This window comes from Hymenobacter sp., from assembly GCF_036388155.1.
GTDB lineage: Bacteria > Bacteroidota > Bacteroidia > Cytophagales > Hymenobacteraceae > Hymenobacter.
In genome coordinates this window covers 1-44,393 of record NZ_DASVSI010000091.1, presented here as the reverse complement: position 1 = coordinate 44,393, position 44,393 = coordinate 1, and the positions used below count along the sequence as shown (strand labels likewise).

Sequence of the window (44,393 nt, the reverse complement as noted above, 5' to 3'; positions counted from 1 at the left end):
CAACCGTGAGGACGAAGCGGGCGAGATGCCTCGGCTGCGCTCGGCATGACGGTCTGGTCGGGTACCGAAAACCGACAACCGACAACCAATAACGAACAACCAACAACTAACCTTCCATGCCACTGCTATCCACTCCCACCGGCGACTTGTACTATGCGCTCAGCGGCCCGGCGGGGGCGCCGGTGGTGGTGCTGTCCAACTCCTTGGGCACCAACCACACCATGTGGGACGCCCAGCTGCTGGCGCTGGCGGCTCACTTCCAGGTGCTGTGCTACGACACTCGGGGGCACGGCCGCAGCTCGGTGTCGCCGGGGCCCTACTCGGTGGCCCAGCTGGGGCAGGACGTCCTGGCCCTGCTCGACGGGCTGGGCATCCGGCAGGCTCATTTCTGCGGGCTCTCCTTGGGCGGCCTTACCGGGCAATGGCTGGGCATTCACGCCCCCGAGCGGCTCCACAAGCTGGTGCTGAGCAACACGGCCGCCAAAATCGGCACGGCCGAAACCTGGAACGCCCGCATTGCCCAAGTGGAAGCAGAAGGCTTGGGCGGGCTAGTCGATGCCACGGCCGGCCGCTGGTTCACCCCAAAGTTCCGGCAGAGCCAGCCCGCCGCCGTGCAACGCGTCCTGAGCTGCTTTAGCGCCACGTCGGCGGCCGGCTACGTGGCCTGCTGCGCGGCCGTGCGCGACGCCGATTTCTGGCAAGCGGTGCGCCGCATTTCGGTGCCCACCTACGTGCTGGCCGGCACCCACGACTGCGTGACGACCGTGGCCGATGGCGAGTTTCTGGAAACGCACATCCCCCACGCGCACCTGCTGCCCCTGCCCGCCGCCCACCTCGCCAACGTGGAGGCCGCGCCCATGTTCACCGGCGCGCTGTTGCGCTTTTTTCTGCATTAAGCCATTGATTATCAGAATTAATAACAAAAAAAGGCCGTCATGCTGAGCTTGTCGAAGCATCTCTACCGCAGCAGTAAACAAAGTCATTGCAACGAAGCGGTAGAGATGCTTCGACAAGCTCAGCATGACGGCCTAGCAAGCAGCAAAGCGGCCCACTAACCCTACCCTCCCTCCCATGAACCAGGACGAAACTTACGAGGCCGGCATGACGGTGCGCCGCCAGGTGCTGGGCGATGCGCACGTTGACCGGACGGCTGGCAATGTCAACGCCTTCAACGGGGACTTTCAGCACTTCATCACCCGCTACGCCTGGGGCGAAGTCTGGACCCGGCCGGAGCTGGCCCGGCGCGAGCGCAGCCTCATTACCCTCGCCATGCTCATCGCCCTCAATCGCGAAGAAGAATTCCGGATGCACGTGCGGGCGGCCTTGCACAACGGCGTCACGGTGGCCGAAATCAAGGAAGTGCTGCTGCAAAGCGGCATCTACTGCGGGCTGCCAGCGGCCAATGGGGCCTACCACGCGGCCGAGCGGGTGTTTGTGGAATTGGGAATTGATTTTAAGTGAGCGCTCGAACATGAAAACTTCCACTTCGCAGCCCCGACGCACGCAGGTCGGCATTATTGGGGCGGGGCCGGCCGGGCTGCTTTTGTCGCAGCTGCTGCACCAGCAGGGCATCTCGTCGGTGGTGCTGGAAAACCGCAGCCGCCAGCGCGTCGAAACCCGGCAGCGCGCCGGCTTGCTCGAACAAAACACCGTGGACCTGCTGCGCGAAGCCGGCGCCGCTGCCCGCCTCGACCGCCAGGGCCTGGTGCACGACGGCGTGCTGCTGAGCTACAACGGCCAGCGCCACCGCGTGGCCCTCGCCGAGCTCACGGGCGGCGCCCACGTCACCATCTACGCCCAGCCCGAAGTCATCAAAGACCTCATTGCCCGGCGGCTGGACACCGGGGGCACCATCTTGTTTGAGGCCGACGCCACCCGGATTGAGGGCCTGGAAACCGACTCACCCACTATTCATTATACCTATCAGGGCGAGGCGCTGGCGCTGGAATGCGACTTCGTGGCCGGCTGCGACGGCTTCCACGGCATTGCGCGGCAGGCGGCGCCGGCGGGCTTTTTCAAGACCTACGACAAGGTGTACCCCTACTGCTGGCTGGGCATCCTGGCGCGCGTGGCCCCGAGCACCGACGAGCTGATTTACGCCTTCCACGAGCGCGGCTTCGCCCTGCACAGCATGCGTTCCAGCGAAATCAGCCGCCTCTACGTGCAGTGCGACCCTGCCGACACCGTGGACGACTGGCCCGACGCCCGCATCTGGGCCGAGCTGCACCAGCGGCTGGGCACCGCGGGCTGGACCTTGCAAGAAGGCCCCATCCTTGAAAAAACCATCACCCCCATGCGCTCCTTCGTGACCGAGCCCATGCAGTACGAGCGCCTGTTCTTGGCCGGCGACGCGGCCCACATCGTGCCGCCCACCGGCGGCAAGGGCCTCAACATGGCCGTGGCCGACACCAAAAACCTGTTCGACGCCCTGCGCGCCCACTACCAGGACGGGGACGATGCCTTGCTGCGCGGCTACTCGGCCGCCTGCATGCGCCGGGTGTGGCGGGTGCAGGAATTCTCCAACTACATGACCGAAATGCTGCACCTGCTGCCCGGCAAGCCGGCTTTCGACCAATACCTGCAGCAGTCCCGCTTCGACCTGCTCACGACCTGCGAAGCCGCCTCCCGGGTGCTCGCGGAAAACTACGTGGGCATGGCCTCGCACCGGGCGAGCGAAGGGGTAGCCCTCGCGTGAACCTCACCCCCTAGCCCCCTCTCCAAAAAAGAGGGGGAACTAGTTTTTAGCCTTAGCTCTAAAATTTAGTCTAATTCTAGAGCTAGTTCCCCCTCTTTTTTGGAGAGGGGGCTAGGGGGTGAGGTTCACGCGTAAGGCGACCCGCTAGAAGAATAACATCAAAACCCACCCCATGAAAACGGTACCTCAACTTACCCTCGCCGAAGCCGCCGCCCTGGTGAAAGACGGCGACACGCTGCTCCAGGGCGGTTTCGGGATGACGGGCAACCCCGTGCACCTCATGCACGCCCTGGCCGAAACCGCCACCCGAAACCTCACCTTCATCGGCAACAACGTGGGCGAGCCGGGCATTGGGGGAGGGCGGCTGCTGCGCAACGGGCAAATCCGGAAAATGGTGGGCTCATTCTTCACCAGCAACCCCGACGCCGTGAAGGCGGCCCAGTCCGGCGCGGTGGAGTACGAGCTGCTGCCGCAGGGCTCGCTGGCGGAGGCCATTCGGGCCGGCGGAGCGGGTATTGGCGGGTTCTACACGCCCACGGCGGCCGGCACGCTCATTGCCGAAGGCCAGGAAACCAAGCTGCTCGATGGCGTGGAGCAGGTGTTTGTGAAGGGCATCCGGGGCAACGTGGCGTTCATCCGGGCCTGGCGAGCCGACACGGCCGGCAACCTTACCTACCGCCTCACCGAGCAGAATTTCAACCGTGCCATGGCCACGGCGGCCGACCTCGTGGTGGCCGAAGTAGAGGAAATTGTGCCCGTGGGCGCGCTGGACCCCAACCAGATTCACACGCCCGGCTGCTTCGTCGACTACCTCGTGCTGGCCCACCTCACCGCAGAAGACTTGGGCTCTTCCGCCGCCGTGGGCACGGCCAAGCGCGTAGACGAGCCGCGCCTGAACATGGCCCGCCGCGCCCTGGCCGAGCTGCGCCCCGGCGACGTCGTGAACCTGGGCATCGGCATTCCCACGCTGGTGGCCGACCTCATCACGCCCGCCCACGGCCTCCTGCTGCACACCGAAAACGGCATGCTGGGCGTGGGCCCCGCCCCGGCCGACGGCGGGGGCGCGATGCATTACCCGGTGAACGCCGGCAAGATTCCGGTCACGGCCCTGCCCGGCAGCAGCTACTTCGACAGCGCCGAGTCGTTCGGCATGATACGCGGCCGGCACGTCGACGCCGCCATCATGGGCGGCCTGGAGGTGGACGAAGCCGCTAACCTGGCCAACTGGGCCGTGCCCGGCAAGCCCCTGCTGGGCGTGGGCGGGGCCATGGACCTGGCCTCGGGCGCCAAAAAACTCATCATCACCCTCACCCACACCAACCCCGACGGCAGCTCCAAAATCGTCCCGGCCTGCGCCCTGCCGGTCACGGCCTACGGCGCCGTCGACCTGGTGATTACCGAGCTGGCTGTCTTCGCCTACGAACAAGGCCGGCTAATTTTAACTGAGCTGATGCCCGGCGCAACGCTCGAAGAGGTGCGGGCCAAGACCAGCGCCCACTTCGAAGAGCTGCTTCGTGAATCGGTTCTCACGCCCTCTGTGGCCTAGCATCATGGCCAAACGCGCCCACCACTACCGCCTCCGCCTCGAACACCTGGCTCCGGCCGCGCCTGAGCAGCCCACCCACGCCCCGCTGGAGCTAAACTTCGACAACCACGACGACATCTTTCAAATCATTGAGCGCCTGGAAGGCCGTCAGCTTTTCGCCACGCCGGGCCAGGCCACCGAGTTCGCCATCGGCCTGAAGCTCTTTGGCGAAGTGATGCTCAAAAACCGTGAGCACCCGCTCTTCGCGGAGTTCCGGCCAGCTTTCAGCGAATTCATGAAGCAGCTTAAAAACGGAGGAAAACCGGCGTCAGAGTAGTCAACGCCTCAAACAGAACGGTCATGCTGAGCTTGTCGAAGCATCTCTACCGCAATACTAACTAAACGAAGCGGGCGAGATGCTTCGGCTGCGCTCAGCATGACCGGTCTACATTCGGTATGACAACTTGAGCGGCGTGTTCAATACCAAAACAGGCCACGTAACGTCCTTCTAGTCCCTTCCCCATGAACCAAGCTTATCTAGTGGATGGCATCCGCACGCCGATTGGCAACTTTGGCGGCAGCCTGGCCCCGGTACGGCCCGACGACATGGCGGCCCTGGTGCTGCAAGAGTTGCTGCGCCGCAACCCCACGGCTGACCCGGCTGCGGTGGCCGACGTAATCTTGGGCTGCGCCAACCAGGCCGGCGAAGACAACCGCAACGTGGCGCGCATGGCCCTGCTCCTGGCCGGCCTGCCCCCTTCCGTCCCCGGCGAAACCGTGAATCGGCTTTGCGCCTCGGGCCTTTCGGCCAGCATGGCGGCGGCCCGCGCCATTCAGTGCGGCGACGGCGACCTGTTTATTTCTGGGGGCGTGGAAAACATGACCCGGGGGCCGCTGGTCATTTCCAAGGCCAGCGCCGCCTTTGGGCGCGACTCCCAAATGGCCGATTCCAGCTTCGGGTGGCGCTTCGTCAACCCCAGGATGGAGGAGCTCTACGGCACCGACGCCATGGGCGAAACCGCCGAAAACCTGGCCGAGCGCGACCGCATCAGCCGCGAAGACCAGGACCGGTTTGCGTACGACTCGCACCAGCGGGCCGCCCGGGCCCGCGACTCCGGCCGCTTTGCCGAGGAAATCGTGGCCGTGCCCATTCCGCAGCGCAAGGGCGAGCCCGTGTTGTTCGAGCACGACGAGTTCATCAAAGCCAACACCACCCTGGACGGCCTGGCCAAGCTGCGGCCGGCTTTCCGCAAAACCGGCAGCGTGACCGCCGGCAACTCCTCGGGCCTGAACGACGGCGCGGCGGCCCTGCTGCTGGCCTCGGAAGCAGGCCTCAAAACGCACGGCCTCACGCCCCGCGCCCGCATCGTGAGCATGGGCGTGGCGGGCGTCGAGCCGCGCTTCATGGGCATCGGGCCGGTGCCGGCCACGCAGCTGGCCTTGAAGAAGGCCGGCCTAACGCTCGACCAGGTTGACCTGATTGAGTTCAACGAAGCCTTTGCGGCGCAGGCGTTGGCCTGCATCCGCGGGCTGGGATTGAGCGGCGACGACCCGCGCATCAACCCCAACGGCGGGGCCACCGCGCTGGGCCACCCGCTGGGCATGAGCGGCGCCCGCATCCTGAACACCGCCGCTCTGGAGCTGCACAAGCAACAGAAGCGCTACGCGCTGGTGACGATGTGCGTTGGCGTGGGGCAAGGCTACGCCGTGATTATTGAGCGGGTGTAGCGCGTAATTTCAGTTTCTGTACACCCGTTTTCCTTCCTCCTGTCATCCTGTACGCAGCGAAGGACCGTATTTCGTGAGAACGTCTTGAGCCATCCAGCTCGTCGCCAACGTGGGAAGGTCCTTCGCTGCGCGGACGCCAGATGAGGATGAGGGGATGGGTGAAGTACTCATACAGAAACCATTGCTGCTAGTTGCGTGCGTATGAAAGTGGAACAAGTACCCTTGCTGACTGCGGCGGGCCTCGCGGCGCACCACTTCCTAGCCGTGTCCGAATGGCAGCCCGAAAACCTGCCCATTCACGACATTTTCCACGTCAACCGGTTGGAGCAGTACATCGACCACATGCTGTTTCCGCTGCCGCCGCATCGCAAGACGGTGCACGACTTCATCTTCCTCACCGGCGGCAGCACCGGCCGCAGCAAGGGGCTGGATGGCTTTCTGGTGGAGGAAAATACGTTTTTCTTTTTGCCCGCCTACCACATCACGACGCACGAGTTCATGAGCGCCGACGTGACGGGCTTTTATTGCCATTTCGACCTCGACTTGGTGTTCCGGAACTTCGTGCCGCTGCACGTGCTGCAAGCGCTGCCGTTTCTGCAGTTTACGGGCAACCCGCTGGTGCACGTATCGGCCGCCACCCGAACCACCGCCCTGGCCATCCTGGACCGCCTCGAAGCCGAATACCACAGCGACGCGCCCGACAAGCTGGACATCATCCGGGCCTACTTGCTGGCTTTGTTTGCCGAGCTGAAGCGCCACGCCAACCCCGCGGAAAAGCCGGTGCTGAACTCCGCCGGCCGCATTCTGGAGCTGTACAAAAATGCGCTAACCCAGCACATCTACGAGATGCAAACCGTGGCCGCCTACGCCGGCCACCTGGCCGTGTCGCCCAACCACCTCAACAAGTGCGTAAAGGCCATCACCGGCAAGTCGGCCCAAAGCATCCTCGATGACATGCTCGTGCTCGAAACCAAAACCCTGCTCAAACAGACCGACTTGACCATCAACGAGATAAGCTACAAGCTCGGCAAGAGCGACCAAAGCAGCTTCAGCCGCTTTTTCCGAAGCCAGACCGGCAGCACGCCCAAGGAGTACAAAAGGAGTTGAAGGAGCTGGAAAAGCAGATTTTTTGAGGAGCATTGATGCGCGTGACAATTTGTAAGATGGGCTTGGTCTGGTTAGTTGGAAGCGCGTAGCCCCCATCAAAAAAGCCGCCTCATTGCTGAGGCGGCTTTATGTTTTATTAGGGAATGGCCGTGGCCAATAACGCCTACAGCTTCACCGTGGCGGGTGCTTTCACGGCGGGCTTCACAGCGGCCGTTTTGGTGTCTTTTTTCATGCAACAGGCACCGCCGGCCATGCTCTTGGAAGTCGAGCAAGACTCTTTCTTACCTTTTTTGCCGTCTTTGTCGTGGCCGTCGTGGGCAAAAGCGGTGGTGCCAGCGAAGGCAAACAGGGCGAGGGCGAGCAGGGATTTTTTCATGATAAATGCAGGTATGAGGAGGATAGACCGCGGAAATGGGCCCGTTAGTTGGCCCTAATATACAGCAGAGTCACCGCTTGTTAGCGGCAAGGAGCGGGCTATTTCACTTTCTGCTCCAGCAGGGCGATGACTTCTGCGCTGCCATTTTCCCGGGCCAGGGCGAGAGCGTCTTTGCCGTCGTCGTCCTTGGCCCGCACATCGGCGCCGCTGGCCAGCAGCAGCTCCACCATGGCCTTGTTGCCTTTGCCGGCGGCGGCCATCAGGGCCGTGGCTTTGAAGCCGTCGGGCTGGTTTACCAGGGCCTTGTGCCGGAGAAGCAGCTTCACCAGGTCGAGGCTGTTGTTGGAAGCGGCCGTGATGAGGTAGGTCGTCGGGAAGCCGGGCACCACTTCAATGGCGGCGTTGGGGTTGGCGCCGGCGCTGAGCAGCGTTTCGGCAGCGGCGGCATTGTTTTTCAGGACGGCTTTCGACAAGTCGCGGCTAGGCGTTTGGGCGTGGGCAGCGCAGATGAGGCAGTAGAGGGCAGCAGTAAAGAATAGAGCTCTTTTCATAAGGGAAACCAATTCTTTTTGGTGAAATAAACCATAAAGATGGGCGGCTTCCGACCTGCTTCCACGCCGATAAACGACCTCCTACTATAATTAGTAGTCCGTGTAAAAAAAGTAATACGGCCGGGCCCGACCGCCGCGGTGTTGCACCCGTCGTGACGCAACCGATGAGCGAGCCGCCGAAACAATTGCCGAAATCGAAGCGTTGCTGATACCTGCGACACCCCAGGGCCCGGAGCCGTTCCGAAAGCCAGACTACGTCGCCGAATTGATGATGCAGACGCCCGCGTCTGCGAGCGCCTTTCCATGTCCCTTCGCCGTATTGCCCAACTTACCCTGCTCGTGCTGGGCCTGCTCACCGCGTTGAGCGGGTACTTTGTCGCCCAGCTGCGTTTCAACTACAATTTCAACGATTTCTACCCCGCCGGCGACCCCGACCTGGACTACTACCAGGGCTACACCCAACGCTTCGGCAACGACAACGACTACCTGCTGCTGGGCGTGGAAGCGCCGCCCGGCAAAACCGCCTTCGACCCTGCCTTTCTCAGGCAAATAGATTCGCTCACGCAGCTGGCGCGCCGCCAGCGCCACGTGTTGCAAGTCGCCTCCCCCACCACCCTGGCCAACACCGTGGTCGAGGGCCTGGGCGTTTTCAGCCTGCCCTACCTGCACGCCGACCAATACCAGAGCAACCCCACCCAACGCGCCGACGACTCCACGCTGATATACCGCACCCCCGGCCTGGTGGGCAACGTGTTCAGCCCCGATGCGCGGGCGGTGGCCCTGGTGCTGCAGCTCACCCCCGACCTAAAGAAGCCGCCCGGCGACTCCCTCTTTGCGGCCCTGCACGCCGGCCTGGCCCGCCTGGGCTTGCCCGAAGAGCGGGTGCATTTTGCCGGCAAAGTGGTGGCCCAGTCCGTGTTTGTCGACCGCCTGAAATGGGAGCTGGTCGTGTTCATGTCTTTGTCGGTGCTGCTGGTCACGGGGCTCTTGTGGCTCACGTTTCGCACGTGGTGGGGCGTGGTGCTGCCGCTCATTGTGGTGCTGGGCACCATTCTGTGGGGCCTGGGGCTGATGTCGGCCTTTGGGGTGAGCATTGATTTGATGACGGCCTTGCTCCCGCTCATGCTCTTTGTGGTGGGCATGTCCGACACCATCCACATCATCAGCCGCTACGTGAGCGAGTTGGGCTACGGCGCCAGCAAACGAGACGCGCTGCGCGTCACCATTAAGGAGTCGGGGTTTGGCTCGGGGCTGTCGGCGCTTACCACCAGCCTGGGCTTTTTCACGCTGATGACCAGCACCATCCGGCCCATTCACAACTTCGGCCTGTTCACCGGCATTGCCGTCATCCTGGCGTTTGTGCTCAGCTTCACGCTGCTGCCGGCCATGCTGGTGCTGCTGGGCAAGCCCCAGCTGCGCGAGCCGCGGCGCCAGGGCCACAACTGGGACGGCGTGTTGGGCCGCTTGTTTCGCACGGTGCTGCTGCGCCGCCGGCTGATTTTCACCGTCAGCGGGCTGGTGCTGGCCACGGCCATTGGGCTGAGCACGCGGGTACGCATCAACTCGTCCCTGCTCGATGATTTGTCGAAAAGCGACCCCGTGCGGCAGGATTTCGCCTTTTTCGACCGTCAGTTTGCCGGCGTGCGCCCCTTCGAGCTGGAGCTGAAGCCGGCGCCCGGCCGCGACATCTACGACCTGGCCGTGCTCCGGGAAACCGAGCGCATCGAGAAGTATTTACAGGACACCTACGGCCTGCGCTTTGCCGCCTCGCCCGTCACGTTGGTGAAGTCGGTGCGCAAGGCCCTAAACGGCGGCGGACTGGCCGAGTACCGCCTGCCCGCCGACACCGTCGAACTAGCGCGCCTGCGCAGCAAGCTGCGCCTGTTCCGCAAAAAAGCCGAGTTCAGCGCCCTGGCCCTGCCCGATGGCTCGGCCGGGCGGCTCACCGGCCGCATGGCCGACGTGGGCAGCGTCCGGGCCGACGCTTTGAACGCCGAACTGCGCCGCCATTTGCGCAGCACCGTCGACAGCACGGTGCTCACCACGCGACTCACGGGCTCGTCCAACCTCATCGACAAAAATAACGAAAACCTGACCCTGAACATGATTCAGGGCATGGCCATCGACGTGCTCATGGTCACGCTCATCGTGCTGGCCCTGTTCAAGTCGGTGCGCATGACCATCGTCGTGCTCATCCCCAACTTGCTGCCCATCATCATTGTGGCGGGCGTGATGGGCCTGGCTGGCGTCAACATGAAAGTGAGCACCAGCATCATCTTCACCATTGCCTTTGGCATTGCCGTCGACGACACCATTCACTTCATCAGCAAGCTGCGCCTCACCCTGGGCAAAGAGCCCGACATTTTCAAGGCCGTCCGGCGCACGTATTTGCTGGCCGGCAAGGCCGTCATCACCACCTCCCTCATCTTGGTGGGCGGCTTCAGCACGCTGCTGTTCTCCAAGTTCGACGGCACTTTTTACGTGGGCTTGCTCATTGGCCTGACCCTGCTGTTCGGCGTAGTGGCCGAGCTCACGCTGCTCCCGCTGCTGATTCTGTACTTCTACAAGCGCAAGCCCGTGCCCGCCACGGTGCCCGTGTTGGAACAGCCTTGAACCACTCCCAGCACCGGCAAGGGGACCGCCTTCGTTGGTTAGCACCCTCGAATTATTCAGCGATAATGCCTTAATTTTAGAAAAAACACCCTATGAATATTTCTTTTGCTGCGGCTAGGTTTCGGTCTTTTTTTCTGGTGCTGCTGAGCGCCGGCGCGCTGTTCTTGTCAGCCTGCGATAAAGACAAAGACTACGTTAAAATTGATGAGAACATCATCAAGGATTACATCGCTAAAAACAACATATCCGATGCTCAGCGCCAGGGCTCGGGCCTCTACTACGTGCCGGTTTCGTCGGTCCCAACCGGTACCAAAGCCGTAGCCGGCAAAACCGTTTCGGTGCTCTACACCGGCGCGTTAATGGACGGCACCGTGTTTGACGCCACCTCGCGGCGGGGCAACACGCCCTTCGATTTTGTGCTGGGCCAGGGCCAGGTAATTCAGGGCTGGGACGAAGGCATTGCCCTGATGCGCAAAGGCGAAAAGGCCGTGCTGCTCATCCCCTCGGCCTTGGGCTACGGCGAGCGGGGCGCACCGGGTGCCATCCCCAAAAACGCCGTTTTGCGCTTTGAAGTGGAATTAGTCGACGTGCGCTAAAACTTGCGGAATCAGAAGACTCCAACATCCGGGAGGTGGCGGCACAGCTACCTCCCGGTTTTTTTACGGCCATTTCGGGCGAGCGCAGCTGCTTTGGTAGCAGCGGAACTGCGCGGGTCTTGCTGGTTGGGATAAAACCACGGGGTACTACTTTCGATAAATTTCCACGAGGAAAGCGCCTCGCCTGCGCCTGCTTTACTCTGCTATGCTTCGCAAATACCTGCTCGTCGTTTTGCTGCCCGCGTTGGCTTGCACCCGCCAGCCCACTTCGGCACCAGGCATTGCTGCTCAGGCGGCTTATTTCCCGGCGGCCGGCGACGCCTGGCAGCACCAAACGCCCGCCGAAGCCGGCTTCGATGCGGCCCGCCTCGACTCGGCCGTGGCCTTTGCCCGCACCCAGGAAACGACCCAAATGACGCCCAATTTCTCCACGCAGGAGGAGATTTTTGGCAAGCTGCTCGGGCCCATGCCCACCAGCCGCGCCGCGACCAACGGCCTGGTCCTGCGCCACGGCTACATTGTGGCCGAGTGGGGCGACACCCAGCGACCGGACCCCACCTACAGCGCGGCCAAGAGCTTTCTGGCCACCATTCTGGGCATTTCCATCGACCGCGGCCTCATCAAGGACGTCCACGACCCGGTGGCCAACTACGTCAAGGACGGAGGCTACGACTCGGAACACAACCGCCTGATAACCTGGGAGCACCACGCCCGCCAAACCAGCGAATGGGAAGGCGAGCTGTGGGGCAAAAACGCCAATTTCATCGGCCGCGAAGCCTTTGGCAAGGGCGAGCGCAAGCCCCGCGCGTTGCAAGCCCCCGGCAGTTACTACGAATACAACGACGTGCGCGTCAACCGCCTGGCCCTGTCGTTGTTGCGCGTCTGGCAAAAGCCGTTGCCCGAGGTATTGAAAAAAGAGGTCATGGACCCCATTGGGGCGTCCGGCTCGTGGCGGTGGGTGCCCTACCCCAACGCCGTGGCCACGGTCAAGGGCAAGGCGATGCCTTCGGTGAGCGGGGGCACGCGCTGGGGCGGCGGGCTGGTCATCAACGCGCGCGACGAAGCCCGGTTCGGCTACCTCATGCTTCGGCAGGGGCGCTGGGGCCGGCGCCAGCTGGTGTCTTCGGCCTGGGTGAAGCAAGCCACTACCCGCGGCCCCGTTGGCCCCGACTACGGCTACCTCTGGTGGCTCAACACCGAGCAAAAAGCCTGGCCCGATGCCCCGGCCACGAGCTACGCCGCCCTGGGCGCCGGCCAGAACACCATATGGGTCGACCCCGAACACGATGTGGTGGTGGTGTGGCGCTGGCACAATGGCAACCCTAATGAGCTGATTAAGCGCGTGCTGGCTGCCCTGAAATAGCCACCTGGGTCCGGGCAACCGGGGAACCGGCGGGCACCTTATTTGCTTATGTGGAACCCACTTGCGCACCCCTCCTACTGAACTTCTCCCTCTTACATTAAGAATCACCCCATGACCATCCCCGTTTACCGAGTAGCGTTTCGTTTTTTCTACTTGGTCGCTTTAGTAGCGGCTTCCCTTTTCACCACGTCTTGCCGCAAGGACGACCCCGAAATCAAGGATTACAGCGGCATTGATGATGAAATCATCAAAAAATACCTGGCCGATAACAACATCACTACGGCGGTGAAACAGCCCTCGGGCTTTTATTTTCAGCCCATCTCCAAGAATCCCAACGGCGCGAAGGTTACCGTGGGCTCTTACGCGTCGGTGCTGTACACGGGGCGTTTGCTCGATGCCTCCGGCACGGTGTTCGATGCTTCTGCCAAGTACAACAACGTACCCGTCACCTTCGTGGTGGGAGCCAACCAATTGATTCCGGGCTTCGAGGCCGGCATTGCGTTGATGAACATTGGCGACAAGGCCGAACTCATCATTCCTTCCGCTCTGGCGTACGGGTCGAGGGGCGCTACGGGCATTCCCGCGAACGCCGTGATACGCTTCGAGGTCGAGGTGGTGGACTTCAAAGCGGTAGATGATGCCCTCATTACGAAGTACCTGACCGATAAAAACATCACCACCGCTCAAAAACAACCCTCCGGGGTGTATCTCCTGCCCGTCACGACCAACCCGGCGGCTGCGCTCCCCGCCGCGGGCACCACGGTTTCGGTGCTTTACACTGGCCGGCTGCTCGACGCCGCGGGCACCATTTTCGACTCTTCCGCCAAGCAGGGAAACACCCCCTTGAAGTTTGTCATTGGCCGCAATCAGGTCATTCCTGGCTTTGAGGAGGGCATCAAACTAATGCGCAAGGGTGAGAAGGCGGAAGTCCTCATTCCCTCTGGCCAGGCTTACGGCCCCAGGGGCGTCGGCACCAGCATCGCCCCCAACACGGTGCTTCGGTTTGAAGTGGAACTGGTCGACATACAGTAATTCACGAGCTAGCACGCGCTTTCCTTTTGCAGCGCCCCCGGCCTTCGCACCCGTGCGAAGGCCGGGGGCGTTTTTTAATCTGTGGGTAATGTTACGGCTTTAGCAAACAGCAAGTGCTTACCTAACCAACGACTTAGCAACGACTATTTCCCTAAAAGTAATTCGATTTACTAAAAATAATAGTCGTTTAGTCAAGCACTTACATTGGTACCAATATTTTTAGCATATTGTTATGGCATTTCCTCTTATGTTTGCAGCAGATGTTACGGCAGCAGCAGTGCACGCCGCCTCCACTTCCAACTTTCGCCTGCATCCATCATGTCAGATTTTGCCTACGCCTACGCCCAGCCTTCTGCCCTCAAGCACAGCCACGAAGGCAATACGCTTTCACTCGCCGCGTATGCCGAAGACGCGCCTGCGGGAGCTTCTTGTTTCTTCTGGGGCCGGCTGCGCGACTCCTGGCTTGCGGCTCGTGGGCTAACCACATTAGCCAAGGTGGTGGCCTCGCGTTTCGTACCGCAAAGCGCCGTCTTGCGCGACCCCATTGTAACGGCCGGCGCGGGCATGCTGCGGTTCGAGGCTTTCTCGTCCTGCAACGGCGTGTATGCGCGGCTCGACCTGGGCCCGGACGCGCTGGATGGCGAGTTTCTTAGCAGCGGCACGACCAATGTTGACTTCAACGAGCCGATGGTGAACGCCTTGGCCCGCATCTCGCGCACCGAGCCGGTGCTGCTGAGCGTGGGCGAAAAAGAAGTGGTGCTGGAACGCGCCGCCGGCAAGGTGACGGAGCGCAAAGTGGCCCTGCCCGAGCGCTGGATTAAGGGCCTGACCGCGGTGCAGGGCTACCTGGCCGTGATGGAAGAGAAAATGGCCCTCACCCGCGTGCAGGCCGTGCAATTGGTGCAAAGCATCCCAGCTGGCACGGCCAAATCGGACTTCTTTCTGGTGCTGCGCGGGCCCCGGCCGAGCTTTTCGCCGGTGGGCAGCGCCGGCGCGGTGCGGGTGGGCGGCGTGCACCGGCTGCGGCTGCTCGAAGGCCTGTTGCCGCTGTGCGAGGGCGCGCGGGTATTTGGCACGGCCGACGGACAGGCGGCGGCTTTCGTGCTGGCCATGGGCGGCGGGCAGGAGTTCGTGCTGGCCCTGTCGGCGGAGGTCAACCGCGGTTTTTCGGGCGAAGGCAACCAGCTCGACACGCTGATGGACGAACTGCCCGCCGAGTGGATTGTGGGCGCCAACAACCTGTTTCGGGGAAATGAGACTTTCAACCCGACGCTGTTTGCGATGGAGCACGACCTGGCGCCCGACACCGTGGGCCGGCTGTGCGCCAGCCTCTCGGCCATGGGCCTGCTGGGGTTCGACCTGGCCGAAAACCACTACTTCTACCGCCGCCTGCCCTTCAAGATGGAGCGCATCGTGAAGCTAAACCCCCGGCTGAAAAACGCCCGCGCCCTGCTCGAAGCGTCCGACGACGTGCAGCTGGTGGGCATTGGCGCAGGCGGGCGCACCGAGGCGCGGGTGCGCGGGACCGGCGTGTGGCACACCGTGGTGGTGGGCGGCTCTGAGCCGCCGCGCTGCACCTGCCCCTGGTTTACTGGCAACCAGGGGCAGCGCGGGCCGTGCAAGCACATTCTAGCAGCTCAGATGCGGTTTTTGTAGGGTTCAGGCTCTGCGTTTCAAGCCTGTTTTCCTTAGCCGAGTAACCCCGTAATCTCATGAGTCTTGCCCTTGCCGTTGACGAGTTTGAGCAGATTATCCGCCACAAGAGCGTCCAGGAGTTGGTGCCGTTCCTGCTGGCCCTGGAAAAGAAGGATGTAGTGGCCGTGCGAGAGAAGACCCGGACACTCAATAAAGAACTTTCTGAAAACCGACAGTTAGGGGCCGTCACATGGGGAAGCACTGGTACCAACTCGCAATTGGAGATGCTTTTTTTCGCTGGTCTTGGCACGTATTCAAGCAAAGAGGCGCTGACGACTCCTTTTGCTAATCAGCTGACTATGCTTAATCCCACTCTATTGTTTCATGGTGGCGAAGGCTATTTACCGCACGACGCACGACTAGCCATTGTTCACAACCTCTTTGCTCATCAAAAACCGAATTGGCTGGAAATATGGTTGGGCGATAACACTCAAAACAGATTCCTTCAACCGCTGGATTTTGAGGTGTTACTGGGATTTGAGCAATCCGGCTTTCTTATTCCTTCACCACGCTTTGTTGCCGCATCAGCCTGCGAAGCTCTGATTAAGTACGGCACGGAAGCTAGTATGCTGCGGCAATTCAGCAGTTACGAAAACAACCAGGTTGCGCTCACCTCAGAGCAAAAACTTAGTTTCAATGAAATTAAATCTCGTTTCAATAATCTACTCCAAACCGAGGCTGAATCACTTCCTTCCTTTGAAGACCTTATTTATCAAAGAATAGTCGATAGTCCTGTTTTCGTTGAGCGGGCAATCCCATCGTTCTTTGATTTTGATGTAAACCTCGACACGGTCGTATCGATGACGGTCGAGCGGAAGGTCTGGACCCGAGTAACGTGGCGAGAAATTATCCTACGCCTTGTTTCCTCCGGCTACCACCTCGACCGCGCCGACATCCTCACGCGCTGCCTGCTGGCCTTGCGCCGCGACTTCCGCCGCCCGCTGCTGACGTGGTTTAAAAACTTGTTTCTGGCGTTGCAACCGAGCCTCGCCGAGCGGCTGGCCCTACAAGCCGAGCTACTGGAACTGCTTCCCCACGCCCAACCGCTGGTAGTCAATTTTGCCCTCGAGCAAGTGAAAGATATGTTGTCGGAGCCGGAATTTGCTCTGGCCCCGCTCCTGCTGTTCGCCGACAACTTGCTCATCCGGCCTGACTTGAAAACCGGCATGCGCACGCTGCTGGCGGCCTTACTAAAGCTACCAAAGCAGAATGCTGCCCACGCGCCAGCTGTGGCCCAGCTGCTGGCCGCCGCCCTGCCCCACCCCGATGGCCTTGTGCAGGAACGCGCGGCCAAGGGTCTGGCGGGCCTCCTGGCCGCACCCAAACCATTGCTTAATGCCGAAGAATCTGCGGCAGCCGTGGCCGCCATTGCCTACCACGCTGACCTACTGGGGGCGCCGGCTCGCACGGCCCTAGCAGCTTGGCTGACTACCTGGGAGCCAATTGATGAGGCGGCGGAAACGGCCGTTTATGCGCCAGCCGGGCAATATATCCCCAAGCTCACGCCCGCCACCGCCATCGTGCCGGTTGCCGACTGGCACGAGCTGCTATTCCTCACGGGGCAGGTGCTGCAGCACCGCGACCCGGCCGCCACGGAGCGTTGGCTCGATGGCTTGCTGCGCCTGAACGTGCAATGGCCGGCTGCGTTTGCCGAGCAGCTACGGCCCTACCTGGCACAGCTGTTTCCAGAAATTAAAAAGGCTTCGGAAGCGGAAGTAGCAGCCATGTTGAGGGAGCCGGTGCACGTTTACGGGCACGCAGGAATGGTGCAGGCGCTGCTGCTCACCTGGGCCACCGACTTCACGGTTGCGCGGGTGGAAAGCGCGGACCTAAAAAGCCCCCACGTAATCCCCCACCCACTACTGGCCATCGAGAAACAGCGCTACCTAGTGGCCGAGTCGCTGCTCCGGGACCGGCGGGCGCTGCCGCTGCTCAGCACGCCCACGCACCAGCCGCACTGGGTGGCCCCGAGCGCCTTGGTGGCCCGGCTGCTGGCTTACCAGGCGGCCGGCCTTCCGCCCGCTCCCGCCGACCTGGCCGTGGCGCTGGCCCGCACGCCCCATGCGCATCCAAGCGAAACTGCCGAGGCCTTGCGGCAGCTACCCGCCCTGGCCGATGCTGGGCTACGGGCGCTGTTGCAGTGGTTTCTGGGTCCGGCCAACCAGCCCTTGCCCGCGCTACCCCGTGCGGCCGACCAGCGGCTGCCGGCCAGCCTGCAAACCGCCGTGGCCGAGGCGATGCCGGAGCTCTGGGCCGTGGCGGCCCGCACGAAATTGCCGGCCGGTAGCTTCCCCGCGCTGCCCGTTGCGTTGGGCTACGACTATTCTGGCGTAGCCCAGCCCTTGCGCTCCGCGTTTGCGGTGGTGCAGCGCGAAAACCAATACCCCGACCCGGAACGACCCGGACACATCAGAACCCACCGCTTTGTGGAGTTGGCCTGGGACAGCGGCGCCCCCGAAGCGCCGCCTTCGCCGTTGCTGCTCTACACGCCGCCGGTTGGCAAAAGCCAACACGGGTCTTGGGAGCAGAATTCAGTTATGGCAGATGATTTACCCTTCCTGCTGGCCTTAGTTCCCCAACACGCAACGCCCCTGTACGACCAAGTGCTGCGCAGCGCCGCCTGGGCCGACAACCTCGAAGCCACTGAGCGCGACGTGGTGGCGCTGGCTTTGCGGGCTTTGCTCATCCCGGGCCCGGCTTTGGGAACGGCCGAAACGGCCTTGCTGGCCAGTGGGCTCATTCACCACACGCCGCTGTGCCGCAGTTTGGCGCAGGAAGTGTTGCTGCGGGCCGTTGCGGAGGGTCGCCTGCTGCCGGCGGTGCTGGGGCGCATTCTCGGCCAGCAATTGGCCATTGGCTACGCGCCAGTGCCTCGCCTGGCCACTGGGCTGGCCACGCTCCTTGCCGTGGATGCAGTGACCGATGACGCCCTGAGGCAGGTGCTTGACGCCTTGCTGCCAGAGATGCCCGCCGAGGCCCCGCGCAACACCCGCCAGCTGCTCGAAGCCTACGCCGGCTTGCGGGACCGCACGCACCGCGAGTTGCCCGCATCCAGCCGCACCCGCTTGCAGACCTGGCAAAAGTCGGCAAGCCTGAAAGTCGCTGTGAGTCACTTGCTGGCCTGATAGCATGCTGGTGCTCCCCTGCCCGTCATGCAGAGCGCAGCGAAGCATCTCGCGTGTGGTAGTAATTCAGTCGGTGAAAAGAATCACTGGTGGCGGGCGAGATGCTTCGCTGCGCTCTGCATGACGGGCTTTTACCTTCTGTTTACGCCTTGATAATCGCGCAATCAACGTCATCAATTCCAAAAAACAGCTCTTTTTACCGCCACATTTAACCCGCTCCTTATGTCTACTCCTGTTGAAGCTTTCGAACAACTTGTCCGCAAGCAAGGGCTGCTCGACTTGGTCCAATTCCTGTTGCAGCTGGAAAAAGCCGACGTGATGCCGGTGCGCCTCAAAACCAAGCAGTTGTACCGGGAAATGAACGACTGGCGCCTGGACGACAAGCGGCGACTACCCCGCGATAAGGAGCCAATGCTGTTTCTGGCGGGCCTGGCCACGTTTTCGAAGCAAGAAGGCCTGGGCCGCAGTTTCGGCTTGCCGTGGCAGTTCCAGCTCGACAACCACAAGCACGAAGCGCATCACCGTGACCTGTTTTGGGCGGTGGTGCGCCACAGCCGGCCCACCTGGCTCACGGCTTGGTTCGAGCGAGTGGCCCGGGACGACGCCTGGCGCACCGCTCCCTACCGACTGCTGCGCGAATTAAACGACGAAGGCCTGATAAGCCATGAGCCGTGGCTGTTTGCGCAGTCGGTGGCCCACTGGCTCAACCACCACAACCGCGACCAGCGGGGCAAAGCGCGCGAATACGACCTGCACGTGCTGCGCCAGCTGCGAGCCGACCACGTGCTGTTGACTCGTGACTTGCCGTTACTGTTCGATTTCGATACGCCCGTCGATTCGGCCACCATCTACCGGGGCAACGACCGGGAAGCCATCACCTGGCTGACCCTGCTGCCAGCGCTGGCGGAATCGGGGCACCTCGACCGCGCCGGCCTTCTCACGCGCAGCTTGCTGGCCCTGCGCCGCGACTTCCGCCGCCCGCTGCTAACGTGGTTCAAAAACCTGTTTCTGACGCTAAGCCCCACCCCCGAAGAACAATTGGCGCGGCAGGCTGAGCTGGTTGAGCTGCTGGCGCACCCGCTGCCGCTGGTGGTCAATTTCGCCCTCGACCAACTCAAAGCCATTAGTCCCTTGGACGGTTTCGACGCAGCTCCCCTGTTGCTTTATGCCGACGGCTTGATGGCGCGGCAGGACCTGAAAACGGCGTTGCGGAGCCTGCTCGGCACCCTGGAGAAGCTGACGAAACGGAATCCCGCCCTGGCCCCCACCGTGGCGCAACTGGCCACCTCGGCCCTTGCCAATGCCGATGCCGCCGTGCAGGAACGCGCCGCCAAGCTGCTGGCCAGCGTGCTGGGCGCCAAAAAGGCCGTGCTCACCGCGGCCGACGCCACGGCCACTACGGAAGCAATAAGCTTTTATTCCGACCTGTTCTCGCCCGCAGCCCGGGTTGCACTCGCCCCTTTTATGGCGGAGGCCCCAGCCCAACCGCTAGCCGTCGAAGCCGCTTCCTCGTCCTACGCGCCGCTCGTTGGTTTTCAACCAGCCATTTCCCAGGCCACGGCCATTGCCCCGGTGAGCGACTGGCACGAGCTATTGTATTTGACCGGGGAAGTGCTGCAGCACACCTCGCCGCTGGCGCTTGAGCGGTGGCTCGACGGCTTGCTGCGGTTGCGGCCCCACTTCCCGGCCGGCTACCAGCAACAGCTGCTGCCCTACCTCCACCAGGCTTTTCCGTGGGCCTTGAATGCCAAAAGCCCGCTCGAAGTCGAGGCTATTTTAAAGGATTACACCGTCAATGGTGGACGCGTGGGCCTGCGCGAGTTGGTGCAGGCACTGCTGATAAGCTGGTTTAGCGGTTTTACCCAGCGGAAGGTGGCATTGGTTAATCTCTCCGACCAGCCCTACAACATTCCCGACCCCTTGCTACGGGTGGAACAGCGCCGGTTTGTGGCCGTGGAGAATGCCTTGCGCACGGCCCCCACCCTGCCGCTGCTGAGCTCGCCCAGCCACGCGCCCCACTGGGTGGCGCCGACGGTGCTGGTGGAGAAGCTGCTCGCCTACCAAGCCGCGGGCGTCTTGCCCGATGCTGCCGATTTGGCCTTGGCGCTGGCCCGAACGGCCATTCAAGCCGAGGCGAACGTCGGGCAGGCGGTGGCGCTGCTGCCGCGGCTTCAGCACGAAGGTTTGCGGGAGTTGCTGGGGCAGTTTTTTGCGCCCGAACCCGCTGCAACCGCCCCGGCAGCCCCGGCAACTGACGGAGCGGGCAAGACGCTGCTCAAGAGCTTTACCGAACGGCTGGGCCGGCTCGTCTCCTTCAAGCACCAACAGCCAGCGGGCGTCCCTATTCCGCTGGAAGAATCGTTGCCCTGGCTGCGCGCCGTGGCTGCCCGCACCCGTTTTCCCGAGCACACGCTGGAAAGCCTGCGCCCGCAAGGCACTTACCCCGGCCTGGCAGAGCCCTGGCAGCCCGACTGGCGCTTTGAGCGGAAGTCGCACACCTACCAGCAGAGTTGGAACAAGGCGCGACCTGAAGTCACCAATGTGTGGCAGGAGCTGCACGTGCCCACCGACCACCCGGGCCAGGTCCCGCCTTCGCCGCTGCTGCTCTACTCGTTGCACGCCCGCTTATCGCAGAAGCAGAACTACTACCTGTGGTCGCTGGCGCCGGACCTGCCCTTCCTGCTGACGCTGCTGCCCAACAACCCCGGCCCCTTGCACTGGCACTTGCTCCGCACGGCCTGCCGCGTCGACAACATAGGTGCGGAAGGGCGCGATGTGATGAGTGTTTTTTTGCGCTCCTTGCTGGCGCCGGGGCCGCGCTTCGACGAAAGCGCTTCGGTGCTCCTGGCCTGCGGTTTGGTGCACTCCGCTCCGGTGTGCCGGGCCCTGGCCCTGGAAGTGCTGCTGGCGGCCAGCGGCACCGGACGCTTGGTGCCCGCAGCCACGGGCCAGGCCCTCGGGCGGCTGCTCGCGGCCGAATTCACCCCCATCCAGCGCCTCACCGACGGCCTGGCCCAGGCCCGCGCCATCAGCCCCACCACCGACGACGCCCTCCGCCAAACGCTTGACGCCCTGCTCCCGGAGTTGCCGGCCGCGCCCCTGCGCAACATGCGCAAGCTGCTCGATGCCTACGCCGACGTGCTGGCGCGCACCCGCCAGCCCACGCCCACCGCGGCGCACGGGCGGCTGCGCGAGTGGCAAGCCGTGCCCAGCCTGAAAAAGACCACCAGCGCAATGCTGGCTTAAGGACTTCAAAGGAAGCCGGCTCCAATCCTAACGTTGAGCAACCGTGTTAGCGCACCCGCGCCAGCAGGGCCGCGTGGTGCGGCGCCCGCGCCAACACCTGTTCGTTGCCGAGCAGCACCAGCTGGTGCCGGGCCCGGGTGAGGGCCACGTTAAGTTTTCGGTCGACTTGCCTCGTTTCGTCGGGCGATACCATGAGCTCTAACTGGTGCTCGTGGTGGCAGCAAAAGCTCACGATAATCACCTCGCGCTGGCTGCCCTGGTAGCGCTCCACCGTATCCACGCTGACTTGCGTGAGCGCGGGCAGTTGGTGCTCCAGCGCCAGCTGCGCCAGCCGGGCCCGGATGCGCGCCGCCTGGTTGCGGTAGCTGGCAATGATGCCGAGGGTGGTTTCGGAGTTGAATCGTGGGCCGTAGCCCTGCACCACGTACAAGGCAGCCTGCGCGGCTAGGTCAGCTTCCTGGGCCGATTCCTTCATCGAAGTGTCTTCGGGCACGCGCCGGGTGGGCATGAAAACCACCCGGCGCTCGCGCAAGGAGGTAGCAAAAGCAGTGGCCGGGGCGGGCCAGCTGCTGCGGTCCAGCGCAGCGGTTTGCCAGGGCAGCGGGCAGCGGAGTTGGTCGTTGTAGAAGTCCTGATTGACGAGGGCGGCCAGTTCCTCGTGCATGCGGTACTGGTCGGCCAGGGTGCCGTGGGCGTGGGGCCACTGCGCCTCAGCCCGCCGGAACAGGCGCTCGAAATAGGAATTGCGCAGGTTGGTCAGGCCCAGTTCCTCGCGGAGCAAGGGGGCCACTTCCGGCGCCACGGCACTGGTTTCGGGTTCCTGCGCCACCACGGCGGGCAGCTGCCGGTGGTCGCCGATGAGAATGAACTTGGGCACTTTGGCCAGCAGGGCCAGCATGGGCGACTCCAGCACCTGACTGGCCTCGTCCACCACGGCCAAGTCGAACTGCTTAAGCAGGAACAGCTCGGGCTTGCCCAGGAGGCTGGCCACCGTGCCCACGTAAAACGGGCAGGTGGTAAGGCGGCCGCGCACCATCTGGCGGCTGGTGCAGTCGCGCAGCATGTTGTCGAGCAAATAGGGCCGGTATACCGGCGCCGTACCCAGCCGCGAGCCCACCCGGATGAACGGCAAGCCGGCCTGCACCAGCTGCTCGCATATCTCGTCTACGGCGCGGTTGGTGTAGGCCGCCAGCAGCACCTGTTTGTCTTGCTTGTACAGATTGACGGCCAGCTCGCGCAGCACGGCGCGGGTTTTGCCGGTGCCGGGCGGGCCGCACAGCACAAACCAGTCGGGCGCGGCCAGGGCACGGGCCACCACATCGGGAGCGGTGATGGCGGGCGGCGCGGTGGCGGTCCAGCCCTCGGGCTCGCGCGGGCCGGTGCGGGCCAGCAAGCGGCGCCGGCGGTCGGCGGCCAAGCACAGGAAGGCCGACAACCCCGCCCACTCCCGACGGAAGGTGTCGTAGGTATCGGGTTCCAGGGCCCAATGCGAATGGCCCTGCAAATACCGAGGTGCCATCCGGCGGTTTCGCACGCTCAGCACGACCTGGCCATTGGCCCCGAGGTCCTCGGCCAGCACCACTTTCACCACCTGCGCATCCAGCACGGAAAGCTGGGCTACGCTGCTCACTTCCGCCGAATCTGCGCTTTCAGCCGCCTTGTTGTTGCGGCGGCGCGGGTAGAGTATCAGGGTGTCGCCGGCCCGGAAGTTGACTTCCCGGCCATCGGCGAGGCGCTGAAAAATCAGGTGCGGGCCAAGACCTTCGCGGGCATCGTCGTCGGCGTTGCAGTGGTCTTCGAGCAAGACCAAGTCATCGAGTAAGCTAAAATTTTGGTGCTTGCGGGCCTGGGGCAGCAGCCACAAGCCGGCTTGGCCACCCGCGTCGCCGGGCCGGGCCTCGTCGCCCAGCAGGGTCAAGCGCATTTCGCGGGCGGCAAAGCGCACCAGCTCCAGGCAGTAGGCGCGCTCTACGGGGTCGGCGGCGGCCCAGGCGTTGGCCACTCGCTCGGCTTTGGCTTTGCCGAAAGGCGGCAGGGCCGTCAGGTTGGGGTGCAGCACGGGCGCCAGCAGGTGGGCCGTTTGGCGCGGGCCGGTGGCACGGGCCAGCTGCAGCTCGATGCCCACCAACTGGTTGCGGGCCATGAGCAGGCGGTCAATCAGGTCCTGGTCCTGGTCGACGCGGCGCACGGCCGACTGACCAATGGCGGCGTTGGAATACAAAATGCTGGTGCGGCCCCGGCCCGCGGTCTCGCCATCGGCCCCGTACACCGATTCCAACAATAAACGGTAGAGCTGGGCCTGCGCGGCGTGGTTGCTCCAAGGCTCGGCGTGCGGCACCTTGGTGGAGCTTTTCAATTCCACCAAATCGTACCCGGTGGCGCTTTCGTGGAGCAAGTCGAGGCGCCCTTGCAGGCCGTAGGTGGCCGAGAGAAACGTGGGTTCGAGGAAGCAGTCGGCCAGCCGCAGGGGCTCCTGCTGGTAGCCGGTGCGGCTTTGGGCCACGAAGCCCTGGGCCCGCGTCTCGCGCAGCGTGCGATGATGGCGGCGCAGGTCGTTGAGCAGTTCCGGCACGCCGGTGCGGGTTTGAAACTCAGGCAGCGTGCTCAGGGCCAGGGGCGCGGCCCGAAACAAGCGCTTGCGCAGAAAGCCTTCCAGATTAAAATCATCGCTGCTGACCGGCGCAAACCCTTCAGGCAACCCTTCTGAGTCGCCAGTGCTGTCGGCCGCCACGACCACTACCGGGCTTGCCGCGGCGTGCAGGGCCACGGTTTCGGCTTGCCGGGCAGCGTGGCTCACTTCCTCGTCGAGCAGCAGGTTTACCAAGTTGCCGACCACCAGGGGCCGTGAGGTTTCATCCGGCAAAAACGCATTCAGCAAAGCCCACTCGGGAATGGTGGCGGAGGCCTGGGCGCATTCGGCCACGGTGGTCACGCTCACCAGGTAATCCGGCTCCAGCACCACGCGGCGGGCCCGCACCCGGCCATCGGCTTGCCGCACCGCGCCTACCAGGTGCAGCGTGGGGTGCAAGGCGGCGGCCAGGGCAATTATACCATCATACGCCTCGGGAAACAGTACCTGGAAAGGGCCGCCGGGCCGGTCGTTGGCCGGGGTGGCCATTTCCACGGTCAGCGTGCCGGTGCTCAGGTCGGTGTGCAGCACCGTCACCCGCCAGGCGGCGCCGGCGTTTCCGTCGGCGCCAAACGACTGCGTTACGGCCAGTGCTTGCGTACCACTTTCCGTGGCAACTGTTTCTGGCCAGCTGGGGCCTGTGTAGGCCTCGCCGGTGAGGTGCAGCACCAGGGCCGCGACGGCCGCAAAGCCGCTGGCCGCCTCGGCGGGCGTGCCGGCGTAGCTTTCGTGCAGCACCAGGTTGGCGGCCAAGCGCAGGGCCTGCAGCTGCGCCCGCAACGCGCCGGGCAGGCTGTGCTCGTAGGCCACTTGCCCGATGGCCTGGCTCAGGTCGACGAACGGCGCCTCGCGCTGCTTGCAATCATCGCGCAGCACGGCTTCCAGAAGCTTGCGCAGCTTGGGCAGCTGGTCGGCGGGCGAGGCGCTGGGGTCGGCGGCTAGCGAGGCAAGGCGAGAGTAGTAGCTGGTGAGCATCGGGGGGCAGAAAAGAGCGGCAGGACTTGTAAAAGTAACGCCTTTGTTGCCATCAATTGGCCTCCTTGCGCCAATTAGCGGGCGCCGGTGAAGCCTTGCGGCGCCAGCAGCTTGCCGCCGCGGTACATGTTGATGTACAGCGTAACCGGCGTGGCCTTGCCGGTCCAGCTCACGGCGTACACGTCAATCAGGGCCGTGTTGTCGACCACCCCGCGGCGCGTTTTGAACGGGCAGCAGCTGGCTTGGCGCTCGTAGGTAACGGCTTGGACCTGAGGTCCTTTGAGCGCGTTGAGGTAGCGCAGCTGGTTGCGCATGCCCGCCGAGCGGCCTCCGCCCACGCGCACGGGGTTTTGGGGCGTGTAGCCGTAGGTTTCGTCGTCGCTCACTTCGCGCACCACGAAGGGCAACACGGTGGTGCTTGCCGTTTCGTTAGCCCCACTGGGCAGCGAAGCCGTACTGTAGAGCGGTGGCGTTTTTCGGCTGCTGCCGCACCCGGCCGCTAGCAAGCCCACAACTCCCCACAGAAGCCATTTACTTTGTCCCATATCCCGTATAGTTTGCTGATGCTTGCTTCGCTCTTTTCAATTTTTTCGCGGCCGCAAAGAACGCTGCCGAAGGCCACTCTCCAGCTTATTTGTTCACTCAGCCTCGTTGGGGCCACGTTTTGTTTGTCCGTCGGCACTGCCCAGGCGCAAACCGACTCGGCGTTTGCCGACAGCCAATTGCCCCGCTTGTTACGCGAGCGCAGCGTGCTGACGCGCCGCTACGCCGCGGCCAACGCCCAACGGCACAGCCTGTTTGGCAACAAGCCCTCCAAGAAGGACTTGCAGGAAGTGGTGGACGCCCTGCAAGGCATTGTCGACAAAGACCAGCAGATTGTGGACGTGCTCGACCAAACCGCCCGCAAGGCCCAAACCACCTCGGTGCGCCTAGCCGCCACTACCACGCACCTGGAAAGCACCGGTCGCGACGACCGCAACCTCACCGCCCAGCGCCTCTCTGAACTGCAAAACGAGACCGAAAACCTGCGCCAGCGCGAGAAACAGCAACAAGCCCGCCAGCGCGACCTCGAAGCCGAAGTGGCCGAAGCCAAGCAGGGCCACTTTGTGCGCGACGCCCTGATTGCCGTGCTCGCCGTGCTCAGCGTGGGGCTGATGGTGGCGCTGCGGCGGCGCAAGTAGCCGTATTTTCGCCCCATGTCGCCCACCTTTCCTTTTCAAATTGTGCCCCACCCGGCCCCCGCTCCGCCCGAGCGCCAACTGGTTGTTTTCGCTGACGTAAGCGGGCTGGAAGAGTATTACGTGCTGTTTCAGAACTACGGCTTTGGTGGCACGGCCGAGTCCTGGGTAGAGCACATCCAGACCATTATCGAAGAGCATCAGCCCGCTTTGCTCGAGGAAATAGAGTTTGAAGAAGGCGGCCACACGTTTGTGGCCTACGCGCCCAGCCAAGCCGTGGCCGACCAATTTGTGGCCTGCGTGCTGCCCTTTTTTGGCAGTACCACCCGGCTACAGAAATACCTGAGCCAGGCCGACCCAGATGATTTCTTTGCTTAACAAAATAGGCGAAGCTGATTCCCGAACGTTTTGGTTAGGTTGCGAATGCAGGCAGGCTACGAGTAAGGCCCAGTCCCTGCGTAGGTATTTCTGAACCCGAAAAGGCTGCTCCAACCTATGAACAAAAATTCCCCTGACCAACAAACCAATCTGGACGCCGAAAAGCAGCTCGCCGCCGCCGCCGTGCTGGACTGGGTGCGCGCCGGCATGACGGTGGGCCTGGGCACCGGCAGCACCGCCGCGCATTTCATCACGCAACTGGGCGAGCGGGTGCGAAACGGCCTTCAAATTCAAGCCACCGCCACGTCCAAAGCCAGCGAGGACCTGGCCCGCCGCGTCGGCATTCCGCTACTGGAGCCCCGCCGCGGCCTGCGCTTCGACCTGACCGTGGACGGCGCCGATGAGCTTGACCCCAGCCTGCGCCTCATCAAAGGCGGTGGCGGTGCCCTGCTCCGCGAAAAAGTCCTGGCCACCGCTTCGGACTACCTCCTCATCATCGCCGATTCTTCCAAAGCCGTGGCCCAACTAGGGCGTTTTCCGCTGCCGCTGGAAGTCGTGCCTTTTGCCTTGCCGTGGGTGCTCGACGCTGTTGATGCACTAGGCGGCGCTCCGGTGGTCCGCGTCGGGCAAACCGCGGGCACCCTGGCCCACTCCGACCAAGGCAACTTGCTGGTCGATTGTCACTTCAAGCAGCTAGCCGACCCCGAGGGACTGGCGCAGCAGCTCCAAACCATTCCTGGCGTGGTAGAGCATGGCTTGTTCTTGGGGCTGGCACGCGCCGCGGTAGTGGCTACCGGCGGGCAGGTGCTGGTGCACCGGGCCGGAGCTGCGCCCACCGCAGCCAGTCTGTTTTCAGCGCTGCCGTAGTTGCTCGCACTTTCTTGGAAATTACCGCCAAACCTTTTTACTTCTGATTTACCTCTGACCGTATACATTGAAAGGCCAGTGGCTTAGAAGCTGTTTGAACTGCTTGAAAACATACAAAGCCGTCATGCTGAGCTTGTCGAAGCATCTCTACTGCGATACTAACCTTGATTGGTTGCGCTGGCGAGATGCTTCGACAAGCTCAGCATGACGGTATAATTCAACAAACTTCTTAGGGCGTGTGGACGGTAAACCAACAGAACGTCATGCAGAGCGCAGCGCAGCATCTCGCCCGCCACCAGTAATTAGTGACCGCAAGCGAGATGCTGCGCTGCGCTCTGCATGACGTTCTTTTTTAATAGAAATCCTTAGTGTCCACACACCCTAAGTAGCACGAGTACCCCGAAATTTCATTTCGGCCCGGTAGGACAATGCTGGTTCTACCGGGCCGAAATGAAATTTCGGGGTACTCGTTCAAGTGTGCGTTACAGCTCAATCAGCTGCTTTGGGTCGGCAGGTGGGCTGCGGCTGCTTCATCCAGGAACCAGTGGGTTTCGCCCGCCGTGGGCGCTATGAGTTGGGCTGGGTGTTCTTCGCTGTCGCGTGGGCCGTTGACTACGGCTTGCACCGCCGCGGCTTTGTCGGCCCCGTACACCAGGAAAGCTACGGCGCGCGCTTGGTTTATCAGAGGTGCCGTTAGGGTGATGCGGTAGGCTTGTTTTTCTTCCACAAACACCGCCTCGGCTCCTGCGGCGCTTGCTTGCAGCACCGGCGTGTGAGGAAACAAGGAAGCGGTGTGAGAATTGTCGCCCAGGCCCAACAGCACCAAATCCAGGTGCGCTTCGGCCCCGAAAAAGGCCGTAATGGCCCGTGTGTAAGCCGCAGCCGCTTCGGCAGCCGGCAGCGAGGTGTCGATGGCAAAGACGTTTTCCTGCGGAATCTGCAAGGGGTCGAACAGCGCCTTTTTGGCCATCAGAAAATTGCTTTCCGGGTCGGTCTGCGGCACGTCGCGCTCATCGCCGAAGAAGAAAAACACCTGCGGCCAGGGCACTCGGTCGCGGTAGGCCTCGGAAGCCAGCAGCTCGTACAATTTCTTGGGTGAGCTGCCGCCCGACAGCGCCAACGTGAAGCGGCCCCGCGCCACCACGGCCTGCCCGGCCTGCGCCACCACAAAGTCGGCCAAGCCCCGCAGGACTTCCTCCACCGTCGGATACACGTGTTGCAGCATGGCTATTTTTTGGGGGAAAGTGGCAGGGTAAACCAATGGAAGCCATCGCGGGCGATGAGCGCCTCGGCCACTTCCGGGCCCCAGGAATCGGCCGAGTAGTTGGGGAAATTCTGGCTGGTGCGCTGCTGCCAGGAGTTCAGAATGGGCATCACCAGGTCCCAGGCGGCTTCCACTTGGTCGCCGCGCATGAACAGGGTCTGGTCGCCCATCATGGTATCGAGCAGCAGGGTTTCGTAGGCCTCGGGGGCCTGGGTGGTGTACGTGCCGTCGTAGTCGAAGACCATGTCCACGGTGTTCAGCATCATGTCGAGGCCGGGGCGCTTGGCCTGCACCTGCAGCCGAATGCTCATCTCGGGCTGAATGCTGATGATGAGACGGTTCTGGTGCTGGCTTTCGGCTGTTTCGGGCGGAAAGATGAAGTGCGGCACGTCCTTGAACTGGATGGTGATGACCGACGCCGACCGGTGCAACCGCTTGCCGGTGCGCAGGTAAAACGGCACGCCTTGCCAACGCCAGTTGTCCACGAAAAACTTCACCGCCGCGAAGGTTTCGGTGTTGGACTTGGGGTTGGCGTCCTTCTCCTCGCGGTAGCCGGGCACTTTTTTGCCCTCAATCCAGCCCGAGCCGTACTGGCCGCGCACGGTCGACTCGCGCACTTCCTCGGGCGTGAAGCGGCGCATGGCGCGCAGCACGTCCACCTTGCGGTTGCGCACTTCGTCGGCCGTGAAATTGACGGGCGGCTCCATGGCCACCAGGCACAGGAGCTGCAGCAGGTGGTTCTGAATCATGTCGCGCAGGGCGCCTGCGCCGTCGTAGTAGCCGCTGCGGTCGCCCACGCCGAGCTGCTCGGTCACCGAAATCTGGACGTGCTCGATGTAGTTGCGGTTCCAGAGCGGCTCCATCAGCGTGTTGGCGAAGCGGAAAGCCATGATGTTCTGCACCGTTTCCTTGCCCAGGTAGTGGTCGATGCGGTAAATCTGGCGCTCGTTGAAATGCTGGCCTAGCAAGTGGTTCAGCTCCTTCGCCGAGGCCAAATCGTGCCCAAACGGCTTTTCGATGACGATGCGGATGCGCTCGGGGTCGGCGCCCAGCTTGCTCTGAGCAATGTTGGTGGCGATAATCGGGAAAAACTCCGGGGCCACGGCCAGGTAATAAATGACGTTGGCCGGGGCTTTCCACTCCTGCTCGAACTCGGTGATGCGGCGGCCAAACTCGGTGTACGAAGCGGCATTTTTCACGTCGGCCACTTGGTAGTGAATGTGGGGCATAAACTTGGCCCAGGTCTCTTTTTCGGCCTTGCCGGTGCGCGAAAACTGGTTGATGTCGGCCAGCAATTTCTCGCGAAAGGCCTCGTCGGTGAGGCTGGTGCGGCCCGTGCCGATGATGGCAAACTGCTCGGGCAGCCAGCCGTCCAAAAACAGGTTGTAGAGGGCCGGGGCTAGTTTGCGGGCGTTCAGGTCGCCGGTGCCGCCGAAGATGACAAAGACGGTGGGCTCAATGGTTGATTTTGCGGTGCTCATGTTTGCAGTGTGCGAAATGGAAGCGAAAAGCCGTAGAATGTCATGCAGAGCGCAGCGAAGCATGACAGGAAGCTGGGATTCTATTTGTTCGGAATAACGGGTTTTTCCTCCTTCTTCTCCTCGCCCACAGTTACGTCCATTTTGTTGGCCGCGTCTTCGAGCTCCGGCGCCCACTGCGTGTGGAAAACGCCCTCTTTGCCGATGATTTCGTAGGTGTGCGCCCCAAAAAAGTCGCGCTGGGCCTGAATCAGATTCGAAGGCATGCGCGCCGTGCGGAACGTGTCAAAGTAGCTCAGCGAGGCAGCGTACGCCGGCACGGCAATGCCGGCCGTAACGGCGGCGGCCACCACGGCCCGGCTGCCGGGCACGGCTTCGTTCACCAGCTGCTGCACCTGCCCGTCGAGCAGCAAATGCGCCAAGTCGGGCGCCTGCTGAAAGGCGTTGTATATCTGCGTCAGGAAGCCCGAGCGGATGATGCAGCCGCCGCGCCAGATTTTAGCAATTTCGGCTAGCTGCAAATCGTAGCCATAGTCCTTGGACGCTTTGCCGAGCAGCTGCATGCCTTGGGCGTAGGTGATGGCCATGCTGAAATAGAACGCCTGCTCCAGCTGGGCCAGGAAAGCTTCTTTCTCGACCGGCAGCGCGCCGGCCACCGGGCCGTACAGGCCGGCTAGCTGCTCGCGCAAGGCCTTGTACTTGGACAGGTCGCGCATGGTCACGGCCGTGTCGATGGTGGGAATGGACGTTTCCAGGTCCATGGCCACTTGCGACGTCCACTTGCCCGTGCCCTTGGACCGCGCTTCGTCCTTGATGTCGTCGAGCAGGGCATGGTCGGTGTTCGGCGCGATGTACCCAAAAATATCTTTGGTGATGTCGAGCAGAAACGACTGCAAACGGCCCTCGTTCCACTTGGTGAATACCTGACCAATGGCGGCGTTGTCGAGGCCCAGACCGGTTTTCAGCACGGCGTAGGTTTCGGCAATGAGCTGCATCAGGCCGTACTCGATGCCGTTGTGCACCATTTTCACGAAGTGACCGGCGGCGCCGGGCCCGATGTAGGTCACACAGGGCTCGCCATCGACTTGCGCGGCGATGGCCGAGAACATGGGCTGCACCACCTGGTAGGCCTGTTTGTCGCCGCCGGGCATCATGCTGGGCCCGAAGCGGGCGCCTTCCTCGCCGCCCGACACGCCCATGCCGAAGAAGTGGAACCCCTCGGCCTCCAGGGCCTTGGCCCGGCGCTCGGTGTCGGTGAAATGCGAGTTGCCGCCGTCGATGATGATGTCGCCGGGGGCCAGCAGGGGCCGCAGCTCGTCAATCACGCTGTCGACAATTTTGCCGGCCGGCACCAGCAGCATCACCGCGCGGGGCGACTGCAGGCTGCCGACGAAGGCGTTGAGTTCCGAAAAGCCCTGCACGGGTTTGCCGTCGCCTTCTTCGGCCAGCAGGCCCACTTTGGCGGCGTCTTTGTCGTAGCCGGCCACGGCAAAGTCGTGGTCAGCGAGGTTCAGCAGCAGGTTGCGGCCCATGGTGCCGAGGCCAATCATGCCAAACGATTGGTTGGAGGGGGTTGCGCTCATGAAAGAGGTTGTTTCGGGGTGAAAGTCAGAGGTGTGTTGGGTCAGGATAGGGCGGCAGGCTTGAGGCGCTGCCGGGCGCGGTTGATTCGGCAAGATAGGGCGGTTGGCCGTGCTCGCAAGCTGTACTCTAGCCAAGGCCGCTTCGTTGCAATGGCGCTGGATTGTAGCGCGGACTTTTAGTCCGCGAGTATGAATGCCCACCACTAGCGGACTAAAAGTCCGCGCTACAATCCAACGACTGCGAGATGCTTTCTTGATTTGTCAACCAGACAAGTTCCGGCACGAAAATCCGGTTGCCGGACAGAAACACTGTGTCGCTTCCGTCGCTACTTTGCGGGCCTATGCTCGACGTTTCTACCCGCCCCGGCGCATGATTTCCTTCACCGAGGCGCAAGCCCACTCCCTCATCGCCGACCCTGGCACGCTGAAACGGGGCCAGGAATTGCTGAAGCCCGCCAAATGGGCCAACCTGGGCCGCACCGACACGGCCGCCTGGGGCGAGTGCGCCGGCAGCGGCTCCAAGCCCTACCTCACCGGCATCGACCTGAGCGAGCCGGCCTTCAAGTGCAGCTGCCCCAGCCGGGTGTTTCCCTGCAAGCACGGGGCCGGGCTGCTCCTGCTCATGGCCCGGCAGCCGGAGCTGTTGGCGGGCACCACGCCCCCGGCTTGGCTGAATGAATGGCTGGAAAAACGCCAGCAGGTGCAGGAGAAAAAGGCCGACAAGGTGGCCGGCGGCCCAACGAAAGAATCAAAAGCGGCAACAGCTGCTTCGGCAACACGTGTAGAGGATGGCTCTGGAAGCTCGTCAGGTGCCCCGCCAGCTTTGGGGGACTCTCCGGAGGTGCCATTGGGCGGCCTCACCGTTGACCCCAAGCGCCTGGCGCGCATGACGGCGGGCGCGGAGGACTTGGTTGCCTGGCTGGAAGACCTTATACGTGCCGGCCTGGCCACCCTCGACCAGCAGCCGGCGTCTTTTTGGGAAAGCCAGGCCGCCCGCCTCGTCGACAACCAGCTGCCCGGCTTGGCCGCCACGTTACGCGAGCTAGCCACCCTGCGCCACGCCCACGCCGACTGGCCCGCGCGCCTGCTGGGCCGCCTGGGCGAGCTGTACCTGCTGGTGCGCGCCTTCCAAAATCTGCCCAAGCTCAGCCCCAATGCCCGGCCCGACGTGCTCCAGCAAGTGGGGGTCAACCTCAAGAAGGAAGACCTGCTGGCCACTGCCGCCCCCGTTTCCGACGCCTGGCGGGTGCTGGGCCAGTTCCGCTGGGAAGAAGACCGCCTCACGGCCCGCCGCACCTGGCTGCACGGGCGCCGGAGTGGCCGCACAGCGCTGGTGTTGGAATTTTCTTTTGGGGGCCAGCCGTTCGGCACGCCCTTCATTCCGCAGGGCGCTTACCTGGGCGAGCTGGCCTTCTACCCCGGCCTGCTGCCGGTGCGGGCAGCCCCGGTCAGCGTGAAGTTCGATGGCACAGTACCGTCCAGTGCCGTCCCGCCGGGCCAAGGCTTTGGGGAAATGCTCCAGGACTACGCCGCCGCGCTGGCCCGCCAGCCCTGGCTGCGCGAATGGCCCGCCACGCTTAGCCAAGTCCGGCCCAGCCCGCTTGCCGATGGCGCCTGGTGCCTGCACCACGCTGCCGAACCTGGCACCGTGCCCCTGCGCTTTAGCGAAGAAGATGAGAATGCGGGCTGGCAGCTGCTGGCTCAGAGCGGCGGCCAACCCATGACGCTTTTTGGGGAATGGGACGGGCGGGGTTTTCGGCCGCTCAGCAGTTGGGTCGAAGCGTCTTCAGCTGAAAAGTCACGGGCCGGCTCTCCAAATGCCCTCGCAGCCACTCATCTCGCCACTTCACGCGAAAATGGGTCTGACGCTAGCCCTGCTGAGCACTCAAGCTCTCGGCAAAACGGAACTGCCTCGGAAGCAGCCCATGGGGTTAAGCCCGAACAAGTTCTGCGCGTGGCCCTGCTCGGCACGCGCCAGAGTGGCGAAACCGTCCCGGCTTTTCCCGCCCCGGCCAGTTCGCCGGAACAGCAGGTGCTGCTGGCTGCTGGCACCCTGGCCTTGATGCGCAAAGCCGGCTACCGGCCCGCTGCCCCGGCCGGCCCGGCCCTGGTGCCGGCGGCGCCCGAGCTGCTGCCCGTGGTTGGCCCCAAGGGTACCGACCACCTGCACCAGATGCTCGTCAACGGCCTGCACCTGGAGCTGCTGCCCGACTATCTGGCCCGCCTGGCTGCCCGCGACTTGCTGGTGCCCCCGGCCCTGCTGGTGCGCCTGCTGCTGCACGCCAGTCGCTCGGCCGATACGCGGGCGGTGCTGGCGCCCGTGCTGGGCAACCGAGGCCACTGGCTGGCCCGCCAGCACCCCGAATGGGCCCGATTGGCCGACGGCGTCGGCGCACCTGGCGCCTCAGAAGCGGGCCCCAGCACGTGGGAAACCGGCACGTTAGCCCAGCGCCGGACTTGGCTGGCTGAGCAGTTTGCCAGCGCTCCGGACGAAGCCCGGTGCCTGCTACTAGCGGCCCTGCCCACCGAGCCCGCCAAAAACCAGGAAGCCTTTTTGAAAATTCTGGCCCAGCACCTGCACCTCGATGCTGAGCCGGTGCTTGAAGGCTTGCTCAAGGCCCGGGGGCAGGAGGTGCGCCGCTTGGCCACCGAGTTGCTCGTGCAAATCCCCGGTGCGGCCCTTACCGAGCGGCTGTGGGCCCGCGCCGCGCCGCTCATCACGGCCCGGCGCAAGATGTTGGGCCTGGGCCAGGCCGCGCTCGAAATCACGCTGCCCGACGCCTGGGACAAATCCTGGCTGCTGGATGGCATTGAGGAGAAAAACGCCCGCTTCCTGTCGGTGCACGGTTCGAATTTTCATACTTCGGTGGGGCCCGCCACCACCCGCCTCGCCAACCTGCTGGCCCTGCTGCCGCCCAGCCGCTGGGCCACTCAGCTGAACCTGGCACCGCCCGAGCTGCTGGCCGCCGCGCTGGCCTCGGAGTGGGCACTGCCGCTGCTCTCGGCCTGGGCCCAAAGCACGCTGCTGCACCACGATACCGACTTCGCCGCCGCATTCATCAGCCTGTGGATGAAGGAGCGCCCGGCGTTAATCAAAGCGCATTGCGACCGGGGCTTCGACTGGGTTTCGCTCGCGGCCCTGCTCCCACCCGCGGCTCGGCAGGAACTGCTGCTCAAACCCATTTTGGAGCGCGTGCGCCAGCAGGCGCCCCACTGGACGCAGGACCTTGGCTTCGTGCCCGCTCCCTGGCCTCGCGCCTTCAGCCTGACGGTGGTGCGGGCCATTGGCAGCCAGCTGGCCAACACCGCCACCCAATACCAAGGCATCGCCCCGCTCCCCCACCTCCGCCAGCTGGCGTGGCTGCTGCCCCAAACCGTTGCCCCCAGCATCGCCCCCGCCGATGCCGCCGCCGTCATTCAGCAAGTCGAAGCCATCCCCGACCTCCACGAAATCTTTCAGTCCTCCCGCCTCACCTTCATCGACACCCTTCGCTTCCAAGCCGATTTGGAACGGTCGCTAAATGAGTGATTGAATGTCGCCGGTCATCCTGAGCGGAGCAAAGGACCTTCTCAAATTTGCGCCATTTGAGCTACTGCCAACTGTTCAGTAGTGAGAAGGTCCTTCGCTCCGCTCAGGATAACCGGCGATAAAATTACTCATGTAGTAAAGAGATGATTCATGCAGTACAGATGCTTCGCTGCGTTTTGCATGACGTCCCGGCAACCTTTCAACTCTTACCCCCATACCCTCGCACCCTCACACCCCAACAAGTCCATGACGCCCGCCCTACTCCGCCCTCACGCCGAAGACCTCTACGCCGAAGAGCTTGCCGCCCTCAAAGCCGCCGACCACGCCCGCCCCAAGCCGCCCGGCTGGCAGCTCTCCCCCTGGGCCGTGGTGACGTATCTACTTGGCGGCAAATTGGACAACGGCTTTGAGATTGAGCCCAAGTACATCGGCCAGCGGCGGCTGATGGAAATTGCCGTGGCCACCCTTGCCACCGACCGCGCCCTGCTGCTCCTCGGCGTGCCCGGAACGGCCAAAAGCTGGGTGTCGGAGCACCTCACGGCCGCCATCAGTGGGCACACCAACTTGCTGGTGCAGGGCACGGCCGGCACCGCTGAAGACAGCCTGCGCTACTCCTGGAACTACGCCCGCCTGCTCGCCGAAGGGCCTTCGCTGGGCGCACTGGTGCCCAGCCCGCTCTATAAAGGCATGCAAACCGGCCAGCTGGTTCGCATCGAAGAGCTCACCCGCATTCCCTCCGACGTGCAGGATACGCTGCTCACCATGCTCTCCGAAAAAGTGCTGCCCATCCCCGAGCTCAGCACCGAAATCCAAGCCACCCAGGGCTTCAACGTCATTGCCACCGCCAACGACCGCGACCGCGGCGTAAACGAACTAAGCAGCGCCCTGCGCCGCCGTTTCAACGCCGTGGTGCTGCCCCTGCCCGCCAGCTTGGCTGAGGAAGTCCACATTGTACAAACCCGCGTGGCCAAGCAGGGCTTGGCCCTCCAGCTCCCCGTGGAAGCGCCTGCGCTGGAGCAAATCAGCCGCTTGGTCACGGTGTTTCGCGAGCTACGCGCCGGAGTTACCGACAATGGCAAGACCAAGCTCAAGTCGCCCACTGGCACGCTGAGCACCGGCGAGGCCATTTCAGTGATGAACGCCGGCCTTGCCCTGGCCGCCTACTTCGGCGATGGCACCTTGCGGGCCCACGATTTGGCCGCCGGCCTCACCGGCGCCGTCATCAAAGACCCCGCCCCGGATAAGATTGTGTGGCTGGAGTATCTGGAAACGGTGGTGAAGGAGCGCGAAGGGTGGAAGGATTTGTACCGCGCGTGCCGGGAGGTGGTGGAGTAGGTTAGCTTGCCTTAGCTTTCCATCACGGTTTTTCTACCGCTCATGTTCCTCGAAATCCTGTTGCCTCGGCGGCCCATCTCCCATCAGTCAAAAGATGCCACCAAACGGCAGCTATGGAAGGAATTCGTAGCCAAAGCGGCCCAAACTGCCTGGGGCTCCCGGGCGGCCGTCGCCACTCCGTGCCAACTGACGCTGGTTTACTTTTGTGGAGAGCGGCCAGCGGATATTGATAACATCATCAAGCCGATTCAGGACGCGTTGGTGGGCGTCGTCTACGTAGACGATGCGTACGTGACGGATGTGGACAGCCACCGCAGGCTACTAACCGGCATATTCGATTTTGCCCGTTTACCGGCCTTATTCTTAAATGCAGTTACCGCCAACCAAGAATGCGTTTACGTTCGCGTTAGTGCTTCACAACCCATCGACTTCTACGTATGAACTCCTCAACCGAACCCAGTCAGGTAGCCGCGTTGGCCGCTCAATACCGCCAGCAAGGCTACACCGTATTGCTTGAGCCGGCACCGGACAAACTTCCCTTCAACCTGGGCAGTTACCGCCCCGACTTGTTGGTAAAAAAGGGGGATGAGCATTTGCTGATAGAGGTCAAAAACCGCCATACGCCTGTTTCCATCAGCCGCCTCCGGGAAGTGGCCGAGTTGGTAAACCAGCAAGCCGGCTGGCGTTTTTTGTTTGTCAATACCGGGCCAGACGCCGAAGATGGTCACTTGCCGCAGTCTCCCATTTCCTGGACCAGCATTGTCCAGCGGATTGCTCAGGCCAAACACTTGCGCGAGTCGGGCGAACCAGAAGCGGCTATTCTGCTGCTCTGGTCGGCGTTTGAAGCATTGCTGCGCCGCCACGCCGAAAGTCTGGATTTGCCTCTGGAACAGGCGTCGGTGCGGGCATTGCTTGATTATTTGTACTCCGAGGCCGACCTCTCCTACGAGCATTTCGAGCAAGCCAAAAAACTCCTGGTCAGCCGCAACCAGCTTGCTCATGGCTTTCCACTCCCGGAAGCTGCCCAGCAAGCCGCCCAGTTGCAAAGCCTTGTCGACGACCTATCCAACGAGTGGCGGCCCACTCGCGAAGCCGCTTAACACTCGCGCCAAGTCAAGGGCCTAGCTATGTTCATTTAGCCCAACGCCTTTTCATGGAACCCTCCGCTACTTCAGACGCCAAAGTTCCTCCCGAAGCCTATTGGACTGCGGTCGGCAACATCATCCGGGAGCGGCCCTACGGGCCCGGCGGCGCAGAAATTCGTTTCGGCACTAAGCATTTTGCGCCGGGAGCCAAAGTATATATCATCGACTGGTACGCTGGCATGTGTCGAAGAGTAATTGTAGTTGGATTGCACCGCAAATCCAAACGATTGATTACCCTGGCAATTGATGTTCGACTGGTCGAGAACCTGAGGCCCAAGGTGTGCTACGACCCGGCAGCAATTGCCAAAATGAAAGAACACTACTCCCCAAAACCTCACTACAACGCGGGCCCAATTGATTCTCTCACCAAGGAATTTGCCGAGAGAATCTGCGGGGTAATTCCCTACTGGCAGCTTAATTACAAGAATAACCAGTGGGTCTCTGATGTTCAAGAAACTGAATTTACAGCCCCCTTAACCCTTCTGCAAAGACTTCGAACCCTCTTCAACTTTTGGCTAAAAAATTAACTCCAACACCTAGTCACTCACGCATAATACTTAAGTACCAATAAAGACCACTACACAGAATAGTACAAAACAACCCCTCCCGTCACCGCCTCTTACAGCCCCATTCACCGCAATTTCGTTCCAGCCCGCGCCAAAGCAACTCCGAGCCCCTGCATTACCATACTCCAGCCCTCCTATCCCCTTTTGCAACGCTCCAAAGCCATTATAGCCTACTCCTAAGCCATTCTGCCTCGCTCTTAATCCTCTCTTTGCTCCTCATATGTTGTTCTGTCTCGCGCATATTTGATTCTGTCTTACCCATATTTTGTTCTGCGACGGTAGTTAGAACATCCTATTTCCCTAACTAGTGCACCGCCGCCCTCTTCCACGCCCATGCCCACCGACCTGCGCCTCTTCGGCATTCGCCACCACAGCCCCGGCAGTGCCGCCAGCCTCGTAGCGGCCCTCGAAGATTTTCGCCCCGACATCGTATTGCTCGAGTGCCCCGCCGATGCTGAGGCGGCCCTGGCTACCGCTACTAATCCGGAGTTGGTGCCGCCGGTGGCCCTACTGGTTTACAACCCCAAGCAGCAGGGACAAGCGTCTTTTTTGCCATTTGCGGAGTTTTCGCCGGAGTGGCAGGCGGTGCACTGGTGCGCCAAGAATGGCGCGCATGTCCGGTGCATGGATTTGCCGATGGCGCTGCGATTCGCCTTCGGCAATGAAGAATTAGGAATGAAGAATGAGGAATTAGCTGTTCCGGAAGTGGTGGCAGCCGAAGGAAGTGAAGCCCAGCAGGAAGAGCCAGCAGACCCCAATTCTTCATTCTTCATTCCTAATTCTTCATTAAGCGAAGCGCCCAGCGTAGCGTCCGACCCCGTGGCCTACATCGCTCGCCTGGCTGGGTACACCGACTCGGAACAGTGGTGGGAAACCCACCTCGAACACGCCCCCGGCAACGCCAACACCTTCGCCGTGGTGCTGGATTTGATGACGGCCCTGCGCGAAGAGCTGCACCGCCCCGAAACCGAGGAAACGCCACTCCGGGAAGCATTTATGCGCGAAACCCTGCGCGCTACCCTGGCCCAGGGCTACGCCCGCGTGGCGGTGGTGTGCGGCGCCTGGCACGCCCCGGTGCTCCAGGCCGACCTGCTCAAAAAGGAAGACAAGGCCCGGCTCAAGGGATTAAAGAAAGTGCCCACCGAAACCACCTGGATACCGTGGACCTACGAGCGGCTGTCGTTTAGCTCCGGGTACGGGGCCGGGGTGCTGTCGCCGGCTTGGTACGAGCTGCTGTTTACCCAGCCGCGTGCCCACGTGCTCACCCACTGGATGGTGCGCGCCACCCGCCTGCTGCGCGGGCAGGACGTCGACGCTTCTTCGGCCCACGCCATTGAGGGCGTGCGGCTGGCGGCGGCGCTGGCCGCTGTGCGCGGGCTGGCGCTGCCGGGCATTGGGGAGCTGCAGGAAGCCGCCGTGGCCATCCTGGGTGGTGGCTACGCCGAGCCGCTGGCGCTAGTGCAAAAAGAGTTGGTGATTGGGGTGAAGCTGGGCGAAGTGCCCGCCGGGCTGCCCGCCACGCCCTTGCAGCAGGATTTGGCCCAACAGCAAAAAACGCTACGCCTCAAGCCCGAGGCCACCCCCAAAGACCTCGACCTGGACTTGCGCCAGCCCACGCAGCTGGAGCGCAGCCACCTGCTGCATCGCCTGCGCCTGCTGGCCATCAAGTGGGGCGAGCCCGAGGAAGTAGCAGGCAAAAGCGGCACCTTCCACGAGCTTTGGCGGCTGGAATGGGAACCGGAAATGGCCCTGTCTGTGATTGAGGCTGGCCGCTGGGGCAACACCGTGGTGGCTGCCGCCGCGGCTCGCGCCATTGCCCGCGCCGCCGAAGCCACCGCCCTGGAAGCCGTGAGCACCCTGCTCGAAGAAGCCTTGCGCGCGGACCTGGGCCCGGCCATTCCGGCACTGGTGGCACGCCTCGAAACCATCGGGGCCGATACCCGCGACGTGACCCACCTGCTGGCCGCCCTGCCCCCGCTGGCCCAGGTGCTGCGCTACGGCAACGTGCGCCGCACCGATACCCAGCAAGTGGCCCAAGTAGTGCAGCAGTTGGTGCCGCGCCTGTGCATTGGCCTGCCCGCCGCCTGCACCGGCCTGGACTACGAGGCCGCCAAGGCCCTGCTGGCCCGCCTCGAAGCCACGCACCAAGCCATCCGCTTGCTCCAACACAACGCGCACGAGGCCGACTGGTACGCCGCGCTAGCCGCCGTGCAGCGCAACCCAACCAGCAACGGCCTGCTGGCCGGGGCCGCTTCGCGCCTGCTCTTCGATGCCCAACAAACCGACTCTGACGCCACCGCCAGGGCCCTCGGCCTGGCCCTGGCGCCCGCTCAGCCCACCGACTACGCCACGGCTTGGATTGAAGGCTTCCTGCGCGGCAGCGGCTTGCTGCTCATCCACCACCGCGAATTGTTCGACCTGCTCGACCACTGGTTGGGCGAACTGAACGAGGACACTTTCCGCGAAATCGTGCCCCTGCTGCGCCGCGCTTTTACTGACTTCTCGCTGCCCGAGCGGCGGCAGATTCTGGAAATCGCGAGCACGGACCAAGCTGCTTCAGCAACGCCGGAAACGGAGGATTTTGACTGGGAGCGCGGGGCGCAGGTACTGCCGGGGCTGCGGGAGCTGCTTGGAGTATAATGGTGCAACAAGCGGCTGCACCATTACAGGGCTGTTGGTTTCAAAGTTGTTTCGGCATCGGCGTACAGCGAACAGTAGCGCGGCCCCAAAACGGCTCTGGCTAACGTTTTTCAACTAAATTTTTATCAAATCTGTGAGCAGCCTTACTCTCCCCTCTGATTATCCGCAGTTTCTCTCGGAGTTAAAAACGCACATCCGCGAAACGCAGGTGCGGGCCGCGTTGGCCGTGAATTCGGAACTGGTGCTACTGTACTGGCGCGTCGGTCGCAGCATTTTGCAACAGGAGCAGCAGCGTGGTTGGGGCGCGAAAGTTGTCGACCGGTTGGCCCAAGACTTACGAGGTGCTTTTCCGGAACTCACCGGTTTTTCTTCTCGTAACCTACGGTATATGAAAGCTTTCGCGGAGGCATGGCCTGATGAAGCAATTTTGCAACAGCTTGTTGCAAAAATTCCTTGGGGCCACAATGTGCGCCTGTTAGACTTCGTAAAAGACCCCACAGAGCGCGAGTGGTACGTGCGCCAAACCATTGAAAACGGGTGGAGCCGGAACGTGCTGGCTGCTCAGGTCGAAAGCGGCTTGTTTCAGCGCCAAGGCCGCGCCGTGACCAACTTCGGCCGCACCCTGCCCGCACCGCAGTCGGAGCTAGCCCAGCAGCTGCTGAAAGACCCGTACATGTTCGATTTTCTCTCATTGGGCGCCGATGCTCAGGAGCGGGAGTTGGAGCGCGGCTTGCTCGACCACGTACGGTCGTTTTTGTTGGAATTGGGAAAGGGCTTTGCGCTGGTGGGCAGTCAATATCACTTGGAAGTGGGCGGCCAGGATTATTATTTAGACTTGGTTTTTTATCATCTGACATTGCGCTGCTTCGTCATCATCGACCTGAAGATGGGGGACTTCAAGCCCGAAGACAGCGGCAAGATGAACTTCTACCTCGCGGCCGCCGACGACCTGTTGCGCCACCCCACCGACCAGCCTACCATTGGCCTGGTGCTTTGCAAAACGCACAACCGCGTGGTGTCCGAATACGCCCTGCGCGGCATGAGCCAGCCCATTGGCGTGGCTGAATGGCAGCTCACCCGCGCCCTGCCCGCCGAGCTGCGCCGCAGCCTGCCCACCACCGAAGAACTCGACGCCGCTCTCGCTCCTCCCCTTCAAGCATGAATCAAACCCGCTGGAAACTCGTTCTCGGCTCTGCCGCCGACACGCCCAATGCCGTGCCCCTACCGCCCGACTACGGCAAAATGGACGACGTGCTCACCGCCCTCTACGACGGCGAAAAGGCCGAGCGCAAGGCCGGCCTGGGCGGCTCGGCCCCGCGCGTAAGCCGCTGGCTGGGCGACATTCGCGAGTACTTTCCCACCGAGGTGGTGGCCATGATGCAGCAGGACGCCATGACGCGTCTGGGCCTCAACCAGCTGCTGCTGGAGCCCGAAATCCTGCGCACGGTGCAGGCCGATGTGCACCTGGTGGGCACCCTCATGTCGCTGAGCCGGGTGATGCCGCAGAAGGCCAAAGCCACTGCGCGCGAGGTCATCACCAAAGTGGTGCGCGAACTGGAGAAGAAACTCAGCAACCCGCTGCGCCAAGCCGTGCAGGGCGCCCTGAGCCGGGCCGTGCGCAACCCGCGCCCGCGCTACCACGAAATCGACTGGGGCTCCACCATCAAAGCCAACTTGAAGCACTACCAGGCCGCCCACAAAACCGTGATTCCGGAGCGGCTGGTGGGTTTCGGGCGGCGCGGGCAGGCGCTGAAAGAAATTGTGCTCTGCGTGGACCAGAGCGGCTCCATGGCTTCGTCGGTGGTGTATGCGGGCGTGTTTGGGGCGGTGCTGGCGTCGCTGAAAGCCGTGAAAACGCACATGGTCGTGTTCGACACGGCCGTGGTGAACCTGAGCGAAAACCTGCACGACCCGGTGGATTTGCTGTTTGGCGTGCAGTTAGGTGGCGGCACCGACATCAATCTGGCCCTGAGCTACTGCCAGCAACTGATTTCCCGGCCCACGGACACCATTCTAGTGCTCATCAGCGACCTTTACGAAGGCGGCAACGAGAAGGAAATGATAAAGCGCGCCGCGGCCCTCAAAACCGCGGGCGTCAACGTGGTGGTCCTTCTGGCGCTGAGCGACGACGGCGCCCCCAGCTTCGACCGGCGCGTGGCTGAGCAGCTGGCAGCCTTGGACATCCCGAGCTTCGCTTGCACACCGGCCAAGTTTCCTGAGCTAATGGCCAAAGCCATTCAAGGCCAGAAGCTGGAAGTGGCATAGCCCCGGGCGGAACCGAAAGCCAATGTGCGACTTTTTCCGGAAGCTGACATCTTCGTGAAGGGAAAGGCCCAACTTCTGCTACTCCATCGTAGTAGCCCCTTGCGGCAAACCCAGAAATGCACAATAGCGTGTGTCTGCTGCTTCCAGGTCTGCTCTAGACACGCCCACCGCCGCGAACAAACTCACCGCAATGTCGACGGCGCCCTTTTTCACCGTGCGCTTCCAGGTGCCCACAATTTGACCATCGAGTACTACCATGGGCTTGAACACCCCGTTGCCGCCCGGCACAATTTTGTTGAAGTGCTCTGCTTCTAACACGGCCCGCCGGTCTTTGTAGCCAAGCAGGTATTCGTCGAAACCCGGCAGGAGCTGAATACTTTCAGCCGCTGGAGCGGCGCTGGCCGATGGCGAAAACCAATAAGTTTTATCCTCCATCTTTTCGGAAACCAACTCGCCCTGCGCGGCTTCCAGGCCTTGCCGGGCGTCGGCTACAGCGAGGCCCGTCCAGTTGGCGAAGTCGTGCACGGTGGCCGGGCCGTGGCTGCGGAAATAGCGCCGGGCCAGTTCAGCCAAACCGGCATCGCGCGATAGCTGCCGGGCCTGGGGCGCCCACTCCTCCAGCAGCGCGAAGGTTTGTTGGCGGCCTTGCAGCGGCCCGAGGCAAATGTGCCCCTGCTGGGCCAAGTAGCGCAACAAGAAGTAGCCGCGCTGCCCTTCCGGGCTGATGCCAGCCGTTACGAGCTGCTGCATCATTTCGGCCCGCGTCAGGCGACGCCCGCCCTGCAGGGCCTCGTAGAAAGCCGTCCGGCTGCGCTCAACCGTGGCTTCATCAAGCTCCAGTTGCTTCATCTGCGTGCCCTGCCCTTTCAACACGCGCGCGGCCATGAGTTTGAGCATCCAGGCCGCGTC

At 62.7% G+C, this 44,393-nt stretch carries 33 protein-coding genes; 25 read left to right on the top strand and 8 right to left on the bottom strand.

Features of this window, described 5'->3' with window-relative positions; all coding sequences use genetic code 11:
• Window positions 1-116 precede the first annotated feature (116 nt).
• The 7 genes from pcaD to VF629_RS12645 all read left to right on the top strand — a co-directional run bounded on the left by pcaD (window position 117) and on the right by VF629_RS12645 (window position 7,055).
• On the top strand, window positions 117-896 hold the full coding sequence (gene pcaD / locus VF629_RS12675) for a 3-oxoadipate enol-lactonase (protein ID WP_331058857.1): 780 nt from the start codon (window positions 117-119) through the stop codon (window positions 894-896).
• A 175-nt stretch (window positions 897-1,071) separates the two neighbouring features.
• Window positions 1,072-1,461 carry a 4-carboxymuconolactone decarboxylase gene (gene pcaC, locus VF629_RS12670; protein ID WP_331058856.1) on the top strand — a complete coding sequence of 130 codons (390 nt, stop codon included), beginning with the start codon at window positions 1,072-1,074 and terminating at the stop codon, window positions 1,459-1,461.
• Window positions 1,462-1,471: 10 nt separating this feature from the next.
• Window positions 1,472-2,695 carry a 4-hydroxybenzoate 3-monooxygenase gene (locus VF629_RS12665; protein ID WP_331058855.1) on the top strand — a complete coding sequence of 408 codons (1,224 nt, stop codon included), beginning with the start codon at window positions 1,472-1,474 and terminating at the stop codon, window positions 2,693-2,695.
• Between the two features lie 172 nt (window positions 2,696-2,867).
• Window positions 2,868-4,241 carry a 3-oxoacid CoA-transferase gene (locus tag VF629_RS12660; RefSeq protein WP_331058854.1) on the top strand — a complete coding sequence of 458 codons (1,374 nt, stop codon included), beginning with the start codon at window positions 2,868-2,870 and terminating at the stop codon, window positions 4,239-4,241.
• Window positions 4,242-4,245: 4 nt separating this feature from the next.
• The gene (locus tag VF629_RS12655) at window positions 4,246-4,557 is read left to right on the top strand and encodes a DUF3861 domain-containing protein (RefSeq protein WP_331058853.1); all 312 of its coding nucleotides are present in this window, start codon (window positions 4,246-4,248) and stop codon (window positions 4,555-4,557) included.
• 185 nt (window positions 4,558-4,742) lie between these two features.
• Window positions 4,743-5,948 (top strand): 3-oxoadipyl-CoA thiolase, encoded by a 1,206-nt coding sequence (pcaF, locus tag VF629_RS12650; protein WP_331058852.1) that lies wholly within the window; start codon window positions 4,743-4,745, stop codon window positions 5,946-5,948.
• Between the two features lie 201 nt (window positions 5,949-6,149).
• Complete coding sequence (locus tag VF629_RS12645) at window positions 6,150-7,055, top strand: helix-turn-helix transcriptional regulator (protein ID WP_331058851.1); 906 nt, start codon at window positions 6,150-6,152, stop codon at window positions 7,053-7,055.
• A gap of 163 nt (window positions 7,056-7,218) precedes the next feature.
• On the opposite strand, the gene VF629_RS12640 is transcribed toward VF629_RS12645, so the two are convergent.
• Both VF629_RS12640 and VF629_RS12635 read right to left on the bottom strand, forming a co-directional pair.
• Window positions 7,219-7,431 carry a hypothetical protein gene (locus tag VF629_RS12640; protein WP_331058850.1) on the bottom strand — a complete coding sequence of 71 codons (213 nt, stop codon included), beginning with the start codon at window positions 7,429-7,431 and terminating at the stop codon, window positions 7,219-7,221.
• A 98-nt stretch (window positions 7,432-7,529) separates the two neighbouring features.
• A complete protein-coding gene (locus VF629_RS12635; protein ID WP_331058849.1) occupies window positions 7,530-7,982 on the bottom strand; it encodes an ankyrin repeat domain-containing protein in 453 nt (150 codons plus the stop codon).
• Between the two features lie 303 nt (window positions 7,983-8,285).
• On the opposite strand from VF629_RS12635, the gene VF629_RS12630 reads away from it, so the two are divergent.
• From VF629_RS12630 to VF629_RS12600, 7 genes are all read left to right on the top strand, one after another.
• Window positions 8,286-10,595, top strand: a complete 2,310-nt coding sequence (locus tag VF629_RS12630; protein WP_331058848.1) for an efflux RND transporter permease subunit — start codon at window positions 8,286-8,288, stop codon at window positions 10,593-10,595.
• A gap of 92 nt (window positions 10,596-10,687) precedes the next feature.
• Window positions 10,688-11,191 carry an FKBP-type peptidyl-prolyl cis-trans isomerase gene (locus tag VF629_RS12625; RefSeq protein WP_331058847.1) on the top strand — a complete coding sequence of 168 codons (504 nt, stop codon included), beginning with the start codon at window positions 10,688-10,690 and terminating at the stop codon, window positions 11,189-11,191.
• A 205-nt stretch (window positions 11,192-11,396) separates the two neighbouring features.
• On the top strand, window positions 11,397-12,554 hold the full coding sequence (locus VF629_RS12620; protein ID WP_331058846.1) for a serine hydrolase: 1,158 nt from the start codon (window positions 11,397-11,399) through the stop codon (window positions 12,552-12,554).
• 111 nt (window positions 12,555-12,665) lie between these two features.
• Window positions 12,666-13,586, top strand: a complete 921-nt coding sequence (locus VF629_RS12615) for an FKBP-type peptidyl-prolyl cis-trans isomerase (RefSeq protein ID WP_331058845.1) — start codon at window positions 12,666-12,668, stop codon at window positions 13,584-13,586.
• Window positions 13,587-13,904: 318 nt separating this feature from the next.
• On the top strand, window positions 13,905-15,242 hold the full coding sequence (locus VF629_RS12610) for an SWIM zinc finger family protein (protein ID WP_331058844.1): 1,338 nt from the start codon (window positions 13,905-13,907) through the stop codon (window positions 15,240-15,242).
• A gap of 56 nt (window positions 15,243-15,298) precedes the next feature.
• Entirely contained in the window at window positions 15,299-18,406 is a 3,108-nt protein-coding gene (locus VF629_RS12605; RefSeq protein WP_331058843.1) for a DUF6493 family protein, read from the top strand.
• Between the two features lie 222 nt (window positions 18,407-18,628).
• Window positions 18,629-21,652, top strand: a complete 3,024-nt coding sequence (locus VF629_RS12600; RefSeq protein ID WP_331058842.1) for a DUF6493 family protein — start codon at window positions 18,629-18,631, stop codon at window positions 21,650-21,652.
• Window positions 21,653-21,698: 46 nt separating this feature from the next.
• Here VF629_RS12600 and VF629_RS12595 read toward each other — a convergent pair whose 3' ends face one another.
• Together VF629_RS12595 and VF629_RS12590 are read right to left on the bottom strand one after the other, a co-directional pair.
• A complete protein-coding gene (locus VF629_RS12595) occupies window positions 21,699-25,256 on the bottom strand; it encodes an AAA domain-containing protein (protein WP_331058841.1) in 3,558 nt (1,185 codons plus the stop codon).
• 74 nt (window positions 25,257-25,330) lie between these two features.
• Complete coding sequence (locus VF629_RS12590; RefSeq protein WP_331058840.1) at window positions 25,331-25,801, bottom strand: hypothetical protein; 471 nt, start codon at window positions 25,799-25,801, stop codon at window positions 25,331-25,333.
• A 123-nt stretch (window positions 25,802-25,924) separates the two neighbouring features.
• On the opposite strand from VF629_RS12590, the gene VF629_RS12585 reads away from it, so the two are divergent.
• The 3 genes from VF629_RS12585 (at window position 25,925) to rpiA (ending at window position 27,679) form a co-directional block, all read left to right on the top strand.
• Window positions 25,925-26,437 carry a hypothetical protein gene (locus VF629_RS12585; protein ID WP_331058839.1) on the top strand — a complete coding sequence of 171 codons (513 nt, stop codon included), beginning with the start codon at window positions 25,925-25,927 and terminating at the stop codon, window positions 26,435-26,437.
• 15 nt (window positions 26,438-26,452) lie between these two features.
• Entirely contained in the window at window positions 26,453-26,812 is a 360-nt protein-coding gene (locus VF629_RS12580) for an Imm51 family immunity protein (protein ID WP_331058838.1), read from the top strand.
• Between the two features lie 117 nt (window positions 26,813-26,929).
• Window positions 26,930-27,679: a ribose-5-phosphate isomerase RpiA gene (rpiA, locus tag VF629_RS12575; protein WP_331058837.1), complete on the top strand. Its 750-nt coding sequence runs from the start codon at window positions 26,930-26,932 to the stop codon at window positions 27,677-27,679.
• A gap of 493 nt (window positions 27,680-28,172) precedes the next feature.
• On the opposite strand, the gene pgl is transcribed toward rpiA, so the two are convergent.
• The 3 genes from pgl to gndA all read right to left on the bottom strand — a co-directional run bounded on the left by pgl (window position 28,173) and on the right by gndA (window position 32,004).
• A complete protein-coding gene (gene pgl / locus VF629_RS12570; RefSeq protein ID WP_331058836.1) occupies window positions 28,173-28,904 on the bottom strand; it encodes a 6-phosphogluconolactonase in 732 nt (243 codons plus the stop codon).
• Between the two features lie 2 nt (window positions 28,905-28,906).
• Window positions 28,907-30,424: a glucose-6-phosphate dehydrogenase gene (gene zwf / locus VF629_RS12565; protein WP_331058835.1), complete on the bottom strand. Its 1,518-nt coding sequence runs from the start codon at window positions 30,422-30,424 to the stop codon at window positions 28,907-28,909.
• Window positions 30,425-30,504: 80 nt separating this feature from the next.
• On the bottom strand, window positions 30,505-32,004 hold the full coding sequence (gene gndA, locus VF629_RS12560) for an NADP-dependent phosphogluconate dehydrogenase (RefSeq protein WP_331058834.1): 1,500 nt from the start codon (window positions 32,002-32,004) through the stop codon (window positions 30,505-30,507).
• A 370-nt stretch (window positions 32,005-32,374) separates the two neighbouring features.
• Here gndA and VF629_RS12555 point away from each other — a divergent pair, with 370 nt between their 5' ends.
• The 8 genes from VF629_RS12555 to VF629_RS12520 all read left to right on the top strand — a co-directional run bounded on the left by VF629_RS12555 (window position 32,375) and on the right by VF629_RS12520 (window position 43,484).
• Window positions 32,375-35,533, top strand: coding sequence for a DUF5691 domain-containing protein (locus VF629_RS12555; protein ID WP_331058833.1), 3,159 nt, complete (start codon window positions 32,375-32,377; stop codon window positions 35,531-35,533).
• 246 nt (window positions 35,534-35,779) lie between these two features.
• On the top strand, window positions 35,780-36,868 hold the full coding sequence (locus VF629_RS12550) for an AAA family ATPase (RefSeq protein ID WP_331058832.1): 1,089 nt from the start codon (window positions 35,780-35,782) through the stop codon (window positions 36,866-36,868).
• A 42-nt stretch (window positions 36,869-36,910) separates the two neighbouring features.
• Window positions 36,911-37,309: a RusA family crossover junction endodeoxyribonuclease gene (locus tag VF629_RS12545; protein ID WP_331058831.1), complete on the top strand. Its 399-nt coding sequence runs from the start codon at window positions 36,911-36,913 to the stop codon at window positions 37,307-37,309.
• Complete coding sequence (locus tag VF629_RS12540; RefSeq protein ID WP_331058830.1) at window positions 37,306-37,968, top strand: hypothetical protein; 663 nt, start codon at window positions 37,306-37,308, stop codon at window positions 37,966-37,968. Before VF629_RS12545 ends, VF629_RS12540 begins: the two co-directional genes overlap by 4 nt.
• 53 nt (window positions 37,969-38,021) lie before the next feature.
• Window positions 38,022-38,540 (top strand): hypothetical protein, encoded by a 519-nt coding sequence (locus VF629_RS12535; protein WP_331058829.1) that lies wholly within the window; start codon window positions 38,022-38,024, stop codon window positions 38,538-38,540.
• 372 nt (window positions 38,541-38,912) lie between these two features.
• A complete protein-coding gene (locus VF629_RS12530) occupies window positions 38,913-41,219 on the top strand; it encodes a DUF5682 family protein (protein ID WP_331058828.1) in 2,307 nt (768 codons plus the stop codon).
• A 133-nt stretch (window positions 41,220-41,352) separates the two neighbouring features.
• Window positions 41,353-42,381 (top strand): PDDEXK nuclease domain-containing protein, encoded by a 1,029-nt coding sequence (locus VF629_RS12525; protein WP_331058827.1) that lies wholly within the window; start codon window positions 41,353-41,355, stop codon window positions 42,379-42,381.
• Window positions 42,378-43,484, top strand: a complete 1,107-nt coding sequence (locus VF629_RS12520; RefSeq protein ID WP_331058826.1) for a VWA domain-containing protein — start codon at window positions 42,378-42,380, stop codon at window positions 43,482-43,484. Before VF629_RS12525 ends, VF629_RS12520 begins: the two co-directional genes overlap by 4 nt.
• Before the next feature lie 78 nt (window positions 43,485-43,562).
• Here the strand turns inward: VF629_RS12520 and VF629_RS12515 are convergent.
• A partial coding sequence (locus VF629_RS12515; protein WP_331058825.1) for a winged helix DNA-binding domain-containing protein occupies window positions 43,563-44,393 on the bottom strand: 831 nt, incomplete at its 5' end.

Excerpts from the sequence above, each read along its gene's own strand:
- pcaF (WP_331058852.1), top strand. The coding sequence starts at position 4,743 with ATGAACCAAGCTTATCTAGTGGATGGCATCCGCACGCCGATTGGCAAC.
- VF629_RS12520 (WP_331058826.1), top strand. The coding sequence starts at position 42,378 with ATGAATCAAACCCGCTGGAAACTCGTTCTCGGCTCTGCCGCCGACACG.
- pcaC (WP_331058856.1), top strand. The coding sequence starts at position 1,072 with ATGAACCAGGACGAAACTTACGAGGCCGGCATGACGGTGCGCCGCCAG.
- VF629_RS12590 (WP_331058840.1), bottom strand. The coding sequence starts at position 25,801 with ATGGGACAAAGTAAATGGCTTCTGTGGGGAGTTGTGGGCTTGCTAGCG.
- VF629_RS12600 (WP_331058842.1), top strand. The coding sequence starts at position 18,629 with ATGTCTACTCCTGTTGAAGCTTTCGAACAACTTGTCCGCAAGCAAGGG.
- VF629_RS12580 (WP_331058838.1), top strand. The coding sequence starts at position 26,453 with ATGTCGCCCACCTTTCCTTTTCAAATTGTGCCCCACCCGGCCCCCGCT.
- VF629_RS12620 (WP_331058846.1), top strand. The coding sequence starts at position 11,397 with ATGCTTCGCAAATACCTGCTCGTCGTTTTGCTGCCCGCGTTGGCTTGC.
- VF629_RS12595 (WP_331058841.1), bottom strand. The coding sequence starts at position 25,256 with ATGCTCACCAGCTACTACTCTCGCCTTGCCTCGCTAGCCGCCGACCCC.
- VF629_RS12640 (WP_331058850.1), bottom strand. The coding sequence starts at position 7,431 with ATGAAAAAATCCCTGCTCGCCCTCGCCCTGTTTGCCTTCGCTGGCACC.
- VF629_RS12655 (WP_331058853.1), top strand. The coding sequence starts at position 4,246 with ATGGCCAAACGCGCCCACCACTACCGCCTCCGCCTCGAACACCTGGCT.
- VF629_RS12615 (WP_331058845.1), top strand. The coding sequence starts at position 12,666 with ATGACCATCCCCGTTTACCGAGTAGCGTTTCGTTTTTTCTACTTGGTC.
- VF629_RS12645 (WP_331058851.1), top strand. The coding sequence starts at position 6,150 with ATGAAAGTGGAACAAGTACCCTTGCTGACTGCGGCGGGCCTCGCGGCG.
- VF629_RS12540 (WP_331058830.1), top strand. The coding sequence starts at position 37,306 with ATGAACTCCTCAACCGAACCCAGTCAGGTAGCCGCGTTGGCCGCTCAA.
- VF629_RS12665 (WP_331058855.1), top strand. The coding sequence starts at position 1,472 with ATGAAAACTTCCACTTCGCAGCCCCGACGCACGCAGGTCGGCATTATT.
- rpiA (WP_331058837.1), top strand. The coding sequence starts at position 26,930 with ATGAACAAAAATTCCCCTGACCAACAAACCAATCTGGACGCCGAAAAG.
- VF629_RS12660 (WP_331058854.1), top strand. The coding sequence starts at position 2,868 with ATGAAAACGGTACCTCAACTTACCCTCGCCGAAGCCGCCGCCCTGGTG.
- zwf (WP_331058835.1), bottom strand. The coding sequence starts at position 30,424 with ATGAGCACCGCAAAATCAACCATTGAGCCCACCGTCTTTGTCATCTTC.
- VF629_RS12545 (WP_331058831.1), top strand. The coding sequence starts at position 36,911 with ATGTTCCTCGAAATCCTGTTGCCTCGGCGGCCCATCTCCCATCAGTCA.
- VF629_RS12605 (WP_331058843.1), top strand. The coding sequence starts at position 15,299 with ATGAGTCTTGCCCTTGCCGTTGACGAGTTTGAGCAGATTATCCGCCAC.
- VF629_RS12555 (WP_331058833.1), top strand. The coding sequence starts at position 32,375 with ATGATTTCCTTCACCGAGGCGCAAGCCCACTCCCTCATCGCCGACCCT.
- VF629_RS12630 (WP_331058848.1), top strand. The coding sequence starts at position 8,286 with ATGTCCCTTCGCCGTATTGCCCAACTTACCCTGCTCGTGCTGGGCCTG.
- pcaD (WP_331058857.1), top strand. The coding sequence starts at position 117 with ATGCCACTGCTATCCACTCCCACCGGCGACTTGTACTATGCGCTCAGC.
- VF629_RS12550 (WP_331058832.1), top strand. The coding sequence starts at position 35,780 with ATGACGCCCGCCCTACTCCGCCCTCACGCCGAAGACCTCTACGCCGAA.
- gndA (WP_331058834.1), bottom strand. The coding sequence starts at position 32,004 with ATGAGCGCAACCCCCTCCAACCAATCGTTTGGCATGATTGGCCTCGGC.
- VF629_RS12610 (WP_331058844.1), top strand. The coding sequence starts at position 13,905 with ATGTCAGATTTTGCCTACGCCTACGCCCAGCCTTCTGCCCTCAAGCAC.
- VF629_RS12635 (WP_331058849.1), bottom strand. The coding sequence starts at position 7,982 with ATGAAAAGAGCTCTATTCTTTACTGCTGCCCTCTACTGCCTCATCTGC.
- VF629_RS12625 (WP_331058847.1), top strand. The coding sequence starts at position 10,688 with ATGAATATTTCTTTTGCTGCGGCTAGGTTTCGGTCTTTTTTTCTGGTG.
- pgl (WP_331058836.1), bottom strand. The coding sequence starts at position 28,904 with ATGCTGCAACACGTGTATCCGACGGTGGAGGAAGTCCTGCGGGGCTTG.
- VF629_RS12530 (WP_331058828.1), top strand. The coding sequence starts at position 38,913 with ATGCCCACCGACCTGCGCCTCTTCGGCATTCGCCACCACAGCCCCGGC.
- VF629_RS12535 (WP_331058829.1), top strand. The coding sequence starts at position 38,022 with ATGGAACCCTCCGCTACTTCAGACGCCAAAGTTCCTCCCGAAGCCTAT.